Source organism: Skermanella stibiiresistens SB22, assembly GCF_000576635.1.
GTDB classification, from domain to species: Bacteria; Pseudomonadota; Alphaproteobacteria; order Azospirillales; family Azospirillaceae; genus Skermanella; species Skermanella stibiiresistens.
The window spans coordinates 169,924-227,594 of record NZ_AVFL01000003.1; the positions used below are offsets into that span (position 1 = coordinate 169,924).

Consider the following 57,671-nt stretch of genomic DNA (forward strand, 5'->3'; position numbering starts at 1 on the left):
GGACCAACCTGTCGGATGGCAAGCTCTCGGCGATCTACCAGACCTGGCACAAGGAGACGCTGCCGGAAAGCGTGCTGGCCGCGAAGCAACCCTAGGGCTTGGCTTGGTATCCCGAAGACGAGAGGGGCTGAACCCCATGGCCTATGAGTTCGACTTCAGCTTCCTGGCCGATCACTGGCCGAGGCTGCTGCAAGGATTGTGGCTGACGCTGGCGATGTCGGGATTGTCGACGGTGCTGGGCTTCCTGATCGGCGTGACCGGCGCCATCGCCAGCCGGTACGGGTCGCCGGCGGCGCGGCGGGTGGCCTATGTCTATGTCGAGGTGGTGCGCAACACGCCGCTGCTGGTCCAGGTCTTCCTGCTGTATTTCGGCCTCTCCAGCATCGGGCTGCGCCTTCCGGTGTTCGCCACGGCGGTGATCGCCCTGTCCATCAACATCGGCGCCTATTCCACCGAGATCATCCGGGCGGGGATCGAATCGATAGCGCCCGGACAGATCGAGGCGGCGGAGTGCCTGGGCATGTCGCAATCGCAGATCATCCTGCGGATCGTGCTGCAGCCGGCGCTGGAACGCGTGTTCCCGGCCCTGACCAGCCAATACGTCCTGCTGATGCTGGCGACCTCGGTCACATCGCAGATCTCGGCGGAGGAGTTGACCGGCATCGGCAACCTGATCCAGTCGGAGACCTTCCGGTCGTTCGAGGTCTACGGGATCGTCGCCCTCTGCTACATCGCCCTGTCGCTTGTCGTGCGCGCCGGCCTGTTCGGCTTCGGCCTGCTGGCGTTTCCGCGTCGCCGGCGCCTCGGCACGGATTTGTGAGGTCGCGATGCCCGAGTTCGGACCCAATCAATTCGTCTTCCTGCTGCATGGGGCGGTCTGGACCATCGCCCTGTCGGTGCTCTCCCTGGTGATCGGCGCGGTTTTCGCCTTCGTCGTGGCCCTGTGCCGGATCTCCGGCAGCCGGACGGTGCGCGCGATTTCGGCCATTTACGTCCAGGCGATCCAGGGCACACCCCTGATGGTCCTGATGCTGATCAGCTATTTCGGCCTGAACATCCTGGGCGTCGACGTGCCGGCGCTGGTCGGCGCCACGATCGCGATGACACTCTACGTCAGCGCCTTCCTGGGCGAGGTGTGGCGCGGCTCGCTGCTGTCGATCCCCCGAACGCAGTGGGAGGCGTCGGAATGCCTCGGCCATTCGCGCGCGGCGCGGATGCGCCACATCATCCTGCCCCAGGCGGTCAAGATCTCGATCCCCCCGACCGTCACGTTCATGGTGCAGATCGTCAAGAACACCTCGCTCGCGTCGATCATCGGCTTCGTCGAACTGACGCAGGCCGGGAAGCTGGTCAACAACTCGACCTTCCAGCCCTTCGTCTGCTTCCTCTGCGTCGCGGCACTCTATTTCGCGGTCTGCTACCCGATCTCGCTGTGGGGACGGCACTTGGAGAAACAGTACAATGTTGTCCGCTGAAACCGGAACCACCACACCGGGAACCATCGTTTCCCTGCGGGGCGTCCACAAGAGCTTCGGCGATGTCGAGGTGCTGCGCGGACTGGATCTCGACGTCCGGATGGGCGAGGTCATCGCCTTGCTCGGGCGCAGCGGCTCCGGCAAGAGCACGGCGCTCCGCTGCATCAACGGGCTGGAGAAGATCCAGCGGGGCACGATCACCGTATGCGGTCACGAGGTGGCCCGGATGGGCCGCGACCTGCGTCCGCTGCGGAAGGACGTCGGCATCGTGTTCCAGAGCTACAATCTGTTTCCCCATCTCACCGTGGAGCAGAACGTCACGATCTCGCCCAAGCTGGTGAAGGGCGTCGACGCCAAAACGGCGTCGCTGCTGGCGGCCGACACGCTGGCCCGGGTGGGGCTGCTCGACAAGCGCGACGCCTATCCGGAGCAACTGTCGGGTGGTCAGCAGCAGCGGGTCGCCATCGCCCGCGCGCTCGCGATGGAGCCCAAGGTGATGCTGTTCGACGAGGTGACCTCCGCCCTGGACCCCGAACTGACCGGCGAGGTGCTGCGCGCGATGGAGCGCCTGGCGCGCGACGGCATGACCATGATCGTCGTCACGCACGAGGTCGCGTTCGCCCGCAAGGTTGCCGATCGGGTGGTGTTCATGTATCGTGGCCAGATCCGGGAGACGGGGCCGGCAAGTCTCCTCGACACCCCCCAGACGGACGAGTTGAAGCAATTTCTCGAGCACGATCTGTGACGGCCACGGCCATCGCCGATCGTCGTCATGGTGGGCGTCGGATAAGGATCGGGCATGGTTGAGCGCACGAAGCCCACACGGCGGGACGTGGCTTCGTCGGAGGACAGTGGCCGGGACACGCGCTATCACGCGCCGGCGCTCAAGAAGGGCTTGCTGATCCTCGAGACGCTGGCGGACTATCCGGCGGGCCTGTCCCTGACGGAGATCGCGAAGCGGCTGGGTTATACCGTCAACGAGATCTTCCGGATGGTGATCACCCTGCAGGAGCAGGGTTACATCCAGACCGGCGAGGACGAGAAGTATCGCCTGACGCTGAAGATGTTCGAGATCGCCCACCGCCAGCAGCCGGTGCACTCCATCGTCACCACGGCCCTGCCCCATATGCGCGAACTGGCGAACCAGACGCGGCAATCGTGCCATCTGGCGGTCTATTACGCCGGCCGCTCGATGATCGTGGCACAGGTCGACAGCCCGGAGCGCTGGACCTTCGGCGTCAAGGTCGGCTCGATCGTCGGGTTGCTCGACACGTCGTCGGGCAACGTGATGCTGGCCTTCAGCGGCGAGCGGGAACGGGAGCGCATGCTGGCGGCGCACGCCGCCCTGCCGGACGCCGAACCCTTCGACCGCGAGAAACTCGACAAGAGCCTGGCGAAGCTCCGCGAGAGGGGCTTCTGGATGGCCAAGAGCCAGCAGACGGTGGGCGTCACCAACATCGCCCGCCCGATCTTCAATCTGGATGGCAGCATCGCGGCCGTCCTGATCGTCCCGTTCATCGAGCGGCCGAAACAAGGCACCAATCCCGACCTGGACCAAGTCAACGCCCTGCTGACCCGGGTGTGCGACGTCATCTCCCGACTAATGGGCTATAACCCAGCCTAGGCCCAACTGGCGCCCTGCCCCTTTTGGACGGTTGCCGGACACGGGGAACGTCTGTACCTTCGCCTTCATGAGAACAAAACAAGAACACAGTCTTCCACAAGAACGCCGTGCCCTGGGCACGGTTCGGCTTCGCTGAGGAAACAGCGCCGGAACTTCCGGCCCCACGACGGAGGAAGCATCGTGAAGCAGTTCACGAGTTTAAAAGTGAAGCAGTTCACGAATTCGAACGTGAAGAAGGTCGCCAAGTTGGTCGCCGGCCGGAACGCGCGCCGGGTCGTCATCATCGGAGCCGTCCTATTGGCCGCGGCGGCGTGGCCGCGCGCGGAGGATCCCGGGCAAGTCCGGACGCTGGACGACGTCCTGGCGGAGTCGGGCGACTGTGAGGCGGAGTCGTTCGGCTTCGCCGAGGAGATCGTGCTGGCGCGGAGTGTCCCGGCGGTTGGAAGCGTCAATGACATCGGCGGTTTCGTCGCACGTCTCGACCGGCACGGCCGGACCCTCGCGATGATCGACGAGGCGGCTTACCGGGTCGGGGCTCCGGCGCGGTTGATGAGGGCCATGGCGGGCGTCGAATCCAGCTTCGACGCCAAGGCCAAGGCGACGACCAGTTCCGCCACCGGCCTTTACCAGTTCATCGAGGCGACGTGGCTGTCCAACGTCGAAAGCCACGGGCACAAATATGGTCTGGGCGGGCTGGCCCGCCATATCCGCCGGGGACCGCTAAACGAGCCGGTCGTCGATGACCCCCGGATGCGCGACAAGATCCTGGCGTTGCGCGAGGACGCCAGACTGAGCGCCTATCTGGCGGCGGAATTGACGATCGACAACACGCGGCGGCTGGAGAAGCTGCTGGCCCGCCCGGTGACCGGAACCGAGATCTACCTGACCCACGTCTTCGGCGTGACCAGCGCCGCCCGCTTCGTGAAGCTGGCGGAAACCGCTCCGGGCACGATCGGCGCGGAGATTTTCCCAAAGGAGGCCAAGGCCAATCCGGGACTGTTCCTGAGGCGGGGCAAGCCCGCGACGCTGGGCCAGATCCAGCGCCGGTTTGCGGTGAAAATGGCCAGGTTCGATCCGGCTCCCAGGAAACGGGCCCCGATGGAACAGGCGGGTGTGGAGCAGGTCGCCGCCGTCGAGGCGCGCTGACGGTCCCGGCCGGCATGACTTGCCGTCACGATGGCAGATCGATCGTTTCCCTCCGCCAGACTTCGAAGACCGGGACCGGTGCCCGCTTGCCCTTGACCGTGATCGGCGCCAGCGCCGATGTGGTGAACTCGGCGCTCTCCCCGATCGCGTCGCGGGCGCTCTCGCTCAGCAGGATCCGGCCGCGGCCGGCGTGGGAACAGAGCCGGGCCGCCAGGTTCACGTTGTCGCCCAGCACGGTGTAGTCCATCCGGTCGCTGCTTCCCATGGCCCCCATGACGACCTCGCCGACATTGATGCCGATGCCAAGTGCCAAGTCCCATTCCGGCCGCTCGTGGTTGAGCGCCGCGGTCTGTTCCTGGATGCGGATGGCGGCGCGCACGGCGTCGCCGACCATGTCCTCGCCCTGGAAGACCGCCAGGAGCTGGTCGCCGACATATTTGTCGACATCTCCGCCATGGCGCTGGACGATCTCCGCCTGATGCTGGAAGTACAGGTTCAGCATCTCGACCACGACCTCGGGATCGACCCGCTCGGAGAAGGCCGTGTAGCCCCGGATGTCGGAGAACAGCATGGTGGCGCGCCGCCGCTGGCCGCCCAGCTTGATGCCGCCGGTGCTGTCGCGGATCGCCAGCATGGTCCCGCCGGAAACGAATTTCTGAAGGTGGAAACGCTCGTTCAGGCCGACGACCATGTCGTCCATCCGCCGCGCCAACTCGCCGATCTCGTCATGGGAGCGCACCCCCCGGACCCGCGCCTGGAAGTTTCCCTTGGCGACCTCGCCCGCCACCCGGTCGATCTCGACGATCGGGCGGCTGATCCGGAACGCCAGGGCCAGGGCGCCAACCCCGGCCACGGCCAAGCCGACGAAGACCCAGTAGGACAGGCTGGAGATCATGCGATCGACCGCCAGGTAGGCGTCGCGCTGCCGTTTCTCCACCAGGATCGCCCAGTCGAAGGCGCGTGGGAAGGCGTAGGCGCCTAGCATCGGCTCGCCGTCCGGCCGGATGTAGGGACCGGCGGCGATCGTCCGGGTGCCGCCATTCAGCAGCCCAACCGCCTCGGCGGCCAGCGGGACGTCGCCGATGTCGGCGCGGGCGGTGTCGAACACCTCGCGGGCCCGGGCGTCCACGATGGTGATGGAGCCGGTCTTGGCGAAGGGATGGGCCTCCAGGAAATGCCGGGTGCGGTCCAGGTCGACCCGCACCGACAGGGCCGAGGCGCCGCCGGCGAACCGCGTCCTGAGCGGCAGGACGATGGTCGCCAGCCAGTCGTCGGTTCCTTGGACATGACTGACCTCGCCGGCATGGAACTCGCCGGCGGCGACGGCGGCCTGGACGGTCTCCTCCGGCAGCCTCAGCACCTCCAGCGGATCGAGGCCGGCGGCGGACAGCCGCTTGGCGAAGATGCCGTTGGTCACCACCACCGGGACCGCCGCCCCCTCGACCGTGATCTGGAGGGCGGCGAATTCCGGGATGTCCTTGATCCCCAGCGTCAGCAGGGCGATCTTCTCCGGCACTCCCAGGCGCTCGTCGTCGATCGCGTTGCGGATCAGCAGCAGCGGGGCCAGCCAGGTCCGTTCGGAGCGGTCGTTGATCTCGGACACGAGTTGCTCGGCGACGGCCAGCAACTCCCCATTGGCCGAGCTTTTCAACTCGTCCTGGGCGATCCGGATCATGCTTCGCCCCACGACGATGATCGGAACCACCGCGATCACGATCGCGAAGATCAGGAGCTTGTTGCGGAGGCTGACCCTGATATTCATCGCCGCCCCGGAGCGCGGGAGGCCGGGCGTTCGGCCGACTGTTCCGCCGTCAACTCGCCCGCCGGTTCGTCACGGGAGCGCACCGTGACCGTCATCGCCCCGACCGACTGGCCGCAGGAGAGGCCGGTTCCGTCGCGGACGGTCAACCTGACCTTGTAGGCCCCCGGTTTGTCGTAGGCGTGGCGCAGCTTCTCGCCCGCGCGCGAGGTGCCGTCCCCCAGGTCCCAGGAGTATTCGAGGGCGGAGCCGTCGGGGTCGGCCGAGCCGGAGGCGTCGAACAGCAGCTCGTCATGCGCGCCGCCGGCGAAGCCTTCCAGATCGCCGCCCAGACTGATCTGGGGCGGCGCGTTGACATGGATGGCGCTGACCGCGTCATCCGTGGCGCAGGGCGAACCGCTGTCGTCGGTCACCGTCAGCCGGACGGGATATCGCCCCGGCTGGCCGAAGGCGTGGGAGACCTTAGGGCCCTCGGCCGTGGCGCCATCGGCGAAGTCCCAGCGGTAACCCGTCAGCTTGCCATCCCAATCGACCGAACCGCCGCCGTCGAAGGCGACGACGTCCCCGGCGCAAACCGCGCGGTCCGGTCCGGCGGACGCCGAGGGCGGCCGATTGACCCGCAGGGCCAGCGCCGCGGCGCGCCGGCTGTTGGCGAGACTGGCGCCATCGTCGGCGGTCAGGACCAGGTTGTAGATCCCCGGATCGCGATAGGTGTGGGAAATCGCAGGCCCGGAGGCCTTGGCGCCGTCACCGAGATCCCACTCGAAGCTTCCGATCGCGCCATCGGCATCGCGCGAGCGGCTGGCGTCCAACCCGACCGGTTGGCCGAAGCAGGCCCCTCCCGCGACCGCGATCACCGGTGCCGGAGCGGCGTTGACGGTGACCGTCGAAGTGGCCGAGCTGGAACTGTTCGGCAGGCCGGCGTCGTCGGTCGCGGTCAGCGTCACCGTGTAGACGCCGCTCTCCCGGTACCGGTGCCGCGCCGCCATGCCCGTGCCGGTGGTGCCGTCGCCAAAGTCCCAGTCGTAGCGGCCCACCGCCCCATCCGGATCGGAGGAGCCGGAGCCGTCGAAAGCGACCTCCTCCTGAACGGCGACGAGCCGATCCGGACCGGCGACCGCGACCGGCGGCGCGTTGGCGACGATCCTGTGCTGGGCCGACACGGTGCCGCAGGTGGTGGCCCCCGCCGCCGGTTCCACCGTCAGGGTCGCCAGATAGACGCCGGGCTTGTCGAAGGCGTGCGCCACCACCCGCCCCTCGGCGGTCGCACCATCACCGAAGTCCCAGCGGTATGCCGCGATACCGCCATCCTCCCCCGCCTGGAACGGCGCCGGGCTGCCGACCGGAACGCGGTCCGGCGCCTGGATCAGGGCCACGGGAGCGGCGGCGACCTGGACCGACATCTCGTCCGTGCTGGTATTGTCGCACTGCCCGGCCTTGTCGCCCTCGATGGTCAGCAGGACGCGGTGGGTTCCCGGCTTGCGGTAGACATGGACCGGCCTCTCACCGCCGCCGACATTGCCGTCACCGAAGTCCCACGTGAAGCGATTGACCACCCCGTCGAAATCGTGGGAGCCGGAGCCGTCGAACCGCACCTCGGTGTTGGCGCAGACCTTGCGGTCCGGACCCGCTTCCGCGATCGGGGACTCGTCGACAACCACGACCAGACGGTCGGTGTGGGTGCTGTGGGCGAAGCTGGATTCATCCTCCACCGTCAGCGTCACGGGATAGACGGCACCCTTGCGGTAGGTCTTGGTGGGATTGACGGTCTCCGCCGCCGTGCCGTCGCCAAAGTCCCAGCGGTAACGCAGCAGGCCGCCATCCGGATCGGAGGACTTGCTGCCGTCGAACAGCACGGTATCCCCGGCGCAGACCTGCTTGTTGGCCCCGGCGACGGCGAGCGGCGGCCGGTTGATCGTCACGGTGAGGACCGTCGACGCCTTGCCGTTGGACAGGCCGGTGCCGTCATCGACCGACAGCGAGACAGGATAGCTGCCGCCCTCGGCATAGGTGTGGGTGACGCGGACACCACCGGCGACCGGCGAGCCATCACCCAAATCCCATCGATAGGTCAGCGGGTCACCGTCCGGGTCGGCCGAGGCGGAGCCGTCGAATTGGATCACCGTGCCGCCGCTCAGGATATCCGGCCCGGCCGCCGCGACGGGCGGCGCGTTGACGCGGATCGCCACCGTGTCCTGGGCGGTGCCGTTGAAGGCTCCCGAACGATCCGTCACGGTCAGGCGCGCGGTGTGGGTTCCCGGCTTGTCGTAGCGGCGGGTCGTCTCGCAGCCGCTGGCCTTGCCCTCGACATCGTCGAAGTCCCAGCGGAACGTCGGCCCGTTGCCATCAGGGTCATGGGAATCGCAGCCGTTCAGCCTGACCTGGGCACCGGGTGCCGCGATCAGGTCGGGTCCGGCGTTGGCCACCGGCGGCGCGTTGACGAAGACCAGGGCCTCGTCGTAGTCGACGGCGTCGGCTTGGCCGGTGTCGTCGCGCACCGTGAGGCGGACACGGTAGGTCCCGGCATCGGCGAAGCGGTGCGACACCTGGCGCCCGCCGGCGGCGGCGCCATCGCCGAATTCCCATTGCCAAACCGCGATGTCGCCGTCCGGATCGAGCGACCCCTGGCCGGAGAAAACCACGGTCTGACCTGGTGCCGCGATCTGGTCCGGGCCGGCGTCGGCGATGGGTGCGGCGTTGACAAGCACCCGCGTGGCGTCGCTGGCGGAGCTTCGCGGCGTCCCGGAATCGTCGGTCACCGTCAGCCTGACGACATAGGCGCCGACCTTGCGGTAGACATGGGACGGCGTCCGTCCCGTCCCGGTGGAGCCGTCGCCGAAGTCCCAGTCATACCGTGCCACCACGCCGTCGGGATCGCTGGACCCGCCGCCATCGAAGTGAACCTCGCTGGCGGTCACCAGTTGATCCGGTCCGGCATCGGCGACCGGAGGCGCGTTGACCACGACGGTCAGGTCGTCCTCCCCCGTGTTGGTCGAGGTCCTTGACTCGTCTGTCACGACCAGCCCGACCCGATAGGTTCCAGGATTCCGATAGGCGTAGGTCACCCGCGGACCGTCACCCTTGGCGCCATCGCCGAAGTCCCAGGCGTGGTCGATCAGCACCCCATCGCGATCGACGGACCCGGAAGCGTCGAACGCGATCACCTCGCCGACCGCGACCCGGCGATCCGGGCCGGCCGCCGCCACCGGCGGATCGTTGACCACGACCCTCAGCGCCGCGCGCCCGACGCTGTTCGCCACACCGGCGTCATCGCGAACCTCCAGGCCGACGCGGTAGGTTCCAGGCTTCTCGAAGGCGTGTTCGACGGTCCGACCGGCGGCCTTGGTCCCGTCGCCGAAGTCCCAGGCATAGTCGGTGATACCGCCGTCGATGTCATAGCTGCTGCCGCCGTCCAGCCTCAGCACCTCGCCGACCGACAGCCTGGCGTCGGTTCCCGCCACGGCCACCGGCGGCGCGTTGACCTGGACCAGCACCCGCGCCGTGCCGGAGTTACAGGGAGCGGGAGTGTCGTCCTCGACCGTCAGGGTCACGACATGGCGGCCGGGTGTCGTGAAGGCGTGGCGGGCCTTGACCCCGTCGCTCCGCCCGCCATCGCCCATGTTCCAGGAATGACGCGTGATCGGGCGGTCACCAGGCTGCGAAGCCGAGCCGTCGAAGGCGATCGTCTCGCCCGGCGCCGCCACCCGGTCGGGACCTCCGACCGCCGTGGGAGGCCGCTTGAGGAAAATGTCGAAGGGCAGGACCGAGCCATTGCCGACGGCACCCGAGCCATCCAGCACCCGGAGCCGCCCGGCATGGGCGCCGGGAGTTTGGAAGCGGTGGATGACGGTGCGTCCCTCGCCTTCCGCGCCATCGCCGAATTCCCAGCGGTAGCGTAGCGGATCACCGTCCGGATCAAGGGTCTTCGAGGCGTCGAACGCGACGGAATAGCAGTCGGCCAGCGTTTCGATCCGGGCATCGGGTTGCGGGCGCTGGTTGGGCCGGCGCGCCCGAACCGGCAGCAGGATCGGCACCGCGCGCCCGGCCGCGTCCGTCACGGTGAAGGTGGCATCGTTCGGGGATTCGTCACCGCCCGAGAACAGGATCGCGGCCAGGGCGCCCCGCTCCTCCGCGCCGATCTGGACCGTCGAGGATTTCCAGTCACCCTGTCCCGATGCCGCCAGCGCCTGGGTCCGGAAGGTGGAGGCGAACGTCACCTCGCCATTGGCCGCGTCGAAATTGCGGATCCTCAGGGCTGTCGCGTCCTCCGGCACCTTGAAGCGAAGTTCCGCCAGCGAGCGCCGATCCGGCATCCGCACCGTCGGACGTTCCACCAGCACCTCCAGGCCCGGCGCCTCAAGGTTGCGGTGATCACGCAGGCTCAGCGTCGCGGTGAACAGGTTGGCGTCGTCGCCCCCCACCCCCTCGACCTCCAGCCGGAACACCCGGCGACCGTCGACGACGACCGCGTCCGCCGGGTCCAGGGCGCCCAAAGTGGTCCATTTGCCGTCGGTCGCCGGATCGGCGCCGAAGGTCCGCGTCATCAGCACGGCATCGGAGGCTCCGTACACGCGGAACCGCGCCTCGGTATCGGGCTTGCCGTAGACAAGGTCGAAGTCTCCCCCGAGATCGGGATCGAACACCCTGACGTAGAGCTTGTCCGTGATCCCCGTCGGGACGGTCAGCAGGATGACTTCCCGATGGTCGTCATCGCCCTCCTGCGGCAGGGCCTTCGGTCCGTAGGTCACGGACAGGGGCCGCTCCGGTGCCGCCTCCTGCGCCAAGGCGGATGGAATGGACAGGAGGAAAGCCAAAAATGCCGACGACAGAAACCGCGACCCGATGCCGTGCCCCACGCTTTCCTCCCTGCCCCGATGTTTTCCTGGTCTCAGTCGAACCGGTAGCGCCGGCCATTGCCGACATAGTCCTCCAGCAGAACGTCCTTCAGAACCGCGGCTCCACGGGTACCCGCCGGAAGCGTCAGCGTCCCCCGGTAGGTGCCTCCCCCGTCGCTCAGCCGCAGGTAATCGGTGAATTCCGCGCCGCCGACCGCCACCGTGACGGCGGCCGCCTGCCGAAGTCCGGAGCTGTCGCGGGCCGTGACCTCGACGGTCAGCCGGCCACCCTTCTCCACCATCTTGGGCTCGACGCCCCGTCCGGTCAGTTCGGGCGGGTCCTGATCCAGGGTGACTTGCCAGCGCTCGATCCCGGTGTTGCCGACTTGGTCGGTCGCCTGCATCTCTATCCGGTTGGGACCAGCCACGAACTGGACCCGCTCGTCGAAGCGCCCGTCGGACAGGATGATCGGCTTGCCGTTCAAGGTCACGGAAGCGTCCGCCTCGACCTTCCCCGAGAGCGCCAGCCAATCGACACCGGTGACCGGAGGCGGCTCGGCATCGGCCTCGATCCGCGGCGCTTCCCTGTCGATCGACGCCTGGAAGCCGTCCTCGGTCACGACGCCATTGCCGGCCGTGACCGACAGCGCCAAGTCCTCCCGCTGGTCGGCCAAGGGCACCGTCAGGAGAAAGCGGCCCTGTCCGTCGCTGAACGACGAGGCCCGCAGCGGTCCCGCAGATGACCGAACGCCGATCCGCGCGTTGGCCTCGGTCACGCCCGACAGCGTCAAGGGGCTGCGGTTGGTCACGAAATGGAGCGGACCCAGCCTGGGCAGCGACGCGTCGTAGATCACGGCGGCCTTGCCTGCGGGAGTATGGACGAAGCCCCGCGTCCGCTCCGTCCGGTTGCCGGCGCGATCGACCGCCGAGATCGCGATCTGATTGACGCCTTGCGCGGGGTTGATGGTCGTCTCGAACGATCCGTCGGCCGCGATCTTCAACTCCTCGCCCCGGAAGGTGATCAGCGCGTCCGGCTCGGTCGATCCCCTGACAGTGACCGGCGTCTCGCGCAGCACGGCGTTGTCGGCGGGTTCCGCTATCGCCAGATAGGGCGGCACGGTGTCGGTCCTGATGTTGAACCGCCAGGTCTCGCTCCGCTCGCCCGGCAGGCCGAACTTATCCAAGGCCGCGACGCGCCAGTAATACGATCCGATGCCGAGGCCCGCCGGCTCCAATCCGGTTTGCCGCAAACCCCACTGGCTGGCCACCACCTGCTGGAACACGCTGTCCCGCCCGACCTCGACCCAATAGCCCGTCGCGTCCGGGACAGGGGTCCAGGCCAGCATGGCCCCAGCGTTGAAGATCGTGCCATCGTCGGCCGGGCTGACGAGGTCGGGCTTGGCCAGCACGCCGACCGCGTCGGCCGGTGCCTGTCCCGTCCGCACCACGGTTCCCTCGTTGCGACCCAGCGTGACGCTCGCGCCATTGGCGGCGACCTCCAGCGTGGCGTCGTCGTAATTGGTGAACTTGGAACCGCGGCGGTCCCGCTCGACCCAGAAGCTGGTGGAGTTGATCTTCGTGTCGACGTCGGGGATTTCCAGGTCGAAGGTCTTGCGCCGGCTCTTGCCGGCCAGCAGGGCGTAGAAATCACCCTCGATCAGATTGACCTTGGCCTCTTGGGCGCGCTCCAGCGGATCGGCGCGCATCCGGATGATCAGCGCCTCCGAATTGGCGCTGAGCCGCAGGCGGCTTTCGTCGAGGAACGTTATCTGGGCGGTCGAGCGCGACAGGGTCCGCACCCGCTCCTCCTCGGTCAGGACCGACCTGACGGGGCGGTCGCCCCAATCCAGATCGCGCGGACGGCGGCCTTCCACCTCTCCTTGCCGGTCGCTCAGCAGCGCCTCGACGGCGGTATCGCGCGCCTTCGACGCGGCCTCCAACGCCTTGTCGGCCGCCCGCTCCGCCCCACCCGCCAGCTTGACCGCGGATTCCCAGTCACCTGCCTGCCGCCGCGCCTGGGCCTGGGCGTGGAGCGACACCGCCTCGTCGATCTGGTCGGCGGCGAAGACCTTGGCGCCCGCCTGGGTCGCGGTCTGGATATGGTCGAGCGCCGAGGCCAGGGCGCGGGTGGCGCGGCCAATCTGGGTGACGGGGATCCGCAGCTCGACTCCCGGCTTGGCGTCGGCCAGCGACGCCAAGCCGCTCGCCTTCAGGATCTCGGTCCATAGGTTGGGATCACCGAGGTGCTGATTGGCGAGATCGCGGAGGTTTTGCCCCTCCTTCAACACCACCCGCGTCATGCTGTCGGTGGCGGCTTCGGCTGATGGAGGAGGAACGAGGGCCAGCGGGGCCAGCAGGAGGACGGCGGCGATCCAGCCCACGCGGCATCGCCCTCGGACGCAACGGCCCTGAACGCTTCCGCCACACTCCGCCATCCGATCCGGCACCTTCGATGAGGTAATCTTCGAGCCTTTTTATCACTGACGGGAGAAACTATCGCTTTCTCAAAAGGGGGGTATTTAGCGCAATATGACCCTTTGGTACGTTCGCCAGCGAAGGGCATGTGACTGTGCGGGGTCCGGAGTTGATCCCGGCCAGTCCATCATCCCGAACGCGTCGCCCGCGGAAGGCGGCGGCGTTCGGGCGGCTCGACGGTGATGGCGTCCGGGAAGGCCAGCACCTGACCGTCCTCGCCAGCTGGCGATGCCGATGCCCGTCCGGTGGAGGAGTGGGTGAACCTGGCTCGGTATCGAGTTGGGGAGACACCCATGATCCGTCGGAACGTCGCGCTGAACGCGCTATCGGACACATAGCCCAGCGAGGCGGCGATGGAGGATACGGGTTCGCGGCTCCGCCGCAGCCTCGCGGCGGCGAGCCGCATCCGCCAGCGCGCCACGTACCACATCGGCGAGACGCCGACGCTTTCCTTGAAATGACTGGCGAAAGCGGACCGGGACTGGCCGGCCAGGGATGCGAGTTCCGCCAAGGTCCAGTCATGGACCGGATCCGCGTGGATCGCCTCGAAAGGCTTGCCGATGCGGGGGTCCGCCAGCCCGGCCAGCCAGTTTCCGGCCAAAGGCGGGAGATCGGCGACATAGGCTCTGAGCGCATGGATGAACATGAGCCGAAGCATGTCATTGCACGCGAGGAGGGATCCCGGCCCCGCTCTCCGCCACTCCTGGTCAAGCTGCTCCAGTAGCCAGCGCACGGCGGCGGCGGCTTCGCCCGAAATGACGAGCGAGGCTGGTAGGACATCGGTGAGGATCGCTCCGTTGACGGTGTCGAAGCACACGCTGCCGCCGATCAGATGCGTATCGTCGCCGTCACCGCAATGGCCGCTCTGGCCAAAGCCGCCGAAGACCCTTTCGGCCGGCACCGGCCGCACATCCGGCGAACTGGCGAGCGTGAACTCGCCTCGGACGACGACGAAGCAGTCACCCTCGTCGAGGTGCCGGGGCGGCAGGCCGTCGCTCGCGGCGAGCCAGCACGAGCCCCGGCGCAGGGCGCAGAATTTGATGTGATCCGGTGCCGGGAAGCGGATGGCCCAGTCCCCTCCGGCGGTCAGCGTCACCGATGCCAGGGCGCAGGCGTCGACCAGTCGAAGAACATCGGAAAGAGCGTCATTGGGCGCATTCTGGACGATCACGACAGAATACCGGACGTGGATGGATGGCGTATCACGCTTTCTTAACCGAAAATCGTCCCAAGCACCAAGCATAACGGGGTAATCGATGATAACGCCTAGTCAAAAGCCGATCGGATCCGGCTTCGGCGCCGCCACGACGGCGGCCGACGTGGTCCGGGAGGTCGATCTGAGCGGGCACACGGCGATCGTCACGGGCGGTTCCTCCGGCCTCGGTTTGGAAACGACCCGCGCGCTGGCGGGCGCGGGCGCCACGGTCATCGTTCCCGTCCGTGACGCGTCGAAAGCGTCGGCGGCGCTGGCCGGCATCAAGCGTGTCGAGTTGGAAGCGTTGGAACTGGCCGATGCCGCCTCGGTGGCCGCGTTCGGCCAGCGCGTCGTCACGTCGGGCCGCCCGATCTCGATCCTGATCAACAGCGCGGGCATCATGGCGACGCCCCTCATGCGGGACGCCGAGGGGCATGAGGCGCAGTTCGCCACCAATCACCTCGGTCATTTCCGGCTCACGGCCGCACTTTGGCCGGCTCTCAAGGCGGCCGGCGGAGCGCGCGTCGTCTCGGTCTCCTCGCGCGGGCATCAGATCGCCGGGGTCGACTTCAACGATTTCGACTTCAAATCGCGCCCCTATGACAAGTGGACCGCCTATGGCCAGTCCAAGACCGCGAACGCGCTGTTCGCGATCGGCGTGGACCAGCGTGGCGAGCGGGACGGCATTCGGGCTTTCTCCCTTCATCCCGGTCAGATACCGACCGATCTGATGCGTCATCTGAGCCCGGACGAGATCGCCGGCTTCGACGCCTTCGACGGCGAGGGCCGCCCGCGGATCGACCCCTCGCGCGGGATGAAGACGGTCGAACAGGGAGCCGCGACCAGCGTCTGGTGCGCCACGAGCCTGCGGCTGGCCGGCATCGGCGGTGTCTACTGCGAGGACTGCGACGTCGCGGTCGTCCACACCAAGGACACGGGCCGGAAGGGTGTCCATTCCTGGGCGGCGGATACCGAACTCGCCGACCGCCTCTGGCGGATCTCGGAACGGTTGACCGGGGTCGCTCCCGCTTGATCGCGCCACCTTGATCACGAGTTGCGACAGTCGAATTTCCAACCTTAGAAAGGCTGCTGACCATGCCAACCATCACCACGCGCGATGGCGTCGAGATCTTCTTCAAGGACTGGGGACCCAAGACGGCCCAGCCGATCATGTTCCACCATGGCTGGCCGCTGTCCGCCGATGACTGGGACACGCAGATGCTGTTCTTCCTGGCCAACGGCTATCGCGTCGTGGCTCATGACCGTCGAGGGCATGGGCGCTCGACACAGGTGGGCGACGGTCATGACATGGACCACTACGCCGCAGACGCGGCGGCGGTCGTCGAACATCTCGACCTGCGGAACGTCGTGCATGTCGGCCACTCCACCGGCGGCGGCGAGGCCACACACTACGTCGCGAAGCACGGACAGCCGCAAGGGCGCGTCGCCAAGCTGATCATCATCGGCGCGGTTCCGCCGATCATGGTGAAGACGGCGGCCAATCCGGGTGGTTTGCCGATCGAAGTGTTCGACGGCCTGCGCCAGGCGCTCGCCGAGAACCGGTCGAAGTTCTACGTCGACCTGCCGGCCGGTCCCTTCTACGGCTTCAACCGGCCCGACGCCCAGCCGATCCAAGCCGTCATCGACAACTGGTGGCGTCAGGGCATGATGGGCGGAGCCAAGGCCCACTACGATGGCATCAAGGCGTTTTCGGAAACCGACTTCACCGAGGACCTGAAGGTGATCGAGGTGCCGACGCTGGTCATGCACGGCGACGACGACCAGATCGTGCCGATCGCCGACAGCGCCCCGCTGTCGGCGAAGCTTCTGAGGAACGCCACGCTGAAGGTCTACGAGAAGTTTCCCCATGGCATGTGCACCACCCATGCCGACGTGGTGAACCCGGACCTGCTCGCGTTCATCAGGGGCTAAGTACGGGAAGGGCTGAACCACGGGGCCGGCGCCTAGGGCGCCGGTCTCCCATCCATCAGCAAAAGGATACGGTTTCATGAGGATCGTGGTCATCGGCGGCAGCGGGCTGATCGGATCCCGCACCGTCGACCTTCTGCGGCGAGCGAGTAACGACGTGATCGCCGCCTCGCCAAGTACCGGCGTCGATACCCTGACCGGCGAGGGACTGGCGGAGGCCCTGGCCGGCGCGGAGGTCGTCGTCGACGTCGCGAACTCGCCCTCGTTCGAGCCGAATGCGGTGCTCGCCTTCTTCGAGACCGCCGGACGCAATCTCCTGGCCGCCGAGCGCGGCGCTGGCGTGCGTCATCATGTGGCGCTGTCCATCGTCGGCACCGACCGCATGCCGGACAACGGCTATTTCCAGGCCAAGCTGGCGCAGGAAAAGCTGATCGAGCGTTCGGGCATACCCCACAGCATCGTGCGCGCGACCCAGTTCATGGAGTTTCTCGGCGCCATCGCCGACTCCGCCACGGTCGCAGACGTGGTCCGTCTTCCGGACAGCCTGTTCCAGCCCATCGCCGCGGACGATGTGGCCGCCATCGTGGCGGAGACGGCGACCGGGACACCGCGGAACGGCCACTTGGACGTAGCGGGACCCGACCGTGCTCCCTTCCACCGCATCGTCGCGCGCTATCTCGAGGCGATCGGCGATACCCGCGCCGTGTCGAGCGACCCGGAGGCGCGGTATTTCGGCGGCACGGTCGGGGAGATGTCGCTGGTGCCGCTCGACGAAGCCAGGATCGGCCGCATCTCCCTCGACCATTGGCTGCGCGGGCGCCATTCCACCTGAAGTCATCAATCGGATAGAGACGACATCATGAGACAAATCATCCTTCCGTTGCTCTTGAGCGTCCCGCTTGCCGGCGCGGCGTTCGCCGATGTGCCGGGAGCCAAGAATGCGAAGATCACGCTTGTCTACGAGCATCCGCTGCCTGAAGTGCCGGGCAAGAGCATTCGCGGGGTCCTCGTCGAATATGGCCCCGGCGGGCATTCGCCATCGCATACCCATGCCAAGTCGGCGATCATATACGCGACCGTCCTGGAGGGCGCCGTGAGGAGCCAGATCAACGGCGGACCGGTTCGGACCTTCGAAGCCGGCGAAAACTTCACGGAGTTGCCCGGCGACCATCACGGCGTCAGCGCGAATGCCAGCGAGACCAGACCATCCAAGCTGTTGGCCGTGTTCGTCGTCGACACCGACGAAACCGAACTGACCATCCCGGACCCGAAATGACCCTTCGTATTCACGCCGCGTTTCGCGACGGCCAAGCGCTCATCGCGGCGCCGCGACGCCCAACCGCGAGGCTGAGCGCCGCGATGATCAACACGGCGGCCACGCCGAACGTGATCCTCATGCCGGTGGCGATGGCCTCCGGAGCCGCCGTCGTGAGGTCGGGCGCCGCCGTTCCGAGCGCGAACACCGCGCCCATGAACGATGCTCCGGTGATCAGTCCAAGATTGCGCGACAGGTTGAGCATGCCGGAGATGACGCCGCGCTGGTCCGGGTGGACATCCGTCATGACGGCCGTGTTGTTGGCGGTCTGGAACAGCGCGTAGCCGATGGTGACGATCGCGATGGGAGCGACATAGCCAGCGACACCCAATGTCGCCGGCAGCATGGCCAGCAGACCGGCACCTGCCGACATCGCGACCAGCCCGGTGACGGTCACGCGCCGGGAGCCGAAACGGTCCGTGACGCGTCCGGCCGGCACGCCGGTCAGCGCCGCGACGAGGGGACCGATCGACAGGGCGGCGCCGACCAGGGCCGCGTCGAGGCCCAGACCATGGGCGAGATGGAACGGTCCCACCACGAACGTGGCCATCATCACCGTCGAGACGAGCGCCGCCATGGCGAGGCTGGCGGCCAGGCCCGGCTCGCGGAACATGCCCAGGCGGATCAGCGGTGACGGCGCCCTCGCCTCGACCCACGCGAAGAGGCCGATCCCTACGCCCGCCGCCACCAGCAGGGCGATGTTGAGCGGACCGAACCCGCCGCGCCCCACCGTCATGGCGAGGGCGTAGGCCGCGAGGGTCAGGACCAGCGTCACCATGCCCGAGGTATCGAAGCCAGCTTGGCTAATCGCCTTTTCGCGTCGGTCGGCGGGTAGGTGTCGGTATGTCAGAAAGAACGCCACCAATCCCAGCGGCACGGTGACGAGGAAGATCGCCCGCCAACCAAAACCGGCGATCAGGACACCGCCCAGCGATGGCCCCAGGGCGGTGCCGATCGCGGACATCGTTCCGAGCAAGCCCATGGCTCGACCGGTTCCCGCCTTCGGAACCGTCTCACCGATCAGGGCCATGGCGAGGGCCATCATGATGGCGGCGCCGAGACCTTGCGCCGCCCGGGCCGCGATCAGCAGCGGGAGCGTCGGCGCCACGCCGCACAAGGCCGACGCTACCGTGAACAGCAGGATGCCGTCCAGCAACAGCCGCCGGCGCCCCATCAGGTCACCGAGCCGTCCGACACTGACGATCAACGTGGTGATGGCGAGGAGATAGGCCAGGACGATCCACTGGACCTCCTGGAACGAGGCGTCGAACACCCGCGCCAGGGTCGGCAAGGCGACGTTGGCGATGCTGGTGCCCAGCGACGACAGCAGCATGGCGAGCGAGAGGCCGGCAAGCGCCCAGCGGGTGGAGGGCGTCCGCGCCGCACCTCCCGCCAAACTATCCGCCGGTATGGCTGTGATTGGTTTCAACTTGAACCCCGTTCCCTGAGCGCTCCCGAAGTGGAGCCATCGAGACCGTAGTCCGTCGCCCGGCATGGCGGAACGCGCGGTATTCGCACTCGATCGTTGCGTTTGACGCCACATTCCGATCCGCTCGTGATATCGTCGGCGCATGCCCGGACCCGACCTGAACCTGCTCTTCACCCTGGATGTGTTGCTCGCGGAAGGGAGTGTCGCGAGGGCGGCCCGCCGGTTGCGGCTCAGCCCCTCGGCGACGAGCAGGGCGCTGGCGCGCCTGCGTGAGGTGACGGGCGATCCACTGCTGGTCCGGGCGGGACGCGGTCTGGTGCCGACTCCCCGGGCGCTCGACCTGCGCGAGCGGGTAGCCCAGCTGGTGCGGGATGCCGAGGCGGTGCTCCGTCCCGCCGAGAAGCCCAACCTCGGATCGCTGACGCGGACTTTCACGCTGCGGACCAACGAGGGTTTCGTGGAGACCTTCGGCCCGGCCCTGATCGCCCGCGTCGGCGCGGAGGCTCCGGGAGTGCGGCTGCGCTTCGCCCAGAAGCCGGACAAGGACAGCGCGCCGCTTCGGGACGGGACGGCCGATCTGGAAACCGGCGTCATCGGCCCCACGACGGGGCCGGAGGTGCGGGCCCAGGCGCTGTTTCGGGATCGCTTCATTGGGGTGGCACGGCATGGGCACCCGCTGGGCCGGGGCGAGATCACGGCCGCCCGGTACGCGGCGGCCAAGCATATCACCGTCTCCCGGAGGGGCCTCGATACGGGGCCAATCGACGAGGCGTTGATGACACTGGGGCTGGAACGGGAGATCGTCGCCATCGTCGGGGGTTTTTCCACGGCGCTGGCCTTGGCCCGAGCAACCGACTTGGTCACCAGCGTGCCCGAGCGGCACACCGACACCCTGCGCGCCGGCATGCTCCGCTTTCCGCTCCCGGTCGCCCTGCCGGAGATCACGGTGTCGCTGCTCTGGCATCCCAGGATGGATCCCGATCCGGCGCACCGCTGGCTGCGCGGCTGCGTTCGGGACGTTTGCGCGGAGCCGCCCGGCGGGTCGGGCCCGCTGGATTAGGGTCCGTGGCTCCGGTCGTACGCGTTGGGCTGGGGTGAGGTCCAGCCGCGGGGCGGCGCCACCGGACGGTAGACCTCCACCAGCAGCGGGTGGCAGGCGGCGGTGTCGCTCGAATGCTCGCTGCCGCAATCGCCGCCGGGGCATGCCGACAGGGCGCCGATCAGATCGATCTCGGCGAGGAACTCGATGAAATCACCCGGCCTGACGGGGCTGGCCTTCATGAAATACTGCCCGGTGTCGCGGGTGAAGCCGGTGCACATGAAGACGTTGAGCACATCGTGGATCACGGGCTCGACGCTCTCGCGGGTGCGGCCCAGCCGGTCGGCCAGCGCGCGGGTCAGGTTCGAGTGGCAGCAGTGGTGATAGTCATCCCCCGCCAGAAGACGATGGGTGTAGGGATCACAGCGGGTCCCGATCACGTCGTGTACCGAGCCGCCCCACGCGTCGAAGCCGTACCAGTCGAGGGTATCCTCCGTGATCGTCGCGATCGGCCGCAGGTAGGGCAGACACGACCACAGCCGGTCCCCGGTCGACAGGTGCGTGCCATGCAGCGCGCGGGTTTTGCCCGAGAAGAAGCGTTCCCCGATGTCATCAGCCGCCCACAGGTTGAGGTCGCCGACCTGCGGCCCCTCGACGCCGACGATGCGGAAGAAACAACCGGCTGGGACGTCGAAGCAACGCGCCTCGCGCGGCGGGACGAGGGTTTCGGACAGCTTCTCCCACCCTTCCCGCGCGGCGCGATAGGCGTCCAGGTCCGGCGGGACAAGGCTGTCGACCGGATAACAGATCACCGGCTTGATCTTCCGGCGCTCGTCCGCGTCGGCTGGTTTCGCGTGCTCGTACCGTTCAAGCTTCATCCGGGGTTCTCCCAAGTCGTCCTGTCGTGGCGCCGTTCCAGGAATTGAACAGGCTCCGGCCTCACTGTGTCGCGGCGGTCGATTGGTCGCCGAGCCACGCCTCCGCGGCGGGGTGGAGGGGGATCGACAACCCGCTCTCGGCCCGGCCGCGGGAGATCATCGCACCAGCCCCGCTGCCGACGGCGGTGAAATCGATCTCCTTGAACACGGTGTCGAGCATGGTCGTGACCTCGACATCGGGCATGCTCCGCCGGCCGACCAGCAAGGCCGTGACCGCCACGGTCCGGACCGGTTCCGTTTGGCGGGGATAGATGCCGGGCGGCAGGGTCAGCGGCACGAGGTGACCGCTGGACTGGCCCAAAGCTTGGATCGCCTGCGTGTCGAGCGGCAGGAAGCGGATGTGGGATTCGGCCGAAACCCGCTGGAACAACCTCGCCGGGGCGTTGATGACGCTGACCAGGGCGTCGATCTCGCCGGCGTTCAGCGCCTCGACGGCGCGGGACGGACCCAACCCGGTGACCTCCGAGAAGTCCTGGGGTCCCAATCCATGGGCCTCCAGAACCGCCCGCGCGGTCAGCATCGATCCGGAACTGGGCAGCCCCATGTCGACCCTTTTGCCGCGTAGATCGGCGACCGTGCGGATCGGTCCGTCTTCCTTGACGACGATGTGGACCGATTCCGGAAACAGGCTGGCGAGAGCCCGCAGGTCGGGATCGGCGCCAGCCTCTTGGTACAGCCCCTCGCCCCGGCTGGCCATCGCGGCGATATCGTTCTGGGCCAACGCCACGTCGGCCGATCCATCACTGATCAGGCGGAGGTTGTCGACGGTGCCGTCGGTCGAGACCCCGGTGGAGCGGACGCCGTTCGCCGCGATGGACGCGGCGATGGTCTGGGCGATCAAATCGTATTCGCCCCCGCGTGGCCCCCCCGCGATGACGAAGGCGCGCTGGAGACGGTCGAGCCGAAGCGTGATCTGACGGTAGGCGCCGTCCAGTTCCTCGGTGATGATCGCGCGGGCTTGGCTGGCGTTGTCGGCCGGAGGCCCCTCGAACAACGCCATGATCTGATCGACCAGACCACGCGCCACCGCCGGCGGACCGGTGTTGTCCAGGGTCGGCGGTTGGGTGACCGGCGACTGGGCGATCACGACCGGCCTCCAGTCGTTGTCCGTCGCTCCGTCAGCACGCTCGAACCCCACCGAGCCGCGCACCCGCAGGGTGTCACCGGCGGCGTTGCCATCCCGCCGAACTCCCTGTAGGCCATGCTCGGTAGCGCCAAGCAGACTGGCGATCGCCGATACGTTCAGCGCCTCCCAATCGTTGAAGGAATAGTCCCGCAGCAGCCGGAGGTCCGCGTTGTAGTAGACGATCTTGCGCTCGGTTCCGCCATCCCCGGCGGTGAGCGGGCCGCTGCCGACCCGCTCGAACGCGGCGACCTCGAACGTGGGCTCCTCGAAGGTGGAGCCGATGGCGCCTTGAAGGGCGTCGCGCACCGTCGCCTCGTCGGGCATCCTTTCGCAAGCCGTCGTGGCGCCCAAGGCCAGGACGATGGCCGCGACGCGGAGAAATCCTTTGATCATGGTGGTCTCCCTTTCGACGCTCGGTCCGGCTAGAAGCCAAGCTGGGGCAGGCTCATGAATCCCTGGATGACCAGCGCGTTGGCCAGATCGATCAGGAAGGCCCCGACGATCGGGATGATCAGGAAAGCCTGGGGCGAGTGGCCGTAACGGGCCGCCACCGCCTGCATGTTGGCGATGGCGGTGGGCGTCGCCCCCATCCCGAAGCCGCAGTGGCCGGCCGACATGACCGCCGCGTCATAGTTCGATCCCATCACCCGGAACGTGACGAAGTAGACATAGGCGGCGATGGCGACCGTCTGCGCGCCCAGGATGACCAGGATCGGAAGGGCCAGGGAGACCAGTTCCCACAGCCGCAACGCGATCAGCGCCATCGCCAGGAAGAGCGACAGCGAGACAGTGCCGAGCAGGTCGATGGTCGCGCCATCGACTTGGCGGAGACCGGAGACGCTCAAGCCGTTCCTCAGGATGACACCCGTGAAGAGGGTCCAGACGAAGGCCGGGAGCGTCAGGTAGTCGTTCTTCAGGATCTGGCCCAGGTAGGTCCCGACCATGACGCAGACGACGATCAGGAACAGCGTCTCGACGAAGGACTCCGGGCTCAGGCTCCGCCGATCGTAGGCTGCCAGATCTCCGGCGGCGCTGTCGTCCTGGCCGCCGGCGGCGTTCGCCGTCAGCTTGTGACGGGCGATCAGGCGCTGCGCCAGCGGACCACCGATCAGCCCGCCCAGGATGAGCCCGAAGGTGGCGCAGGCCATCGCGACCTCCATGGCTCCCTGGAGATTGTAGTCCTCGCCGAAGCGGGTCGCGTAGGCGGCGCCGGTTCCGTGCCCACCAGACATGGTGATCGATCCGGCGAGCAGCCCATTCAGCGGATGCATGTCGAGGCTGAGGGCGGCGGCGACGCCCACCGCGTTCTGGATCACCAGCATGACGACGACGACCGCGAAGAAGACCAGGACGCTGCGGCCGCCCCGCATCAATGTCCTGATATCGGCGCTGAGTCCGATGGTGGCGAAGAACGCCAGCATCAGCGGCGTCTGCAAGGACATGTCGAACGTGATCTCCATCCCGGCGCCGAGCCGCAGGCCGGTTATCACCAGCGCCGCGATCAACCCGCCGACGACGGGTTCCGGGATGTTGTAGCGTTGCAGGAAGCCGACCTTGGATATCACCACCCGGCCGATCAGCAACACCACGATGGCGGCAACCAGCGTGGAAACGACATCGATTTCCAGTTTCATCCCGGTCCCTTCCGCGGGTCATGGGCTTTCCCGGAGGTCGCCCGATCAGTTGGCAACCCCTGGATCGGGCGGGAGTGGCAGTGACGGGGCCGAAGCCGCCATTTTTTCGGCTCGAAATAGCCATATTCTCCGACCCTGCCCTCTTTGGACCGGGTCGCAGGGATCGGTGTGGGGCGGGGATGACCTACTCCGCCGCCTGATGACCGGCGTCGCGCAATTCCCGGAGTTGGCCGCGCAGTTCCTCCGCGACGGCGTTGGCGGGACGGGTGAAGCGGGCCAGCAGGTCGTAGAGGACCGGCGTCACGAACAGCGTCAGCAGGGAGGCGACACCCAGGCCGCCGATGATGACCGTGCCGATGGCGACCCTGCTCTCCGCCCCGGCCCCACTCGCCAGCACCAGGGGGACCGAGCCCAGGATGGTCGATAGCACGGTCATCAGGATCGGCCGGAAGCGCAGCGCGGAGCCCTCGGTGATGGCTTGGCGGATGTCCATACCCTCGGCGCGGAGCTGGTTGGCGAACTCCACGATCAGGATGCCGTTCTTCGCCATCAGGCCGATCAGAAGGACCATGCCGACTTGGCTGTAGATGTTCAGCGACAGCCCGGTCAGCGCCAGCGCGCCCAGCGCTCCGGCCAGTCCGAGCGGCACCGACAGCATGATGATCAACGGATGGATGAAGCTCTCGAACTGGGCGGCCAGCACCAGGAAGACGATCAGCAGCGCGATCCCGAAGGTGATGGCGATCCCGCTGGAGGTCTCCAGGAACTGCTGGCTCTGGCCGGTGTAGCTGAGGCGCCCCTCGGGTGGCAGTTCCTCCGCCGCGATGCCGTTGATGTAATCGATCGCCGAGCCCAGGTCGTAGCCGTCGGCCAGCGAGGCCGAGATGGTGATCGACGGCAGCCGGTCGTAGCGCAGCAATTCGGGGGGAGCCGCCAGCTCGTCCAGGGTCACCAGGGCGTTCAGTGGCACCAGCGCGCCGTCCCCGCCGGAGCGCACGAAGATGTTGGTCAGGTCGGCGGGGGTCTGGCGGTCGGTGTCGCGGGCCTGGATGATGACGGGATAGATCCTGCCGCGGTTGATGAAGTCCGTCACCTCGCGCGACGCCAGCATGCTCTGGAGCGTGTTACCGATCTGCTCGATCCCGATATCCAGGTCGTCGGCCTTGCGGCGGTCGATCCGGACGTTGAACTGGGGTCGGGTCGCCTCGAAATCGGTCTCGACGTTCTGGAGACCGGGGTTCTCCGCCGCGCGCGCGACGATCCGATCGGACCATTCCTGGATGACATCGTAATCCTGGCCGCCGATCACGACCTGGAGCGGCGCGCTGCTGCCGCGCTGGCCGAGAGCGGCCGGGTTGACCGGAAAGGCCCGGATGCCGGGAATGCCGGCGACGCCGGGGATGATCGAATTGACGATCTCCCGCTGGCTCCGCTCGCGCTCCTCCCAGTCGGACAATCCTACGACGACGAAGCCGCGCGCCGGCTGGTTGCGGAAACCCACGATCGCGAACACCCGCTCGGCCTCGCCGGATGCCAGCAAGGGGGAAAGCGTCTCCTCGATCCTGCCGATGTTGGCGTCGGTGTAGCCGGTGGTCGCGCCCTCGGGGGAGGTCACGGGGATGAAGAAGACGCCCCGGTCCTCCGTGGGGGTCAGCTCGCGCGGCAGGATGTCGTAGAGCACGACGGTGCCGGCGGAGATGACGCCAGCGACCGCCAGGACGACTACCGGCATCCGCAAGGCGTGGGCCAGTAGGCGGCGGTATCCGTCGGCCATGGCGTTGAAACCCCGCTCCAGTACCATGCCGATGCGTCCCGGCTTCTCGGTTCCCCGCAGCAGCTTGGAACAGAGCATCGCGCAGAGCGACAGCGCCACGAAGGTCGAGATGGCGACCGCAGCCGCCATCACCAACCCGAACTCGGCGAACAGGCGGCCGACCTGTCCTTCCAGCGTGGAGATCGGCACGAAGACCGCGATCAGGGTCAGCGACGTCGCGATCACCGCGAAGGTCACCTGACGGGTGCCGAGGAAGGCGGCCGCCAACGGTTGCTCCCCGGCCTCGACGCGGCGCTGGATGTTCTCCAGCACCACGATGGCATCGTCCACCACCAGCCCAATGGCGAGCAGCAGGGCCAGCAGGGTCAGGATATTGATCGAGAAGCCGAAGGCGTAGATGAAGGCCAGCGTTCCGATCACCGCGACCGGGATCGTGACGGCGGGCACGATGGTGGCCCTCGCGGAATGCAGGAACAGGAAGATCACCGCGATCACCAACAGAACCGACATGCCGAGCGCGACCACGACCTCCTCGATCGACGCGGAGATGAAGATGGCGTCGTCGGAGCTGATCGTGACGGCCATGCCTTCGGGCAGGGTCGGCCTCAGGGCCTCCAGTTCCGCCTGGACCTGATCGCTGACCTCGATCGTGTTGGCCTGGGACTGGCGCAGGACACCCAGCCCGACGGCGGCTTGGCCGTTGGAGCGGACGATGGAGTTGTCGTCCTCCACCCCCAGTTCCACCCGCGCCAGATCGCCGAGGCGGATCGGGTAGTCGCCCGGCTGCGCCACCACGAGGTCGCGGAACTCCTCCGGACTGGTCAGCCGCGTGTCGGTCCTGATGGTGAACTGGCGGGCGAGGGATTCCAGCTCGCCCGCCGGCAATTCCACATTGTTGCGGCGAAGGGCGGCCTCGACATCGGCGACCGTCAGGTTCCGGGCGGCCAGCGCCTCGCGGTTCAGCCAGACGCGGATGGCGTAGCGGCGCTCGCCGAAGATCTCGACCTGCGCCACGCCGTTCAGCACGGACAGGCGATCGACGATGAACCGGCTGGCGTAGTCGTTGATGTCGGCGGGGGTCATCCGATCGCTGGTGACGGCGATGCGGAGGATTGGCTGGGCGTCGCTGTCGGTCTTGACGATCTCCGGCGTGTCCGCTTCGTCCGGCAGATCGACCAGGACGCGGCCGACCGCGTCGCGGACGTCGTTGGCCGCCTGGTCGATGTCGCGCGACGTGACGAACTCGACCACGATCCGGCCGCGCCCGATCCTGCTGGATGACCGGATGCTGCGGATGCCGTCGACGCCGCTGATGGCGCCTTCCAGCAGTTCGATGACCTCGGTGTCGATGATCTCCGGGGCGGCGCCCTCGTAGGTCGTCGTGACCGTGACCACCGCCGTGTCGACATCGGGCAGCTCACGCACCGGCAGGCGCAGCAGCGCCGCGATGCCGATGACCACGATCAGCGCGCTTAGCACGATGGCGAGGACCGGGCGCTTGATGCTGAAATCGGAGATCATGGCATCCGCTCCGCGACGTTCCGGTCGGGCCGAGGCTCCGGCGGTTCCGACAGGCGGACGGGAGCGCCCGGACGCAACCGCTGGAGGCCGGCGGTGACCACCCGGTCACCGGCGCGAAGTCCCTCGACCACCTCGACCTCGCCGACCCGCCGCTGACCCAGGCGAACCTCGATCCGTTCAGCCCTGGGTTCGTCCGGCGCTCCGGTGATGCGGTAGACGAAGGTGGAGCGGCCCTCCGGCACGACCGCCTCCTCCGGGATCAGGATGGCGTCGGGGCGGGTCACCAAGGTGATGCGGGCCAGCATGAACAGGCCACCCGGAATCCTCGCCTCGGAATTCGGCAGTTCGGCGCGCACCCGGAACGACCGGGAGACCGCGTCGATCCGGGTGTCGATCGCCGCGACCGAACCGGCGAAGACGGTGTCGGGAAAGGCGGTGCTGGTGGCCTGGACCGGCTGACCCTGGCGGATCGTGCCAAAGTACCGTTCCGGCACCTGGAACTCCAATTCGATCACGGCCAAGTCGTCCAGCCGAGTCAGGACGGTGGTGTCGGTGACCCGGGCGCCGACATCGACCTCGCGCAACCCCACCACGCCGGCGAAGGGAGCGTTGGTGGTGCGATCCCGCAGCCGCTGCCGTTCGGCCGCGACGCGCGCCTCGGCGGCCCGGAAGGCCGCTTCCAGCTCGTCGACGCGCGCTTCGGAAACCGCGCGGCTGGTGGCGAGCTGCCGGGCGCGCTCAAGCTGGGTGCGGGTGTCCAGCAACCCGGCCTCCGCCTCCGCGAGGTTGGCCTGCTCGATGCCGCTGTCGAGCCTGACCAGTGGCTGCCCTTGGTCGACCCGCTGGCCGGTCTCGAACAGGATCTCGTCGACCCGACCGCTGTCGTCGGCGATCAGATCGATCGACTGCCGCGGCCGGGCGGTTCCGACCGCCTCGATGATCTCGGAAACCTCGCCCAATTGGACCTCGGCCACTTCGACCTGGACCGCCGACGGACCGGAGCCTTGTTCCGCCCGCCCCTCGCCATCCCCTGGTGAGGCGACGGCGAACCACCAGGCGCCTCCAGCGACGGCGATCAGGAGCAGGACAATCAGGATCTGGCGAACCATGGTCATCGGGCGGCTCGGGACAGGGGCGGCAGCATGGGCGGTGCTCCTTGGTTTCGTCGATGCGATCCCACTAAGCTTGCTGCCAAGCGGCTCGGAACAAGGGCGAATTCACACCCAGCCCACCTCAGCCCCCATCTTAGCCCATGAAGAGCCCACCGCTGACATGGATGGTCTGGCCCGTCACGAAGCGTCCGGCCGGGACGCAGAGCGCCAGGATCATGGCGGCCACCTCCTCGGCCGTTCCCTCGCGCCCGACCAGCGGCGCCGCACCTCCCGGCAGCCCTGGCGATTTGCCGGACGCGGCGCTCCGCTCGCCGCCGATCTTTCCCGGAACGACGCAGTTTACCGTGATGCCGCGTCCACCGAACTCCACCGCGAGCGCCCGCGTCAGCCCCGTCAACCCCGCCTTGGCGGTCGCGACATGGGCGCGATGGGAAACGCCGGTATGCGCCGTGACCCCGCCGATGTTGATGATCACGCCGTCACCGCGTTCGAGCATGGAGGGCAACACCGCGCGCGAGCAGAGGAAGGCACCGTCGAGCGTCGTCGCCATCACGCCCCGCCACTCGGCCAAGCTCATTTCGGTGAACGGGCACATCCGGCGCATGGCGGCGTTGTTGACCAGGATGTCGATCCGCCCGAAGGCGTCGAGCGCCGCATCCCGCAGGCGGTCGACGGCGCTCTCGTCGGTGACATCGGCGAGGCATGACGTGGCCCGGCCGCCGTGGCCCTCGATCTCGGCGACGACGGCCTCCGCCTCGTCGCGGGAGGAGCGGGCGCCGATCACGACCGAAGCTCCTTCGCCGGCCAGCGCCAAGGCGGTCGCCCGGCCGATCCGCCGGACGCCACCGGTGACGATGGCGACCCTGCCCTCCAAACGAGGTGAGGTGATGGCGGGCGTCATGCCTCGATCACTCCCTTCTCCTCGAGGATGACCGCGGAGACGCCATTCCCCCGGCAGCCGCAGGTTCGGGCGTGCTGACGGCGGACGCAGTACCGGAAGGCTGATTCAAGCGATCGGGGTCCATAGATCCGCTGGCGCTTCGCGCGCGCCTCCTCCAGGCCGGTGGACGCCTTGATCTCTCCCGCGGCTTCCGCCAGCAACTGCGTCCGGCACGCCTTCTCCAGCATGATCGCCGTCATGACCGCTTCCTCGACCGAGCGGCCGACCGTGACGATGCCGTGGTTGCGCAGCAGGACGGCGTTGGCGTCACCGAGACGGTTGGCGACGTCCTGGCCCAATCGAGGGTTCACGATCAGGTCGCTGGTCTGGTCGAAGACGGGCAGTCCCTCGCAGAACATGGCCCCCTCGTGGCTGATCGCGATCAGGGGGCGGTCGAGCGCGCTGAAGGCCACCGCGTGGATCGGATGGGTGTGGACCACCGCCTGGACATCCGACCGCGCCCGCAGGATCTCGGTATGGATGAAGACCTCGACATGAAGCGGGTCGAGCCCCGCTGTCTTCTCGCCATCCAGATTGACGGTGATCAGGTTGGGCCGCTCGATCTCGTCGAGACCGAAACCGGCGGGCTTCATCAGGATCGTCTCGTCCAGTCCCGGAACCCGTGCCGACACGTGCCCCCAGATCAGGTCGCCCTGGCCGTCGTCGGCCAGGACCTTGCAGCCTTCGACCAGCCTCTCCTCCAGCGCGTCCCTCCTCATGGCAGGGTCCTCGAACCCACGAATCGCCGGTTCCGGTAGCCAGTCATCGCGTCGCCCCCCTTGGTTTCATAATTGATTATCCAGCATGCCAGCAAACTGTTGACAATTTACAGTCGACAGACGATAGTTGACATATGAACGACAGTCAATCGACCTCCCTCCCGACCATCGCCCAGCTACGGGACAACTCCCTGAGCAGCGCCGTGCGCCATGAGATCGAACGCATGATCCTCAGCGGTGAGCTTCCGACGGGCAGCCGTCTCAACGAGAACGCCCTGGCGGCCAAGCTGGGCGTCAGCCGCGGGCCGATCCGGGAGGCCAGCCGGGCGCTGGTCGAGTTGGGCCTGCTGGACCTGATCCCGAGCCGGGGCGTCTTCGTCCGCCGCATGGACAAGCAGGATGCCCAGGAGATCTACGATCTGCGCGCCGGCTTGACGGGGCTCGCCGGTTCGCTGCTCGCCCCCAAGGTCACGGACGGTCAATTGGCGCAGCTTCGCGAATTGTTCGGGGCGATGGACGCGGCGGCGATGGAAGGTGACTTCCAATCCTTCTACGGCGCCAACCTGGAGTTCCACGACCTTATCGTGTCGTTCACCGAGAACAGCCGCCTGATCAAAGCCTATCGGGCGTTGGTCAAGGAGTTCCACCTGTTCCGCTCCCATGGTCTCGTGCAGCGGGACGCGCAAAGGCTATCCAACGAGGAACACCGCGCGATCCTCGAATCGCTCGAGGAGCGGGACCCGGCGGCGGCCTACGAGACGAGCTTCCGGCACGTGGCCAACGGCAAGGCGCGGATGATGACCGCTCTCGACAACCTCGCCCAGGCGGCACCCGGCAAGCCCACCCGCTCGAAACCGGGCTCGCTCCACGTGATCGAATGACTTGACCGTCGCGAACCGTCCAAGGAAGGCGGGCGGCGGGAGAACGACAACAAGTAAATAGGGGAGAAACGCAGTGATCGAAAAAGCTTCGAACTGGCCCGACCCGTTCCGCGGCATCCATCGCGATCCGAGCGGCCCTCCGGGATACGCGCGCCCTTAGCGGCATCCGTCATCGAATATACCGGCGCCTGATCGGCGCCGGCGCGGCCAAGCCCCGCGTTCCACCTCCCCATCACCGGGAGGAACGCCGACGCGCGGCCTGATCCGACCTTCAAATTGCCAATCTTCACCTTGGAGGAAAACCGGAATGTCTCGAATCGTGCATATCGCGTTGAAGTGCGGTGATCTCGATAGCTTGGAGAGCGCCACCAAATTCTACGAGGACATCTTCGGCATCTATCAGACCAAGAGCACCCACGCCCGCGGCCACCTCTCCCGCCACATGACCGACGGCAACATCGATCTGGCGCTGATGCTGTACGACAGCGAGGACGAGAAGGAGGCCAAACTCGCCGGAGCCGGACCCCGCATCCACCACATCGGCATCGAGGTCGACGATCGGCCGAGCATGATCAAGAAGATCGAGGACAACGGCGGATCGATCTACTCGGATCGGGCGGAAGGCGCGCTCAAATACCGCTCCGCCGACGGCACCTTGGGCGAGATCGTCGCGGTCGGCCGGTACCTCAAGAAGGACATGAGCAAGCTCGCGCGGATTTCCCGCGTGTCGCTCCAAGTCAACGACGTCGATAAGGCGGCGATGTTCTACGAGAACGTCTTCGGCTTCCAGCGGGTCGGCACGGCCGACGGGGGTGGCGGGCGTTCCCGCGAGATGACCGACGGGGACACCACCCTTTTCCTGTTCGAGGAACCGTCCATCGAGCAACCGGGTATCCAATACTGGGGACTTGAAGTGACGGACCCCAAGGCGGTGGCCGAGAAGGTCGAGGAGTACGGCGGGGTCATCCTTGCAAATCCGGGATCCAACATCGTCCGGTTCCGGGCTCCCGACGGCAACATGGCCGAACTGGTGGGCAGCGCCGCCTGAGGCGGCGTCTGCCTCGATCGACCACCGGATGGCCCGGCGTTCCCGGGCCACCGAAGATGATCAATAAAGAAGGGGGGAAACAACAATGAACAAATATCTCCGCCTCGGCTGCGCCGCCTTTGTCATGGCGCTCGCGGCCGGTCCGGCCCAAGCCGACTTCAAACCGACACGTCCGCTGGAGATCGTCGTCCACGGCGGTCCCGGGTCGGGCAACGATCTGCTTGCGCGGGCGATCACCGCGATGGCGGATCAGGCGCATCTTTCCCCGGTCCGGATGCAGGTGGTCAACAAGCCGGGCGGCGGCAGCACCAACGCGTCCTCGTATCTCGTCAGCAAGAAGGGCGACGTCAACACGATCGGCATCTTCACCAGCGTCTGGATCATCGACCCCCTTCTCCAACCCGAGGCGACCACACGCCTCACCGACCTGACGCCGATCGCGCGGCTCATCTTCGAACCGGCGCTGGTCACCGTGCGGGCGGACTCGCCGTTCCACAGCGTGGATGATTTCATCGCCGCCGCGAAGGAGAAGCCAGGCGGGTTGAAGCAGTCGGGCGGCAACGCCTCGTCGCGGGAGAACATCCTGCGCCAGCAACTGATGTCCGCGACGGGCACCCGTTGGACCTTCGTCTCGTTCCCCTCGGGTGGGGAGCGCCTGGCGGCGCTGCTCGGAGGCCATGTGGATCTCATGATCCTCGACCCCAGCGAGGCCACCGAACTGATCCGCGCCGGCAAGATCCGGGTTCTGGCCCAGATCGGCGACGAACGCCTGCCGGATTTCGCGGATATCCCGACCCTGGCCGAGGCCGGCTACAAGGTCAAGACCTTCAGCCAGACACGCGGCATCGTCGGCCCGCCGAACATGCCCGCCGAGGCGGTCGCCTATTACGACGGCTTGGTCGCCAAACTGACCGAAACCCCCGCCTGGGCGAAATACGTCCGGGAGAACCAGTTCGTCAGCGCTCCGACCAAGTCCGATGAAACCGGCAAGTTCGTCATCTCCTACGAGGACCAGATCAGGACCCTCCTGAAGGAAGCCGGCATGAAGGTGGAACGCTAGGGCTGGCCGCGACGACGAATTTCCAATGAGGACCCAACCCATGGGTTTGCGGGAAACAATGCCGGAAAGATCGTCCGTGCCGCTGCTGGAGCTGCTGCTGAGCCATCTCAGGATCGGTCTGCTCAGCTTCGGCGGCGGCACCAGCGGCCTCGCCTATCACGAGGTCGTGGTCCGGAAGCGCTGGCTGGTGGAAGCGGAGTTCCTCAGTGGGCTCGCGATCTGCCAGATCCTTCCCGGCGTCAACGTCGTCAATCTGGCGGTGTATGTCGGCCAGAAGCTGCGGGGCTGGACCGGGGCCGTGGCGGCGGCGACCGGGCTCCTGATCGGTCCCTTCTTCGTCGTCCTCGCGTTCGGCATCCTGTACGGCCACATCATCGGCGTTCCGGCTGTCGCCCACGCGCTGGCGGGGATCACGGCCGCCGCCATCGGCCTGATGATCATGATCGTCATCAGGGGCGCCCGACAGTCGCGGACCCTCGCCGGACCGCTGGTGGCGGTCGCGATCGCGGTGGCGATCGGCGTCTTCCACCTGCCGTTGGTTCCGGTGGTCCTCGTCGGCGCCCCGATCAGCATCGCCCTCGCCTATCTCACGAGGCGCCGCGATGCCTGACAATCCCTATCTGGCGCTGGCGATCGTCTTCGTGCCGCTGTCGCTGGTGTCGTTCGGCGGCGGGGTCAGCGTCCTGCCCGCGATCCAGCACCAGACGGTCGACATCCAAGCCTGGGCGACCGAGCGCGAGTTCGTCGAGCTGTTCGCGGTTTCCCGGACCGCACCCGGACCGGGATCGATGCTGGTGACCCTGGTCGGCTGGAAAGTCGCCGGATGGGGTGGTGCCCTGATCACGACCCTGTCGATGTTCGTGCCGTCGTCGATCCTCTGTTTCATGGCGGCGGGAGCTTGGGCGAGGCACGAAGGCAAGCGCTGGCACACGGTGATCCAGTCGGGCTTGGCGCCGGTCGGCACGGGGCTGATCGCGGCGGGCGTCATCTCGCTGTTTCGGATCGCCGATGGCGGGCCCGCCTCCTGGGCGACGGCGGCGGTGACGGCCGCCATCCTGCTGGCGAGACCACGCACGCCGCCGATCCTCCCGCTCGCCGCGGCGGGTGCGGTGTTCGCCCTGCTCGGCCTGTCGCCACACGCCTGACGGCGAACGATCGCGGCGAAAGAACAAGGAAACAAGGGGGAGATACCCATGGACAAGTATCTACGGGAGCCGGAAGTCCTGTTTGGATGCGCCCTATCCATTCTTGGATTGTACATCCTGGCGCAGTCGAGCAAGTGGGCGATCTATGGCGCCGACGGGCCGGGGCCCGGCTTCTTCCCCATGATCTACGGCGTCATCATGGTGGGTGCCGCATTGGTCCTGACCTTCAATTCCATCCGCGCCTGCAAGGCGAAGGCGAGACCCCGGGAAGCCGCGGTCCGCGGCGGATCGCTGGCGGCGCTCGCCACCTGGATCGCCCTGGCGGCCAGTCTTCCCTTGATGGCCTGGTTCGGGTTCCTGATCGGCTTCGGTCTCGTCCTGTTCTTCATCATCAAGGTCGTCTTCGAACGGCCGCCGCTCAACGCGGCCATCACCGCCGGGATCATCGTCGCCGTGCTCCAGGTCGCCTTCGCGGACCTCCTGCAATCGCCATTGCCCATCGGCACCCTCACGGGATTTTGAACATGGAAGCGCTTAGCGGACTGGCGCATGGTTTTGGCGTCGCCTTGCAACCGGCGAACATACTCTGGTGTTTCGTCGGCTGCTTCCTCGGGACCGTCATCGGCATCCTTCCGGGGCTGGGGCCGGCGGCGACGATTGCGCTCCTGCTGCCCCTGACCTTCTCGATGGATCCGACCGGCGGCATCATCATGCTGGCCGGCATCTACTACGGCGCGAAATACGGCGGGTCGACCACCTCGATCCTGCTGAACATGCCGGGCGAGGCGTCATCGGTCGTCAGCTGCCTCGATGGATACCAGATGGCGCGAAAGGGCCGCGCCGGCGCCGCCTTGGGGATCGCCGCCATCGCATCGTTCCTCGCGGGCACGGTGGGGTTGCTCCTGCTGACCTTCGTGGCGCCGCCGCTGGCGAACTTCGCGCTTCGGTTCTCCTCCCCGGAATACTTCGCGCTCATGGTGATGGGTCTGTCGCTGGTGGTCCTGCTATCCGGCATCTCGATCGCCAAGGCGGTTCTGTCCCTGGTGCTGGGACTTTGGCTGTCGACGATCGGCATCGACCTATTCACCGCGCAGTCGCGCTTCGTGTTCGGCCGAAGCGAGCTGCTGGGTGGAATCGAGTTCATGACGGTGGCGATCGGCCTCTTCGCCATCGCCGAGATCCTGCTGAACATCGCCAGCAAGGAAAAGAGCGAGATGCTGGAGGTGCCGCGCGGCCTCCGCAACCTGATGCCCTCCTGGGCCGAGTTGAAGGCCTGCCGCTTCGCCTTCGTGAACGGGTCGATCACCGGCTTCATCATCGGCCTGCTGCCCGGAGCCGGCGCCACGATCGCCTCCTTCGTCGCCTATGGCATCGAGAAGGCGGTCTCCAAGCATCCCGAACGCTTCGGACACGGAGCACCGGAAGGCTTGGCCGCACCCGAAGGCGCCAACAACGCCGATACCGGCGGCGCCCTCCTGCCGCTGCTGACCTTCGGCATCCCGAGCGGTTCATCCACCGCGATCCTGCTGTCGGCCCTGATCCTGTGGGGTGTGCGTCCCGGTCCCCTGATGATCCAGGAGTCTCCGGATGTCTTCTGGGGCTTGGTCGCCAGCCTGTATATCGGCAACGTGGTCCTACTGATCATGAACCTGCCGATGGTCGGCGTGTTCGCCCAGATCCTGCGCGTGCCGATCCACATCCTGCACCCGACCATCCTGTGTGTCGCGGTGGCGGGCGCCTATGGGGCGGCAGGCAACCTGTTCGACATCGGCTTGCTGCTCGGGTTCGGCCTGCTCGGTTTCCTGCTGTCGAAAGCGTCGTTCCCGACCGCGCCGCTCATCCTCGGCTTCGTCCTGGGCGAGCCGATGGAACGCGCGATACGGCAGTCGCTGGCGATGTCCGACGGCGATCCCTCCATCCTGTTCTCACGCCCGATCTCCGCCTTCCTGCTCGCGGTCGCAGTCATGATCCTGATCTCGCCCCTCTGGCGGAAGTTCAGGGCGCTGCGCTCCGAGGCGGTGGCGTAGCGATCCGCGGCACCCCCGCCGAATGGTATTCCCAAGAACTGGACCTTCGATGACCATGACCACCCAAATCACGCGCGACGCCTGCGACTTCATCCAATCCAGCCGGTTCGAGGCGCTGCCCGCCGAGGCGATCAGGATCGGACGGCGGTGCGTCCTGGACGGATTGGCGCTGTTCGCGGCCGGCAGCGACGAAGAATCCATCGCCATCCTGATCGAGGACGCCCGTGACACCGGCGGCAAGCCAGACGCCCTGCTGCTGGGCGGCGGAGACGTCAAGGTTCCCGCCGCCATCGCGGCCCGCGTCCTCGGTACCGCCGGCCATGCCCATGACTGGGACGACACCCAGGTCTCGCGCGATCCTGCGCACATCTATGGCCTGCTCACCCATCCCACCATCCCGCCCCTGGCGGCGGCGCTGGTAATCGGCCAGAAACTGGGCGGCGTCTCGGGCCGCGACTTCCTGACGGCGTTTCTCACCGGCGTCGAGGTGGAATCGAAGATCTCGGAGTGGATGCTGCCGGACCACTACAAGCGTGGCCTGCATTCCAGCGGCACGGTCGGGACCTTCGGCGCCTGCGCCGCCGCCGCGAAGCTCATGGGGTTGGAAGGCCCCAAGCTGGCCCACGCGTTCGGCATCGCCGCCAGCATGGCCGCTGGCATCCGGACCAATTTCGGCACCATGACCAAGCCGCTCCATGTCGGACGTGCCGCCGAGAACGGCGTGACGGCGGCGATCCTGGCATCCCGCGGCTTCACCGCCGACCCCGAGGCGCTGGACGGACGCTGGGGATTCACGATGGTCCAGGGGGGTGGCGTGACCGAGGCGAAGCTGACCCAAGGCTTTGGCAAGGTCTGGTCGATCGTGGACCCCGGCGTCAGCATCAAGCCCTACCCGAGCGGCATCGTCACCCATCAGGCGCTCGACGCGATGCTCAAGCTGGTCACGGAGAACGACGTCGATCCGGCCGCGGTGGAGCGCGTCGATTTCCACGCCGGCTCGAACATCCTCAACCCGATCCGCTACCCGATCGCGGCCAACCATCTCCAGGCGAAGTTCAGCATGGCCGCTTTGCTTTCCATGATCGTCCTCCACCGTCGGGCGGGACGGAGGGAGTTCACAGACGCCTTCGTCCAGTCGGCCGAGATGTCGGACATGCAGCACCGCATCGTCACCCACCTCGATCCCGCCATCGAGGCGATGGGCACCGACATCATCCGCTCGCGGATCGAAATGACGTTGAAGGATGGACGCAAGCTGACCGCGACCGCCGACGAGCGGTACCGCGGCGGGCCGGACAATCCGATGTCGGACGACGACCTGAAGGCCAAGGTGGTGGCCTGCACCGACGGCGTGCTGGATGCCGAGCGACGGGAAGCGCTGTACGCCGCCGCCTTCGGATTGGAGGATCTGCCGGATGCGACGGTGCTGGCCCGGTTGATCCAGCCATGAGCGAGGTCCAATCATGAACCAGATGACGCCTCGCTCGGTTTCCCAGCACTTGGCTGAATGGGCCGCCGGCCTGACGCCCGACGTGGTCGGCCCCGACATGGAGCGGGCGACCGTCGACACCCTGATCGACGTGGTGGGCCTGTGCGTCTCCGCGCGGAACACGGACTATGTCCGCTCGCTGATCCAAGCCTGTGGGGATGACACCGGCGCTTGCGGCGCCATCGGGCATTCCGGACGGTACTCGCCGACGGCGGCGGCCCTGATCAATGGCACGGCGGCCCATGGCGAGGACTTCGACAACACGTTCGAAGGCTGTCCCGTCCACTCCGGCGCCGTCATCGTGCCGGCGGTGCTGGCGCTGGCGGAACGGCGTGGATTGTCTGGCGCGGTCACGGTAACGGCCATGGCCGCCGGCATCGAGATCATGTGCCGGCTCGGTCTGGTCGCCAACACAGCGGTGCACAAGGCTGGCTTCCATCCCACCGCCGTGCTCGGCACTCTGGCGGCGGCGGTGGCCGTCGCCGTCGCGGCGGGCGAGCCCGCTCCCGCCATCACGCGGGCCCTGGGGATCGCCGGCAGCCTGTCGTCCGGCATCATCGAGTATTTGGCGGACGGGACGTCGACCAAGCGGCTCCACGCAGGGTGGGCGGCGCAATCGGGCATGCGGGCGGCTGGACTGGGTGCGGCCGGCTTCACGGGTCCGGTCACGGTGATGGAGGGTAACCACGGCTTCTTCTCCGCCTTCGCGCCGTCGATCAAGCCTGATTTCTCGCCCCTGCTCGACGGTCTCGGCACGGAGTGGGTCGGGGCCAAGCTCGCTTTCAAACCCTATGCCTGCGGCACCATGGTGCAGCCTTATATCGACTGCGCCCGGGCCTTGCGGGCGCGTGGCGTGGCCCTGGACGACATCGACAGGATCGTCTGTCCGGTTGGGCAAGGCACCGTCCACCGGCTTTGGGAGCCGCTGCCCCTGAAACAGAACCCGCCCAGCCCCTACGCCGCCAAGTTCAGCACCCCGTTCTGCATGGCGATCGCCTTCATCGAGGGCGACGCCGGTCTCGCGCAGTTCACGGAGGCCAAGATCCATGATCCCGCGATCCTGGCGCTGGCGGCCCGGATCTCCCATGTCGTCGACCCCGCGAACGAGTATCCGCGGAATTACTCGGGCCACTTGATCGCCACGCTGCGCGACGGGTCCACCATCCGCCTCGATCAGCCGCATCTCCGTGGTGGCAGCCGCGCACCGCTGTCCCACGACGAGCTGGAACGGAAGTTCCATCGCAACGCCGCCTTCGGCGGCTGGTCCCCGACCCGCGCCGACGCCACGCTCACCCTGCTGCGCGACTTCGTCCGTCAGCCGGATGTCTCAAAGATCGACCTGACCGGCTGAAGCGGTGCTGGCGAGGTCACCCGGCTCCATACGCGCCAGCCCAAGGTCCGAGTCTTCCCTCACTGTCATACCCAGCCTTGATCCGGGTATCTCCGTTCAAGAAATCTTTCTTTGTAAATTATACCCGGGGTTGATTTTATCATGTTGGTTTCAGCTGCCAGATACCCGGATCAAGTCCGAGTATGACGATATAGGAGGATCGTCGGCCTCGGTCAGAACACGACGCACCTTCAGTCAGCGCCTGTGGGAACAAGTCCGGGAATGTCCAAAGGTGAGCGTGAGTCCCTGAGCTGGAGCTTTCGGGGTGACGTGCGGGCATGACGAAAATGCGGGTCGCTTCGCCTCGGCCATCGCCACCGACACCGCCGACACGCGCCTGCTTCATCGCCGCTCGAAATCGTTGACAGCGGAGAAACGACACTGCATCTTGGAAAGGTACTTTGGATGCAATGTACGAAACGGGTGTACGCGAAAGCGGGCCCGTGAGGCCGTCGGGGGGCGGTCTCGGTTTAAGGCGCGGTATCGGCGCCGATCGTGGGGTGGGGGAAATGGCGCCAACAAGGCCGGTCATCACGAGTATCGAGGATCTGCGGGTCCTAGCGCGACGGCGGGTGCCGCGCATGTTCTACGATTACGTCGACTGCGGTTCCTGGACCGAGGGCACCTATCGGGCCAACACCGACGATTTGTCCGCGATCCAGCTGCGCCAGCGTGTCGGTGTCCGGATCGACGGACGGTCGCTGCGGACCAAGATGATTGGCGAGGCCGTGTCCATGCCGGTGGCCCTGGCGCCGACCGGGCTGACCGGCATGCAGCACGCCGATGGCGAGATCCTGGCGGCGCGCGCGGCGGAACGCTTCGGCGTGCCTTTCACCTTGTCCACCGTCAGCATCTGCTCGATCGAGGATGTCGCGGCCCACACCAGCCGGCCTTTCTGGTTCCAGCTTTACGTGATGAAGGACCGCGCCTTCATCGAGCGCCTGATCGTCCGCGCGCGGGACGCCGGCTGCTCGGCGCTGGTGCTCACCCTCGATCTCCAGATCCAAGGGCAGCGTCATAAGGACCTGAAGAACGGCCTGTCGACGCCGCCCAAGCCGACCCTGCGGAACATCGTCAACCTGGTGACCAAGCCGCGCTGGTGCCTGGGCATGCTGGGCACCAAGCGGCGGACCTTCGGGAACATCGTCGGCCATGTCGAGGGCGTCGAGGACGTCTCGTCACTGGCGGCGTGGGTCAGCCAGCAGTTCGACCAGACTCTGACCTGGGAGGATGTCCGCTGGATCAGACGGCTCTGGTCCGGGAAGCTGATCGTCAAGGGCGTGATGGACCGGGATGACGCCGTGATGGCGGCGGAGTGCGGCGCCGACGCGGTGGTCGTGTCGAACCATGGTGGCAGGCAGCTCGACGGCGCGCCCTCGACCATCGCCGTCCTGCCCGACATCGCGGCCGCCGTTGGCCAGCGCGCCGAGGTGCTGTTCGACAGCGGTATCCGATCCGGCCAGGACGTGCTGAGGGCGGTGGCGCTGGGAGCGAAGGGCGTCATGATCGGACGTTCGTTCCTGTACGGGTTGGGGGCCTTGGGCGAGGCCGGCGTGACCCGCTGCCTGGAGATCCTCCACAACGAACTCGACCTCACCATGGGACTGTGCGGCGTCACCGACATCGAAGCGGTCGACGACGCGATCCTGATGAATCGCGGTAAACGGGCGGCCTGAGCGCGCCCGCCCAGTATTTTCAAAAAGGGAAACGACATGTTTGGCAATTACAAGATGCACCCCAACAGCGGGGTCAATCCTCCCTACGCGCCGGCCTATCCGCTGGAGTGGGAATGCCCGCTCCGCACGCTCGAGGTCGTGACCCGGGTGGACCAGTCGAAGCTGACCGAACTGCTGTCCGACACCCCGTTCGAACTGGTCAACGACCGCGTCGCCTTCCGCTACATGCTGTCGCCTGGCCACACTCTGGCGCTGCACGCCGGCCAAATGTTCGACCTGATGGTTTCGGTGCCGGTCCGCTACGAGGACCTGCTCACCCATACGCATATCTTCATGTACTGCTCCGATCCCATGGGCATCGCGGCTGGGCGGGAGGTCTTCGGCTATACAAAGAAGGACGCCACCTACAGCTTCGACGAGAGCCCCAACGGCGCCATCGAGGGCTGGGTCAAGCGGCGCGGCACGCCGCTGGCCGACTTCAGCTTCACCCCTGACGAAACGGCACCCGTCGTCCCGCTGGTCGAGGGTGACGAGCAGCCAGCCGGCGAAATCCACGTCCGCCGCGTGCCCCATCCCGAGCGGCCGGAACCGGTCTACGCCGATGTCGTGTACCGCAGGACGCCGCTGGAGTACTCGACGCCGCTGGCGGGCCGGGTGACCATGAAGCTGCACCCGTCGGAATACGACCCGATCGCGGCACTGGAGCCGGAAATCTTGGGCGCCCACTTCATGACGTCCGATGTCTACGGTGGCGGCTTCGCGGTCGAGGATCGCCGCTTGCTGAAGCGGCTGATCCCCTGAGGCCGGGAATATCCCTCTCTTCAAGTTGATACCGGGCGCGCCTGACGGCCGGCCCCAAACACGAACAACACGGGCGGCACCCGGGCGAACCCGCGGTGCCGCGCCATCGGGAGGTACAGTAATGTCCAGGAGACGCATCGAATTCCATCGCCGGACCATCCTGGCGTCGATGGTGGGCGCCGCGTGCCTCGCGGCGGCGGGCGCGCAGGCCCAGCAGCCGGCGCCGTTGAGGATCGGCGTGCTGACCGACATGTCCAGCCTCTACGCCGATGTCACGGGCGCCGGTTCGGTCAGCGCCGTCGCCATGGCGATCGAGGACTTCAAGGCGAAGGATGCGACGGGAGCCCTGAAGACACGGCCGATCGAGGTGGTCAGCGCCGACCACCAGAACAAGCCGGACGTCGCGTCGGCGATCGCCCGCGAGTGGATCGATCGCGGCGGCGTCGACGTGATCGTGGACGTGCCCAATTCCGCCGTGGCGTTGGCCGTCGGCAACGTCGTCCGCGACAACAACAAGGTGATGCTGGCATCCGGGCCGTCGTCGTCCGACCTGACCGGCAAGAGCTGCTCGCCCAACACGATCCACTGGACCTACGACACCTATTCGCTGGCGACCGGCACCGCGACCGCCGTAGTCGAGTCCGGAGGCAAGACCTGGTTCACGCTGACCGCCGACTACGCGTTCGGCCACGCCATGGAACAGGACATCAAGAACGTCGTCACCAAGGCCGGCGGCCAGATCCTGGGCGGCGTCCGCACTCCCCTCAACACGCAGGATTTCGCCTCCTTCCTGCTCCAGGCGCAGGGATCGGGAGCCGAGGTCATCGGGTTGATCAACGCCGGCGGCGACACGATCAACTCGATCAAGCAGGCGGTGGAGTTCGGCATCACCGCCGGAGACCAGCGCCTGGTCGCGACGGTGCTATACATCAACGACGTCCACGCGCTCGGCTTGCCGGTGGTCCAGGGCCTGCAGTTCACCGAACCCTTCTACTGGGATCTCAACGAGGGCACCCGCGCCTGGAGCGAGAAATTCGCGGAGCGGAACGCCACCCGTCATCCCAGTTCGCTCCAGGCGGGAGCCTACGCGTCGGTGACGCATTACCTGCGCGCGGCCGACGCGATCGGGGACAGCAAGGATGGCAAGGCCGTCGTCGACAAGATGAAGGAGATGCCGACCGACGATCCGCTGTTCGGCAAGGGAACGATCCGGGTGGACGGCCGCAAGCTGCATGACATGTACCTGTTCGAGGTCAAGAAGCCCGAGGAATCCAAGTACCCCTGGGATTATTACCATATGAGGAAGGTCATCCCCGCGGCGCAGGTCTGGCGGCCGCTGGCCGAGGGTGGTTGCTCCCTCGTGAAGTCCTGAGCGGTGAAATCGTGAGTATCGCGCTGGTGACTGGCGGCGGCGGTGGCATCGGCCGAGCGACCGCCGTCAGGCTGGCCGAAACCGGAGCCGATGTCGCCATCGTCGATCTGGACGAGGATTTGGGCACCGAGACGGCGCGTCTGGTGGAGGCCGTCGGCCGCCGGACGCTGTTCGTCCGAGCCGACGTCTCGGACGGCGCCCAGATCGCGGCCTGCGTGGACAGGGTGGAACGGGAGCTGGGGCCGATCACCGCCTTCGCGAACAACGCCGGGATCGAGGGCGTCATCGCCCCGATCCACCTTTATCCGGATGACGTTTTCGACAAGCTCCTGCAAGTCAACGCCAAGGGCGTCTTCCTGGGCCTGAAGCATGTGCTGGCCCGGATGATGCCGCGCGGTCGGGGCGCCATCGTCAACACGGCCTCGACCTCCGCCATCCGGGGGCGGGCTGGCCTCGCCGGCTATGTCGCCACCAAGCATGCGGTGCTGGGCCTGACCCGCGTTGCGGCGCTGGATGTGGCGGGCACGGCGATCCGGGTCAACGCCGTGCTTCCCGGCCCGGTCGAGACCCGCATGATCCAGTCGCTGGACGAGCAGGCGCGCCTGTCGGGCGGCATCCAGCGCGCCGGAAGGGCACGCTATGGCAAGCCGGAGGATGTGGCCAGCGTCATCGCCTTCCTGCTGTCGGATCAGGCGGCCCATGTCAACGGCGCCGCCTGGACAGTGGATGCCGGTGCCACGGTGGCGTGACCATCGGAACGTCCGGCGTCAGGCGCCGGCGGGCGACAGGTAGGGGGGAAAGCGCATCTGGGTCGTCCGGGCGATGATCTCGAAGCGCCTCAGCCAGCGGTCGTCGGCCACCATCAAGTGGTCGTACAGCGCCTGCGCGGCGCCGGCTCCATCCTGGCGGAGCAGGCGGTCGATGATGTCCAGATGCTCCCTCAGCGCGGCGTCGATGATCTCGACGGGAACGCCAAGGAAGGGGTGGAACAGGTAGCGGGTCGGGCCGAACACGAGATGGGTTCGCTCCAACGCCCGCAGGATCTCCTTGTTCGGGCAAAAGGACTGGATGCCGATATGGAGGTCGCGCTCGACCTGATCGAACGCGGCGCTGTCCGGAGCCGGGCTGTCGAGCGCGCGAGTGATGTTGTCGCGGGCATTCCTCAACTGGACATCGCCGACGAAGGGCAGCGATTTCAGCAAGGCCTGGGGTTCGAGCAGCCGGCGCATCTCGTAGAGATCGCGGATATGCCCCGACGTGATCTGGCGGGCCAGCCAGTGCCCGGTCTGGTCCTTGACGATCAAGCCCATGCCATGCATGCGGGCGAGCAAGTCGCGCGTCACCGTGCGGCTGACATCGAAATGCAGCGATAGCTGCTTTTCGTTGATCCGGATCGGGCCGAACAGGACCCGGACGAAAAGTTCCTGCTCGACCTCCTTGTAGATCCGTTCCCATTGGGGCGTGGCCTGGATCTTGATCGGGTCCAGCGTCGCCATCCGGCTATCCGCCCTGCCCTCGACCCGTCCGGCGACCACGTAGCCCTTGCCGCCACTCTCGTCGATCAGGCCCTCCAAGTGCAGCGATCTCAGGGCGTGGCGCGCCGGCGACCGGCTGATGCCGAACGCCTTGGCGACCTGCGCCTCCTGCAGGATTTGACCACCGGCGATCCTCCCGTCCTGGATCATCGTCCTCAGGAGCGCGTGGGCGCGCTCCTGCAACGACGCGGTCTTGTCACCAGCCTCGGTCACCATCTCGGGATCGGGGACACTGCTCATTCGGTACGCTCGCCGTCATCGGTGCGCCGCGGTCCGTCCTTGGGACCGCTCTTGGACCCAGGCGACCCGGCGGCACACTATGCCCGACGACGCTGGCGATGACCACCGTACTTTGGACGCACAGTGCGGTCTGACCGTTCCGCGGCCAGTCATCAGGCGCGCTGGTAGAGCCGGCGGTTCAGGAACAGCAGGAGGCCGCTGGCGCTTCCCGCGAACAGGACCAGCAGGAAGGTCAGGGCCATGATGACATCGACGTTGTGCAGGCCGATCGCGTTCATCAGCATGAAACCCAGCCCGCGCTGGGACGCGAACATCTCCCCCAGCAGCGTCCCGATCAAGGTCAGGGAGAAGCCCACACGGAGGCCGGTGAAGATCTCCGGCATGGCGGCCGGCAGGAGGATGCCACTGATCATGCGGCCCGTACCCAGGCCCATGACCCGCCCGGTCTTGACGAACACCGGACGGACATTGCGCACCGCGGCGAGCGTGAACAGGGCGATCGGGATGACGCCGTGGATCGTGCCGAAGGCGACCTTGGCGGCAACCCCGAGACCGAACATCAGCAGCAGGATCGGGTACAGGGTGATCTTCGGAATGGAATACAGCGCCACCAGCACCGGCTCCAGCACATCGCTGGCGAAGCGGTTGATGCCGAGCAGGAACCCGATCGCGAGCCCGATCACGACAGCCAGCAGCAAGGCCAAGCCGAAGGCCCTGCCCGTCTCGGCCAGATGGGGCCAGAAACTGGGCGACGTCAGCAGGTTCGCCGTGAAGGTCATGGTTTGCAGCGGTGTCCGCATCGCGACGTCGCCGACCATCCAGGCCAGGGCCTGCCACAGGACCAGCAGCAGCGCGATCAGCTTCAGCGCGCTGAACCAGCCGGCGTTCGACCCGCCGCTCGACGTGGCGTTCATGACAACCCCCGGCGGGCCATGAGGATCTTCTCCCATTTGGCGAGCAGCGTGTTGATCGCGATGGAGACCAACAGGATCAACAGGATCAGCGGGTACATCTTGGCGTTATCGAAATTCATGTAGGCGAAGCTGATCTCGTACCCCATGCCTCCGGTCGACATGATGAACTCCGCTCCGATGATGCCGATCAGCGAGTAGGCCACGGCCAGCTTGGCGCCGGTCAGGATGTGGGGCGCGGCGCAGGGCAGCATGACGAGCCGCGCCGTGTCCCAGGCCGACAGCTGGTTGACCCGCGCCGTCTTGAGCAGGACGCGCGGGATGCGGTCGAGGCCGTTCAGCGTGTTCACGATCACCGCGACCACCGCCAGCATGGCGCCGATGAAGATCTGCGGCGTGTCGCCCAAACCGAACAGGACGATCAGGAGCGGGTAGAAGGCGAACATCGGGATCGCGTAATATGTCGCGAAGACCGGATCGAGCATGTCCCGCAGGGACCGCAGATAATGCAGCAGGACCGCGAACGAGACGCCGGCCACCATGGCGATGACGAAGGCCAACGCCGCGTTCCGCAATGTCTTGGCGATGGCGCCGTTCAACTCGCCACCCGCCAGCAGCGCCACCAGGTCCATCACGATCCGGTGCGGCGGCTGCATTGTCAGGCGGTCGATGTGACCGCTCAGGCACAGGATCTCCAGACCGCCCACCGCCCCGACCAGCAGGGCGATCCGCCACAGCGCGGCGCGTTTCTTGGGCGTCATGGTTCGACCTCCGGCTTGCCGATCGCCTTCATCGATTCGGCGCGGAGTGACCGCCAGAGGCGGGCGGTGATGGCGCCGAACGCCTCCTCCTGCACGATCCGGCTGTCGCGATCCCGTGGCCAGCCGGTCTCGACGATGTCGATCAGCCGTCCCGGACGCGCCGACATGACGCCGATGCGGTCGGCGAGCATGGCGGCCTCGTCCAGGGCGTGGGTGATCAGGAACACGGTGGCGCCGGTCTTGCGCCACAGGTTCAGCACCTCGTCCCCCATCAGCAGGCGCGTCTGCTGGTCGAGCGCGCCGAACGGCTCGTCCAGCAGGATCAGCCGGGGTTCCGTCACCAAGGTGCGGGCGATGCACACTCGCTGCCGCATGCCGCCCGACAACTGAGCCGGAAAGCTGTGCGCGAAGGATGTCAGCCCCATCATCGCCAGGGCGTTTTCGATCCTCCGCTCCCGCTCCTTGGGGTCGATCTTGATCCGCCGGAGCCCGAACGCGATGTTCTCGCGGACCGACAGCCAGGGGAACGAGGCGTCCTCCTGGAACACCACGCCCACGCCGTCGGGGATCCGGTTGTGGATCGGCTTTCCCTCGAAGGTGACATCGCCCCGGGTCGCCGTGGAGAGACCGGCGACCAGTTCGAGCAAGGTCGACTTGCCACAGCCGGATGGCCCGACGACCGCGAAGAACTCGCCCCGCCGCAGGTCGAGGTCGATCGGTCCCAAGGCGTGGACGGTCTCCCCGCTTCGGCCGGGCCGGATGAATTCCTTGTCGACTCCCCGCAGCGAGACCTGCGCCGCGCCCGGCGCCGACGGGGTTCGCGTCGGCGTGATCGGCTTGGACGTGGTCATGATGCTGGTCATTTCATCGCCTTGATGTCATCGGGCAGGAAACGCGTGTCGACGATCGACTTGGCGTCGATGTCGCCGGAGATGGCGCCGACCATCTTCTGCACTTCGATGGCGCGGTTCAGACCTTCCAGGTGGATCTGGCCGGTTCCCCAATACTGGATGCCGTCGGTCGTCGCGTTCACGAGGTAGCGGACCGAGTTCCGCGCGACATCCTGTTCCAGGTTGTAGGCCTCGGCGACGATGTCCCCGGCCTCGTCGGGATTCTGCCTCATGAAGTCGACGGCCTTGCGGCGGGCTCGAATGACGGCGCGGACGAAGTCCTCCTTGGCGGCCGATTGGCCCCCTGCGGCGACGCCGACGACATTCGCGATCGGCGGCAGGAGATCGGCGGCCCTGGCGATGGCGCGGTACTTGGACTGGTATTTGGACCACAGCGGCTCGGGGATCGGGGCGACGTCGATCATGCCGAGGTCGAGGGCGGGGATACCCTCGCCGAAGCCGCCGGTCTTGACCATCTCGACATCCTCGGTCTTGAGGCCGCCCGATTGCACCACCAGCGTCGCCAGCGCCAGGCTGGTGGAGCGCGGGTTGGTGTAGCCGAACTTCCTGCCCTTGAGGTCCTTGGGCGACTGGATGGGGGAGTCGGGTTTGACCGCCCAGACGAATTCGGCGACGGTGAGGACGTTGTCACTGACGATCTTGATGTCGGCGCCCTGCTGGATCGCCGCTATGACGGCGTTCGGGTTGACCTCGGCGTAGGGCGCGCTGCCGGCCAGCATGTTGCGCAGCGTGGTGCCGCCACCGGCGGACGACAGGATGCCGGTGACGTCGGCGCCCTCGTCCTTGAAGAAGCCCTTCTTGAGCGCCACGGCGAACGGCATTCCATTGGCCGAAACACCGTAGTTGCTGACCACGATATCCTCGGCGCGCGCCGACGCCGGCATGGCGGCCATCAGCGCCGTGATCACCACCAATGACCGGAACCGGCCGACTGTGCTGGACTTCATCGTTTCCTCCCCATTTTTCCCGCGTGGCGGGTTCGTGATTGTGATGATCCGCTTTCCGAGGCTGGGACGGGGATGCGCCGGTCGTCAACCGACTCCCAACGCGTTTCCCCGTTTCTCGCCAGCCTTACCTAAACTATCGCCGTTCGATGGCGCGCCAGCCCTCCAGGTCCACCGCCGCGTCGATGGTGGCCCGCACGGACGCCCCATTGGACATGGGCTCCAGCCGATCGACGCCATCGGCGTGGCGCCGCAGCGCCGCCAACCCATCGCGCATCGCCGAGACGCTCCGCATCAGGACGCTGGCGGGGAAGGAGACCTGGGTGAACCCCATCGACCCAAGATCCGACGGGCTGAGCCAGGGGGTGTCGCCCCCCTCGAACATGGCGGCCGAGATGTAGGAGCCCTTGAAGGCCGCGCCGACCTTGCGGTAGTCGTCCTCCGTCCGCAGGCCGGCGACGAAGACGCCGTCGACGCCCAGCGCCAGGAAACGCTCGGCCCGCCGCATCGCGGCGTCGAGGCCCAGGGGACCATAGGCGTCGGTCCGGCCGATGATGAAGGTATCGGGATTGTTCCTGGCCTCCAATGCCGCGCGGAGCTTGCCCTCGATCACCGCCTCGTCGGCCACGGCGGCGGCCTTCTCGGCGCGCTGCTGCTTGCGGTCGCGGTCCTGGTCCTCGAACAGCATACCGCCGACCCCGATCGCCTCATAGGCCCTGACGGTTCGGGCGACGCTCTTGACGTCGCCATAGCCGTCGTCCGCATCGGCGAGGAAGGGCAGCGACGAGGCGGCGGCGAGATCGCGGATGCCCTCCACCATGTCGGTCAGCCCGATCAGGCCGATATCGGGGTAGGCGTGCCGCGCCGCCAGGAGGGCGGACCCTCCGACCGCGAAGGCCTTGAAACCGGCGAGCTCGATCAGCCGCGCCGACAGCGCGTCGTGGGCCAACGGCGTGATCAGGGGCGTCTCCTGGGAGAGCGCCTGCCGGATGGTCGTCCGGGTCATGGATATTGCCTCGTGTCGGTGGATGCGTCGTGAAGCCAATCCCGCTCCAGCTTGGCCTTGGCGAGATGGCGTTCGATGGCGTCGAGATGCCGGAGCGTCAGGTCGATTTCGTCGTCGCCCCGGATCAGCATGCCGGCCCTATGGGGCGGAACCATGAAAGTGTGGCGGTCGCCGTCCGGACCGACGATCGCCGTTCCGGGCAGATCGACCGTGAAGACCGGCGCGTCCCGGTGGCGGTCGACGGCGGCGGCGAGCGCCGCGCGGGTCGCCTCGTCCACCACGCCGGCCAGAACGCCATTGCGGAAGGCGTTCTCGTAGAAGATATCCGCGAAGCTCGGCGCCAGCACGCAGCGGATGCCGAACCGGGCCAGAGCCCAGACGGCGGCCTCGCGCGACGAGCCGCAGCCGAAATTCTCGCCGGTCAGCAGGATCTTGGCGGATCGGAACGGCCCTTGGTTCAGCACGAAGTCGGGCCGCTCGCGACCAGCATCGTCGAAGCGCCGGGCGCCGAACAGGCCGCGCGCCAGATCGGCCTTGGCGCTCCTCAACCACGCCGACGGGATGATGGCGTCGGTGTTGACGTTGGTCTCCGGCAACACGGCCATGGCCCCGGTCACGGTCGTCAGCGGCGTCCTCATGCGGTCATCTCCTTCCGCACATCGGTGATGCGTCCCGCGATCGCGGCGGCGGCGACCATCGCCGGGCTCGCCAGATGCGTCCGGCTGCGCAGGCCCTGGCGGTTCTCGAAGTTCCGGTTGGAGGTGGCGATGCAGCGGGCTCCGGGTGCGACGACATCCTCGTTGATGCTGACGCACATGGAGCAGCCGGCGTCGCGCCATTCGAAACCGGCGTTCTCGAAGATCCGGTGCAGGCCAAGCGCCTCGGCCTCGCGTTTCACGGACATGGAGCCCGGGACGACCAGGGCGCGGACATTCGGCGCCACCCGCTTGCCGCGCGCCACGGCGGCGGCCGCCTCCAGGTCGGACAGGCGCCCGTTGGTGCAGGAGCCGATGAAGGCGACGTCGATCGGAATTCCCTCCAGCGGCGTTCCCGGCTCCAACCCCATGTAGCTCAGCGCCGCCGCGGCCAGATCGCGGCGCCTGTGGTCCGCGAACTGGGCGGGATCGGGAACGGCGACGTCGACGCCCGCGACATCCTGCGGGCTGGTGCCCCAGGTGACTTGCGGCGCCACCTGCCGGCAGTCGATGGTGAAGTCCCGGTCGAAACGGGCGTCCGGATCCGTCACGAGGTCGCGCCATTCCGCCACGGCGCGGTCGAAGGCGGCACCGGTTGGGGTGAACTCCCGGCCGCGGACATAGGCGAAGGTGGCGTCGTCCGGAGCGATCAGGCCCAGGCGGGCGCCGAACTCGATCGACATGTTGCAGATCGTCAGCCGCGCCTCGATCGGCAGGGCGCGAATGGCCGGGCCGGCGTATTCGACCGCGCATCCCCGGCCGGCGGCGACGCCCAACTGGCCGATCATGTGCAGGATGATGTCCTTGGCCGAGATGCCGCGGCCGAGCGCGCCGTCGAAGGTGACGCGCATGTTCCGTGGCCGCGTGATGGCGAGCGTCTGGGTGGCCAGGACATGCTCCACCTCGCTGGTGCCGACACCGAGGCCGATGGCACCCAACCCGCCAACGGTGGAGGTGTGGCTGTCACCGCAGGTGAGCAGGCAGCCGGGCAAGGCGAAGCCGGTCTCGTGCGCCATGACGTGGACGATACCTTGGCGGCGGTCATCCACGCCGAAATGGCGGATGCCATGGGCGGCGGTGTTCGCCCGCATCAGGCCCAGAAGCTCGGTCCCGCCGGGATTGGTGCCTTCGTCGCGCCCGGGCAGGGTCGAGACGATGTGGTCCTGCGTCGCCACCGTGAGTTCGGGATGCATCACGCGACGGCCGGCCCGCGCCAGTCCCTCGAAGGCCTGGGCGCTGGTGGTTTCCTGCAGCACATGCCGGTCGACGAAGACGAGATCGCGGTCATCCTCCAACCGCTTGACGACATGGGCGTCCCAGATCCGGTCGAACAAGCTGCGAGGCCCCGTAACCGATGGATCAGCTGTCTTGTGTTCTGACGTCTTATGATCGGGAGTCATGTTTGGGCCGCTCGATGTGGGTTGACCCCGAACAGCGCTCGCGGCGCCAAGCCGCGGCGTGATTCTGGCATCAGGTTTCCTCCGGCCCGGCGTTTGGCGCCGGGCAAATATTGGGCTTTGTTATTATGCCGTTCTTCCCGCCAACATTGGGCGACTTACAGCTCTCACCAGATCAGGTTAGGTCTATTCACAACAGAGGTATAGGTATAATTTACTCATACTTCATTGAGGAAAGCTCATAGCAGATGACACGGCAGATGCCCCCTCTGAACGCGCTGCGGGCCTTCGAGGCCACCGCGCGCAACGGCAGTTTGACGAGAGCCGCCCAGGAACTGCGGGTGACCCAAGGTGCCATCAGCCGTCATGTCTCCCAGCTTGAGGACTGGCTCGGCGTGACGCTGTGCACCCGCGTTCGCCGAGGCATCGAACTGACGGCGGAGGGAGCCTCCTACGCGACCGGTTTGCGGGCGGCGTTCGACCAGATCGAGACGCAGACGCGCCGGGTTCGGGAACGGCCCCTGGAGAACACCCTGCGGATCAAACTGCCGCCGACCTTCGCGATCCGTTGGTTCGTGCCGCGTCTGGCGCATTTCCACGCGCTCAACCGGCACATCGACGTGCAGATCACCACGTCGCACCAGACCGTCGATTTCGACCGCGATGATATCGACGTATGCATCCACTGGGGCGACGAACCGCTGCTGGCGGGCGTCCATTGCCGACGGCTGTTCGGCGAGATCCTCCTGCCGGTGTGCAGTCCGGACCTGTTCAAGGTCTACCCGCCACTGAACACGCCCTCCGACCTGTCGAACCACATTCTGCTCTGTTCGATGCACCGGCCCGATCATTGGCCGACATGGCTGCGGGCCGCCGGCCTCGACGATATCGACGGCAACAACGGGCTGAAGTTCGAGAACTCGGCCCTGGCCTATCAGGCGGCGATCGACAAGCTCGGCGTCGTGATGGCGCAGAGGGCCTTCGTGGAGGAGGATTTGCGGACCGGCCGGCTGGTGGCGCCGCTGTCACTCAGGGTGGGAACCGGGAGCGCCTATTACATCGTCTATCCCCGGTCGCGGCGCTCCGCCGCCGTCGTCAAGGCGTTCGAACCCTGGATCGTCCAGCAGTCGGCATCCATGGAGGAGGCGACCGCGCGGTGAGCGGCATCCTCACCCGACGAGCGCGCCGTCATGGGCCCAATAGCCGGGCTCGGCGTAGATATCGCGCAGGAGATCGATGAACAGGCGTGCCAGCCGAGACGGCTTGTTGCGCGGATAGACGGCGGTGAGGTCGAAGCTGGGCAGCGCGTATTCGTCGAGCACGCTCACCAACTCGCCCGAAGCGAGCGAGGCGCCGACCTCCCAGGTCGAGCGCCAGGAGAGGCAGTGGTCGTTCCGCGCCCATTCCACCAGCACGCCGCCGTCGCTGCAGTCCATGCTGCCATCGACCTTGACCGAGACCAGCTTGCCGCCTTCCTGGAACAGCCAGTCGCGGTGCCGGTCGGCCTGGAGGTTGACGGCGAGGCAGTTGTGATCCGCCAGATCCTGCAACGTCCGGGGCACGCCGTACCGCGCGAAATAGGCCGGCGTCGCGCAGACCACGCGCCGGTTGGTCGCCAGCTTGGCGGTGACGAAATTGGGATCGATGACGTTGCCGATCCGGATGCAGAGGTCATAGTCCTCCTGCACGGGATCGGGATAATCGTTGGTCAAATTGAAGGAGAGCCGCACCGCCGGATTGGCCGCGAGGAACCTGCCCGCGTGCGCCGCCACATGCTGGCGGCCGAAATAGGGTGGTGCCAGCACGAGCATCTGGCCGCTGACCTCCGAGGTGTCGGGAAACAGGCTGGTCTCGCCCAGTTCGAGATCGACCAGCAGCTCCTCGCAATGCTTGAGGAACAGGCGCCCCTGCTCGGTGAGGGTGAGGAGCCGGGTGGTGCGGCGCAGCAGCTTGATCCCAAGCCGCTTCTCCAGATCGTCGATCCGGCGGCCCAGCATGCCGGAGGTGATCTGCTCCTTGATCGCGGCCTTGGCCATCGATCCCTCGGTCGCCACCGCGACGAAGGCTTTGATCTCCCGGTATCTATTCATGATCCATCCCGACCCAGTAGCCGGGTTGGCCGTACACCGTCCGGAGCCAGGCGATGAACAGGCGGATCTTGGCCGGTACCGGATTCTGCGGTGGATAGACCGCGACGATGTCCTGGTTCGGCACCGCGTGGAAGTCTAGCACGGTGACGGCCTCCCCCGCCGCCACGGCGCGCGCAACCTGCCATTCCGGTCGCCAGGCGAGACCAACGCCCTCCAGCGCCCAGCGCGTCAGCATGGCGCCGTCGTTGCTGGTCAGGTTGCCGGTCGGCTTGACGACGACGGGTTGCCCGTCGCTCTGGAACTGCCAGCCGCGCGGCTGTCCGCCATGCTCGTTGTAGGCTAGGCAGTTGTGCTGGGCGAGATCGTCCAACGTCTTGGGAACGCCGTGGCGGGCGAGATAGGCCGGTGTGCCGACCACGACCGTCCGGCACGGGGCGAGCCGGATGACGACGAGGTTCGCGTCCAGCACGGGGCCGGTTCGGATGCCGATCTCGTAACCCAGCCGCATCAGGTCCACCACACGGTCGCTGAGGTTGAGCGAGACGCTGACATCCGGGTTGGCGCGCATGAACTCGATCAGGTGCGGCGCCACATGGTGGCGGCCGAAGCTGGACGAACAGGACACGATGAGCTTGCCGGTCGCGTAGTCGCGGCCGTCGCTGACCAGACGCTCCGCCTTCCGCACCCGCGCCAGCATGTCGAGACCGTATCTGTAATACTCCTCGCCGGCTGGCGTCAGGGACAATCGGCGGGTGCTGCGCTCCAGCAGCGCCCCGCCGAGCCGTTTCTCGATCTGGGTGACGCGCCGGCCGATCATGACGGCGGAAACGCTGGCGCCCTCGGCCGCCTTGGCGAAACTACCCGCCTCGACAACGGCGACGAAGGTCTCGATATCACGCAGCTTGTCCATGGGGGTTTCCCATTCGGTACTTTTCGTACTTAATGAAATGAATCTTTCTCGCCTTATCAATCGGAAAATTCAGGCATAGCATTCCGACAAATGGATCCAGTGGAATGGATCGGGACAACAGGGACGGAAATGCCGAAGATCGCGAGCGTGGAAACCTTCTCCACCGAGTTCATCAGCGTCGTGCGCCTGAAGACGGACGATGGCCTGGAAGGGTGGGGTCAGGTGGCGCCCTACAACGCCGACATCACATCCTCGATCCTGCACCGGCAGATGGCCCCGGTCGTGCTGGGCGCCGATCCCACTGACATCGACGATCTGGTCGACCGCTGCTGGCTCGGCGCGCACAAGTTCCCCGGTTCGTATACCTGCCGCGCCATCGGTGGCGTCGACACGGCGCTGTGGGACCTCAGGGGCAAGCGCGAGGACAAGAGCGTCGCGGCGCTACTGGGCGGCACCAAGTACCGGCAAGCGGTCTATGGCTCCAGCATGCGCCGCGACATCACGCCGGAGGACGAGGCCGAGCGCCTGAGGCGTCTCCAGGGACAACAGGGATTCCAGGCCTTCAAGATCCGGATCGGAAACAACTTCGGCAATGACGTCGACCGCTGGCCCGGCCGCACGGAGGCGATCGTGCCGACCGTGCGCGAGGCGGTCGGCGACGGCTGCGAACTGCTATGCGACGCCAACAGCGGCTATACGCCGAAGCGCGCGATCGAGGTCGGCCGGATGCTGGAGGATTTCGCGGTCGGGCATTTCGAGGAGCCCTGCCCCTATCCCGAGTTGGAATGGACGGCGGAGGTCGCGGCGGCGCTGACGATCCCCGTCTCCCAGGGCGAGCAGGAGGTCGATCTCGCCCAGTTCCGCCGCATGATCCGGATGGGCGCCGCCGATATCGTCCAGCCCGACATTTGCTATGTCGGCGGCGTCAGCCGCGCGCTGCGCGTTGCCCGCATGGCGGAGGAGGCCGGCCTGCCCTGCACGCCGCACGCGGCCAATCGCTCGATGGTGTCGGTCTTCACCCTGCATCTGCAATCGGCGTTGCCGAACGCCGGTCATTTCATGGAACTCAGCATCGAGAATCCGCCTTGGATCGATGGCTTGTTCGCCTCCGATCCATTCCAGGTGGTCGATGGCCATGTCGCCGTGCCGGCGGGTCCCGGCTGGGGCGTCGAGATCAGCCGGGATTGGCTGGCGAACGCGACCCATCAGGTAACCGCCTTGTGATCGGCCACACCCGTTTCTGAAGACATAATTGGGGAAAACCCCAACATCCCAGGGAGGAAACGCTAGTGAATAGAACGATGACCCTGTCGGCGGGCGCCGCGTTCGTCCTCGGCGCGCTGCTGTCACCGGCCCAGGCGCAGGACGCGTCCAAGGACGTCAGGATCGTCATGGCGTCGGCCGTGGATGTGGTCGAGCCGTGCCACATGAACTCGACCGGCTATATCGGACTGGTGCTCAAGGGGAACGTCGTCGAGACGTTGCTCAAGCTCGATCCGAAGACGAGCCAGCCGCTGCCGAACCTCGCGACGGAATGGACGCAGGTCGATCCGACCACGTGGCGCATCAAGCTGCGGGACGGCGTGAAATTCCACGACGGCACGCCATTCGACGCCGACGCCGTGGTGACGGCGCTGAACCGCCAGTTCGTTCCGGAACTCGCCTGCCGCGACATGATCCGCAGCTTCGGCAGCGTCAAGATCCAGCCCAAGGCGTTGGACAAGACCACGGTCGAGATCGTCACCAGCGAACCGATGCCGCTGATGCCGCTGACCCTGGCGCAGACCGGCATGACGGCGCCCAGCACTCCCATGAAGGAGGCGTCGCGCCAGCCGATCGGCACCGGCCCCTATGTGTTCACCAGTTGGAACCCGGCGCAGAACCTCGTCTTCACCCGCTTCGACGGCTACTGGGGCGAGAAGCCTCAGGTGGCCAAGGCGACCTATGTGTGGCGCTCCGAACCGGCGCTGCGCGCCTCCATGGTCGAGGTCGGCGAGGCGGACTTGGCGCTCCAGATCGCACCCCAGGACGCGGTCAACAAGGAGACCGACATCGGCTATCTCAACGCCGACACCAGCCGGGTCCGCTTCTTCATGGACAAGCCGCCGCTGAACGATGTCCGGGTGCGCGAGGCGATGAACCTGGCGGTCGACCGGAGCGCCTTCATCGGCACCATCGTCAGCCCGCTGTCGGTGCCGGCCAGCCAGTTCATGCTGTCCAACGTCAACGGCTACGACCCGTCGCTGAAGCCGTGGCCCTATGATGTCGCGAAGGCGAAGGCGCTGATCAAGGAGGCCAAAGCCGCCGGAGTGCCGGTGGACAAGGAGATCACCTTGTATGGCAGCGAGTTCATGCAGGCCAACCTCAGCGAGATGCTGGAGACGCTGGCGCAGTATTGGGCTGAGATCGGCGTCAACGTGAAGATCGCGATGGTCGACAAGATCCAGCACTCGTCGATCCGCCGGAAGCCCTACCCGACCGATCGCGGGCCGACCATGGTCCATGAGCTGCACGACAACGTGGCCGGCGACGCCTTCTACACCATGATCGTCTACTACACGTCCAACGGCGGCCTGACCAACATCTACGACCCCAATCTCGACAAGCTGTTGCAGGACGCCTCGGTCTCGACCGGCGAACGCCGCCGCGACCTGTTCCAGCAGGCCAACCGCACCATCCAGCGGGAAGTCGTGCCGGATGTCATGCTGTTCCACATGGTCAGCTACATCCGGGTCGGCAAGCGCGTGTCCTACCAGCCCGACTTCACCACGCAGGGCAAGCTGGAGCTGAGCGCGATCACGTTCAAATAGCTCTTGGCAAATACCGGCCGCGCCAGCCTTCCACCCGTATCCGTCCACCGACATCCATCGAGCGCGACACGATCCGCCGAAAAGGAAGAACCATGCCTATCTACAAGTGGGACAACTCCCCCTATCAAGGCGAGCACATCCTCGACAACCCGCCGCCGTTCCACCAGAAGGTCTGCGACTATGGCGCCCGGCCCTATTGGTCGCCGGACGGCAAGCGCATCGCCTTCGTCGAGAAGGCCTATGGCGACGTCCACGAAGTGAACCTGGAGACCCGCGAGATCCGCAACCTCACCGGTGGTCTTGGCGAGCACCACTCGTTCCTGCGCGTGCTGTTCCTGCGGAACGGCGACTACCTGCTGATCGGACCGAAGGAGTTCAAGCACCACCACGTCAGCCGCTTCGTCGAATCCGAGCTGTGGTACATGGACAAGGACGCCAGCCGTCCGCCGCGTCCGATGGGACTTCCGCTGTTCGAGGGCATCGGCGTCTCCGCCATCGCCGACCGCATCACCTATTCGCGCCATGGCGAGCACGATCCGCGCCTCGGCACCATCGAAGACTTCGAGTGCTACGTGACCGAGCTGGAA

The 57,671-nt window shown here is 66.9% G+C and carries 50 protein-coding genes (2 of these 50 only partly in view); 28 read left to right on the forward strand and 22 right to left on the reverse strand.

The features are described from left to right. The 6 genes from N825_RS05900 to N825_RS36230 form a co-directional block, all read left to right on the forward strand. Positions 1 to 95 carry the end of a transporter substrate-binding domain-containing protein gene (locus tag N825_RS05900; protein ID WP_037448237.1) on the forward strand. The gene continues 697 nt to the left of window position 1, outside the view, so the window shows 95 of its 792 coding nt (coding positions 698-792); its start codon lies beyond the left edge, outside the window; its stop codon occupies positions 93 to 95. 41 nt (positions 96 to 136) lie between these two features. After that, complete coding sequence (locus tag N825_RS05905) at positions 137 to 820, forward strand: amino acid ABC transporter permease (protein ID WP_037448240.1); 684 nt, start codon at positions 137 to 139, stop codon at positions 818 to 820. 7 nt (positions 821 to 827) lie between these two features. Next, positions 828 to 1,475, forward strand: a complete 648-nt coding sequence (locus N825_RS05910) for an amino acid ABC transporter permease (RefSeq protein WP_037448243.1) — start codon at positions 828 to 830, stop codon at positions 1,473 to 1,475. Continuing rightward, entirely contained in the window at positions 1,462 to 2,220 is a 759-nt protein-coding gene (locus N825_RS05915) for an amino acid ABC transporter ATP-binding protein (protein ID WP_051511604.1), read from the forward strand. The genes N825_RS05910 and N825_RS05915 overlap by 14 nt, the downstream gene beginning before the upstream one ends. A 54-nt stretch (positions 2,221 to 2,274) precedes the next feature. Then, positions 2,275 to 3,099 (forward strand): IclR family transcriptional regulator, encoded by an 825-nt coding sequence (locus N825_RS05920; protein ID WP_051511605.1) that lies wholly within the window; start codon positions 2,275 to 2,277, stop codon positions 3,097 to 3,099. A 204-nt stretch (positions 3,100 to 3,303) separates the two neighbouring features. Further along, positions 3,304 to 4,245 (forward strand): transglycosylase SLT domain-containing protein, encoded by a 942-nt coding sequence (locus tag N825_RS36230; RefSeq protein ID WP_051511606.1) that lies wholly within the window; start codon positions 3,304 to 3,306, stop codon positions 4,243 to 4,245. A 25-nt stretch (positions 4,246 to 4,270) separates the two neighbouring features. Here N825_RS36230 and N825_RS36235 read toward each other — a convergent pair whose 3' ends face one another. The 4 genes from N825_RS36235 to N825_RS05945 form a co-directional block, all read right to left on the reverse strand. After that, positions 4,271 to 6,007 (reverse strand): adenylate/guanylate cyclase domain-containing protein, encoded by a 1,737-nt coding sequence (locus N825_RS36235; RefSeq protein ID WP_051511607.1) that lies wholly within the window; start codon positions 6,005 to 6,007, stop codon positions 4,271 to 4,273. Next, positions 6,004 to 10,860 (reverse strand): PKD domain-containing protein, encoded by a 4,857-nt coding sequence (locus N825_RS05935; RefSeq protein WP_157619002.1) that lies wholly within the window; start codon positions 10,858 to 10,860, stop codon positions 6,004 to 6,006. The genes N825_RS36235 and N825_RS05935 overlap by 4 nt, the downstream gene beginning before the upstream one ends. Positions 10,861 to 10,892: 32 nt before the next feature. Next, positions 10,893 to 13,220 carry a FecR domain-containing protein gene (locus N825_RS05940; protein WP_037448246.1) on the reverse strand — a complete coding sequence of 776 codons (2,328 nt, stop codon included), beginning with the start codon at positions 13,218 to 13,220 and terminating at the stop codon, positions 10,893 to 10,895. Between the two features lie 221 nt (positions 13,221 to 13,441). After that, the gene (locus N825_RS05945; protein WP_063833638.1) at positions 13,442 to 14,485 is read right to left on the reverse strand and encodes an AraC family transcriptional regulator; all 1,044 of its coding nucleotides are present in this window, start codon (positions 14,483 to 14,485) and stop codon (positions 13,442 to 13,444) included. Between the two features lie 85 nt (positions 14,486 to 14,570). On the opposite strand from N825_RS05945, the gene N825_RS05950 reads away from it, so the two are divergent. From N825_RS05950 to N825_RS05965, 4 genes are all read left to right on the forward strand, one after another. Further along, positions 14,571 to 15,542, forward strand: coding sequence for an oxidoreductase (locus tag N825_RS05950; protein WP_037448247.1), 972 nt, complete (start codon positions 14,571 to 14,573; stop codon positions 15,540 to 15,542). Between the two features lie 62 nt (positions 15,543 to 15,604). Beyond that, positions 15,605 to 16,441: an alpha/beta fold hydrolase gene (locus N825_RS05955; protein WP_037448250.1), complete on the forward strand. Its 837-nt coding sequence runs from the start codon at positions 15,605 to 15,607 to the stop codon at positions 16,439 to 16,441. Between the two features lie 76 nt (positions 16,442 to 16,517). Further along, positions 16,518 to 17,270 (forward strand): SDR family oxidoreductase, encoded by a 753-nt coding sequence (locus tag N825_RS05960; protein WP_037448253.1) that lies wholly within the window; start codon positions 16,518 to 16,520, stop codon positions 17,268 to 17,270. Between the two features lie 27 nt (positions 17,271 to 17,297). After that, positions 17,298 to 17,714 carry a cupin domain-containing protein gene (locus tag N825_RS05965; protein WP_037448254.1) on the forward strand — a complete coding sequence of 139 codons (417 nt, stop codon included), beginning with the start codon at positions 17,298 to 17,300 and terminating at the stop codon, positions 17,712 to 17,714. Positions 17,715 to 17,724: 10 nt separating this feature from the next. Here N825_RS05965 and N825_RS05970 read toward each other — a convergent pair whose 3' ends face one another. Next, positions 17,725 to 19,182 carry an MFS transporter gene (locus tag N825_RS05970; RefSeq protein WP_037448257.1) on the reverse strand — a complete coding sequence of 486 codons (1,458 nt, stop codon included), beginning with the start codon at positions 19,180 to 19,182 and terminating at the stop codon, positions 17,725 to 17,727. A 142-nt stretch (positions 19,183 to 19,324) separates the two neighbouring features. Here N825_RS05970 and N825_RS05975 point away from each other — a divergent pair, with 142 nt between their 5' ends. Beyond that, positions 19,325 to 20,242 (forward strand): LysR family transcriptional regulator, encoded by a 918-nt coding sequence (locus N825_RS05975; RefSeq protein WP_037448259.1) that lies wholly within the window; start codon positions 19,325 to 19,327, stop codon positions 20,240 to 20,242. Here N825_RS05975 and N825_RS05980 read toward each other — a convergent pair. The 7 genes from N825_RS05980 to N825_RS06010 all read right to left on the reverse strand — a co-directional run bounded on the left by N825_RS05980 (position 20,239) and on the right by N825_RS06010 (position 29,985). Then, positions 20,239 to 21,099 (reverse strand): urea carboxylase-associated family protein, encoded by an 861-nt coding sequence (locus N825_RS05980; protein WP_037448262.1) that lies wholly within the window; start codon positions 21,097 to 21,099, stop codon positions 20,239 to 20,241. The two genes, N825_RS05975 and N825_RS05980, sit on opposite strands and share 4 nt — an antisense overlap. Before the next feature lie 61 nt (positions 21,100 to 21,160). Next, positions 21,161 to 22,678 carry a TAXI family TRAP transporter solute-binding subunit gene (locus N825_RS05985; RefSeq protein WP_037448263.1) on the reverse strand — a complete coding sequence of 506 codons (1,518 nt, stop codon included), beginning with the start codon at positions 22,676 to 22,678 and terminating at the stop codon, positions 21,161 to 21,163. Between the two features lie 29 nt (positions 22,679 to 22,707). Next, complete coding sequence (gene gltS / locus N825_RS05990; RefSeq protein ID WP_037448265.1) at positions 22,708 to 23,919, reverse strand: sodium/glutamate symporter; 1,212 nt, start codon at positions 23,917 to 23,919, stop codon at positions 22,708 to 22,710. Positions 23,920 to 24,103: 184 nt separating this feature from the next. Further along, the gene (locus tag N825_RS05995) at positions 24,104 to 27,214 is read right to left on the reverse strand and encodes an efflux RND transporter permease subunit (RefSeq protein WP_037448267.1); all 3,111 of its coding nucleotides are present in this window, start codon (positions 27,212 to 27,214) and stop codon (positions 24,104 to 24,106) included. Beyond that, positions 27,211 to 28,329, reverse strand: coding sequence for an efflux RND transporter periplasmic adaptor subunit (locus tag N825_RS06000; RefSeq protein WP_037448270.1), 1,119 nt, complete (start codon positions 28,327 to 28,329; stop codon positions 27,211 to 27,213). The genes N825_RS05995 and N825_RS06000 overlap by 4 nt, the downstream gene beginning before the upstream one ends. A 130-nt stretch (positions 28,330 to 28,459) precedes the next feature. Then, a complete protein-coding gene (locus tag N825_RS06005; RefSeq protein ID WP_037448273.1) occupies positions 28,460 to 29,227 on the reverse strand; it encodes an SDR family NAD(P)-dependent oxidoreductase in 768 nt (255 codons plus the stop codon). Next, the gene (locus N825_RS06010; protein ID WP_051511608.1) at positions 29,224 to 29,985 is read right to left on the reverse strand and encodes a class II aldolase/adducin family protein; all 762 of its coding nucleotides are present in this window, start codon (positions 29,983 to 29,985) and stop codon (positions 29,224 to 29,226) included. Before N825_RS06010 ends, N825_RS06005 begins: the two co-directional genes overlap by 4 nt. Positions 29,986 to 30,119: 134 nt before the next feature. On the opposite strand from N825_RS06010, the gene N825_RS06015 reads away from it, so the two are divergent. The 13 genes from N825_RS06015 (at position 30,120) to N825_RS06075 (ending at position 43,623) form a co-directional block, all read left to right on the forward strand. After that, positions 30,120 to 30,866 (forward strand): FCD domain-containing protein, encoded by a 747-nt coding sequence (locus N825_RS06015; protein WP_051511609.1) that lies wholly within the window; start codon positions 30,120 to 30,122, stop codon positions 30,864 to 30,866. 307 nt (positions 30,867 to 31,173) lie between these two features. Then, positions 31,174 to 31,914: a VOC family protein gene (locus N825_RS37730; RefSeq protein WP_084164402.1), complete on the forward strand. Its 741-nt coding sequence runs from the start codon at positions 31,174 to 31,176 to the stop codon at positions 31,912 to 31,914. A gap of 85 nt (positions 31,915 to 31,999) precedes the next feature. Next, the gene (locus N825_RS06025; RefSeq protein ID WP_037448277.1) at positions 32,000 to 32,974 is read left to right on the forward strand and encodes a Bug family tripartite tricarboxylate transporter substrate binding protein; all 975 of its coding nucleotides are present in this window, start codon (positions 32,000 to 32,002) and stop codon (positions 32,972 to 32,974) included. A 25-nt stretch (positions 32,975 to 32,999) separates the two neighbouring features. Continuing rightward, positions 33,000 to 33,584: a chromate transporter gene (locus tag N825_RS06030; RefSeq protein ID WP_051511610.1), complete on the forward strand. Its 585-nt coding sequence runs from the start codon at positions 33,000 to 33,002 to the stop codon at positions 33,582 to 33,584. Next, positions 33,577 to 34,119, forward strand: a complete 543-nt coding sequence (locus N825_RS06035) for a chromate transporter (protein ID WP_037448283.1) — start codon at positions 33,577 to 33,579, stop codon at positions 34,117 to 34,119. The genes N825_RS06030 and N825_RS06035 overlap by 8 nt, the downstream gene beginning before the upstream one ends. Before the next feature lie 48 nt (positions 34,120 to 34,167). Further along, entirely contained in the window at positions 34,168 to 34,641 is a 474-nt protein-coding gene (locus tag N825_RS06040; RefSeq protein ID WP_084164404.1) for a tripartite tricarboxylate transporter TctB family protein, read from the forward strand. 2 nt (positions 34,642 to 34,643) lie between these two features. After that, positions 34,644 to 36,146, forward strand: a complete 1,503-nt coding sequence (locus N825_RS06045) for a tripartite tricarboxylate transporter permease (protein ID WP_037448288.1) — start codon at positions 34,644 to 34,646, stop codon at positions 36,144 to 36,146. A 55-nt stretch (positions 36,147 to 36,201) separates the two neighbouring features. Then, on the forward strand, positions 36,202 to 37,596 hold the full coding sequence (locus tag N825_RS06050; RefSeq protein WP_198038197.1) for an MmgE/PrpD family protein: 1,395 nt from the start codon (positions 36,202 to 36,204) through the stop codon (positions 37,594 to 37,596). 13 nt (positions 37,597 to 37,609) lie between these two features. Next, positions 37,610 to 38,986 carry an MmgE/PrpD family protein gene (locus N825_RS06055; RefSeq protein ID WP_084164406.1) on the forward strand — a complete coding sequence of 459 codons (1,377 nt, stop codon included), beginning with the start codon at positions 37,610 to 37,612 and terminating at the stop codon, positions 38,984 to 38,986. Positions 38,987 to 39,534: 548 nt separating this feature from the next. Then, positions 39,535 to 40,701 (forward strand): alpha-hydroxy acid oxidase, encoded by a 1,167-nt coding sequence (locus N825_RS06060; RefSeq protein ID WP_037448293.1) that lies wholly within the window; start codon positions 39,535 to 39,537, stop codon positions 40,699 to 40,701. Between the two features lie 36 nt (positions 40,702 to 40,737). Continuing rightward, a complete protein-coding gene (locus N825_RS06065; protein ID WP_037448295.1) occupies positions 40,738 to 41,502 on the forward strand; it encodes an acetoacetate decarboxylase family protein in 765 nt (254 codons plus the stop codon). Positions 41,503 to 41,623: 121 nt separating this feature from the next. Next, on the forward strand, positions 41,624 to 42,874 hold the full coding sequence (locus N825_RS06070; RefSeq protein WP_198038198.1) for an ABC transporter substrate-binding protein: 1,251 nt from the start codon (positions 41,624 to 41,626) through the stop codon (positions 42,872 to 42,874). Positions 42,875 to 42,885: 11 nt separating this feature from the next. Then, positions 42,886 to 43,623 carry an SDR family NAD(P)-dependent oxidoreductase gene (locus N825_RS06075; protein WP_198038199.1) on the forward strand — a complete coding sequence of 246 codons (738 nt, stop codon included), beginning with the start codon at positions 42,886 to 42,888 and terminating at the stop codon, positions 43,621 to 43,623. A gap of 18 nt (positions 43,624 to 43,641) precedes the next feature. Here the strand turns inward: N825_RS06075 and N825_RS06080 are convergent, their stop codons facing one another. The 8 genes from N825_RS06080 to leuC all read right to left on the reverse strand — a co-directional run bounded on the left by N825_RS06080 (position 43,642) and on the right by leuC (position 51,211). Continuing rightward, a complete protein-coding gene (locus N825_RS06080) occupies positions 43,642 to 44,649 on the reverse strand; it encodes a GntR family transcriptional regulator (protein ID WP_198038200.1) in 1,008 nt (335 codons plus the stop codon). A 152-nt stretch (positions 44,650 to 44,801) separates the two neighbouring features. Continuing rightward, positions 44,802 to 45,563 (reverse strand): ABC transporter permease, encoded by a 762-nt coding sequence (locus N825_RS06085; protein ID WP_051511612.1) that lies wholly within the window; start codon positions 45,561 to 45,563, stop codon positions 44,802 to 44,804. Beyond that, positions 45,560 to 46,321 carry an ABC transporter permease gene (locus N825_RS06090; RefSeq protein ID WP_037448297.1) on the reverse strand — a complete coding sequence of 254 codons (762 nt, stop codon included), beginning with the start codon at positions 46,319 to 46,321 and terminating at the stop codon, positions 45,560 to 45,562. The genes N825_RS06085 and N825_RS06090 overlap by 4 nt, the downstream gene beginning before the upstream one ends. Next, positions 46,318 to 47,184: an ABC transporter ATP-binding protein gene (locus tag N825_RS06095; RefSeq protein ID WP_037448299.1), complete on the reverse strand. Its 867-nt coding sequence runs from the start codon at positions 47,182 to 47,184 to the stop codon at positions 46,318 to 46,320. Before N825_RS06095 ends, N825_RS06090 begins: the two co-directional genes overlap by 4 nt. Next, complete coding sequence (locus tag N825_RS06100; RefSeq protein WP_037448301.1) at positions 47,181 to 48,179, reverse strand: ABC transporter substrate-binding protein; 999 nt, start codon at positions 48,177 to 48,179, stop codon at positions 47,181 to 47,183. Before N825_RS06100 ends, N825_RS06095 begins: the two co-directional genes overlap by 4 nt. 133 nt (positions 48,180 to 48,312) lie before the next feature. After that, the gene (locus N825_RS06105; protein WP_051511613.1) at positions 48,313 to 49,182 is read right to left on the reverse strand and encodes an isocitrate lyase/PEP mutase family protein; all 870 of its coding nucleotides are present in this window, start codon (positions 49,180 to 49,182) and stop codon (positions 48,313 to 48,315) included. Continuing rightward, positions 49,179 to 49,820: a 3-isopropylmalate dehydratase small subunit gene (leuD, locus tag N825_RS06110; RefSeq protein ID WP_037448302.1), complete on the reverse strand. Its 642-nt coding sequence runs from the start codon at positions 49,818 to 49,820 to the stop codon at positions 49,179 to 49,181. The genes N825_RS06105 and leuD overlap by 4 nt, the downstream gene beginning before the upstream one ends. After that, positions 49,817 to 51,211, reverse strand: coding sequence for a 3-isopropylmalate dehydratase large subunit (leuC, locus tag N825_RS06115; protein ID WP_037448303.1), 1,395 nt, complete (start codon positions 51,209 to 51,211; stop codon positions 49,817 to 49,819). Before leuC ends, leuD begins: the two co-directional genes overlap by 4 nt. Positions 51,212 to 51,522: 311 nt before the next feature. Here leuC and gcvA point away from each other — a divergent pair, with 311 nt between their 5' ends. After that, positions 51,523 to 52,434, forward strand: coding sequence for a transcriptional regulator GcvA (gcvA, locus tag N825_RS06120; protein WP_037448304.1), 912 nt, complete (start codon positions 51,523 to 51,525; stop codon positions 52,432 to 52,434). 9 nt (positions 52,435 to 52,443) lie between these two features. On the opposite strand, the gene N825_RS06125 is transcribed toward gcvA, so the two are convergent. Beyond that, positions 52,444 to 53,364 carry a LysR family transcriptional regulator gene (locus N825_RS06125; RefSeq protein ID WP_037448306.1) on the reverse strand — a complete coding sequence of 307 codons (921 nt, stop codon included), beginning with the start codon at positions 53,362 to 53,364 and terminating at the stop codon, positions 52,444 to 52,446. Next, entirely contained in the window at positions 53,357 to 54,274 is a 918-nt protein-coding gene (locus tag N825_RS06130) for a LysR family transcriptional regulator (protein ID WP_037448308.1), read from the reverse strand. The genes N825_RS06125 and N825_RS06130 overlap by 8 nt, the downstream gene beginning before the upstream one ends. A gap of 129 nt (positions 54,275 to 54,403) precedes the next feature. Here N825_RS06130 and N825_RS06135 point away from each other — a divergent pair, with 129 nt between their 5' ends. The 3 genes from N825_RS06135 to N825_RS06145 all read left to right on the forward strand — a co-directional run. Then, positions 54,404 to 55,498: a mandelate racemase/muconate lactonizing enzyme family protein gene (locus N825_RS06135; protein ID WP_037448309.1), complete on the forward strand. Its 1,095-nt coding sequence runs from the start codon at positions 54,404 to 54,406 to the stop codon at positions 55,496 to 55,498. A gap of 65 nt (positions 55,499 to 55,563) precedes the next feature. After that, entirely contained in the window at positions 55,564 to 57,084 is a 1,521-nt protein-coding gene (locus N825_RS06140; RefSeq protein WP_157619003.1) for an ABC transporter substrate-binding protein, read from the forward strand. A gap of 92 nt (positions 57,085 to 57,176) precedes the next feature. Next, on the forward strand, positions 57,177 to 57,671 hold the beginning of the coding sequence (locus N825_RS06145; RefSeq protein WP_037448311.1) for a TolB-like translocation protein. The gene runs 591 nt beyond the window's last position; 495 of the gene's 1,086 nt are visible here — the first part of the coding sequence; it begins with the start codon at positions 57,177 to 57,179; its stop codon lies off the right edge, out of view.

Bases quoted from the DNA above. Each gene is read 5' to 3' on its own strand.
- N825_RS05905 (WP_037448240.1), top strand. From the start codon at position 137: ATGGCCTATGAGTTCGACTTCAGCTTCCTGGCCGATCACTGGCCGAGG.
- N825_RS05910 (WP_037448243.1), top strand. From the start codon at position 828: ATGCCCGAGTTCGGACCCAATCAATTCGTCTTCCTGCTGCATGGGGCG.
- N825_RS05915 (WP_051511604.1), top strand. From the start codon at position 1,462: ATGTTGTCCGCTGAAACCGGAACCACCACACCGGGAACCATCGTTTCC.
- N825_RS05920 (WP_051511605.1), top strand. From the start codon at position 2,275: ATGGTTGAGCGCACGAAGCCCACACGGCGGGACGTGGCTTCGTCGGAG.
- N825_RS36235 (WP_051511607.1), bottom strand. From the start codon at position 6,007: ATGAATATCAGGGTCAGCCTCCGCAACAAGCTCCTGATCTTCGCGATC.
- N825_RS05950 (WP_037448247.1), top strand. From the start codon at position 14,571: ATGATAACGCCTAGTCAAAAGCCGATCGGATCCGGCTTCGGCGCCGCC.
- N825_RS05955 (WP_037448250.1), top strand. From the start codon at position 15,605: ATGCCAACCATCACCACGCGCGATGGCGTCGAGATCTTCTTCAAGGAC.
- N825_RS05960 (WP_037448253.1), top strand. From the start codon at position 16,518: ATGAGGATCGTGGTCATCGGCGGCAGCGGGCTGATCGGATCCCGCACC.
- N825_RS05965 (WP_037448254.1), top strand. From the start codon at position 17,298: ATGAGACAAATCATCCTTCCGTTGCTCTTGAGCGTCCCGCTTGCCGGC.
- N825_RS05975 (WP_037448259.1), top strand. From the start codon at position 19,325: ATGCCCGGACCCGACCTGAACCTGCTCTTCACCCTGGATGTGTTGCTC.
- N825_RS05980 (WP_037448262.1), bottom strand. From the start codon at position 21,099: ATGAAGCTTGAACGGTACGAGCACGCGAAACCAGCCGACGCGGACGAG.
- N825_RS05985 (WP_037448263.1), bottom strand. From the start codon at position 22,678: ATGATCAAAGGATTTCTCCGCGTCGCGGCCATCGTCCTGGCCTTGGGC.
- gltS (WP_037448265.1), bottom strand. From the start codon at position 23,919: ATGAAACTGGAAATCGATGTCGTTTCCACGCTGGTTGCCGCCATCGTG.
- N825_RS05995 (WP_037448267.1), bottom strand. From the start codon at position 27,214: ATGATCTCCGATTTCAGCATCAAGCGCCCGGTCCTCGCCATCGTGCTA.
- N825_RS06000 (WP_037448270.1), bottom strand. From the start codon at position 28,329: ATGACCATGGTTCGCCAGATCCTGATTGTCCTGCTCCTGATCGCCGTC.
- N825_RS06005 (WP_037448273.1), bottom strand. From the start codon at position 29,227: ATGACGCCCGCCATCACCTCACCTCGTTTGGAGGGCAGGGTCGCCATC.
- N825_RS06010 (WP_051511608.1), bottom strand. From the start codon at position 29,985: ATGAGGAGGGACGCGCTGGAGGAGAGGCTGGTCGAAGGCTGCAAGGTC.
- N825_RS06015 (WP_051511609.1), top strand. From the start codon at position 30,120: ATGAACGACAGTCAATCGACCTCCCTCCCGACCATCGCCCAGCTACGG.
- N825_RS37730 (WP_084164402.1), top strand. From the start codon at position 31,174: ATGTCTCGAATCGTGCATATCGCGTTGAAGTGCGGTGATCTCGATAGC.
- N825_RS06025 (WP_037448277.1), top strand. From the start codon at position 32,000: ATGAACAAATATCTCCGCCTCGGCTGCGCCGCCTTTGTCATGGCGCTC.
- N825_RS06030 (WP_051511610.1), top strand. From the start codon at position 33,000: ATGAGGACCCAACCCATGGGTTTGCGGGAAACAATGCCGGAAAGATCG.
- N825_RS06035 (WP_037448283.1), top strand. From the start codon at position 33,577: ATGCCTGACAATCCCTATCTGGCGCTGGCGATCGTCTTCGTGCCGCTG.
- N825_RS06040 (WP_084164404.1), top strand. From the start codon at position 34,168: ATGGACAAGTATCTACGGGAGCCGGAAGTCCTGTTTGGATGCGCCCTA.
- N825_RS06045 (WP_037448288.1), top strand. From the start codon at position 34,644: ATGGAAGCGCTTAGCGGACTGGCGCATGGTTTTGGCGTCGCCTTGCAA.
- N825_RS06050 (WP_198038197.1), top strand. From the start codon at position 36,202: ATGACCACCCAAATCACGCGCGACGCCTGCGACTTCATCCAATCCAGC.
- N825_RS06055 (WP_084164406.1), top strand. From the start codon at position 37,610: ATGAACCAGATGACGCCTCGCTCGGTTTCCCAGCACTTGGCTGAATGG.
- N825_RS06060 (WP_037448293.1), top strand. From the start codon at position 39,535: ATGGCGCCAACAAGGCCGGTCATCACGAGTATCGAGGATCTGCGGGTC.
- N825_RS06065 (WP_037448295.1), top strand. From the start codon at position 40,738: ATGTTTGGCAATTACAAGATGCACCCCAACAGCGGGGTCAATCCTCCC.
- N825_RS06070 (WP_198038198.1), top strand. From the start codon at position 41,624: ATGTCCAGGAGACGCATCGAATTCCATCGCCGGACCATCCTGGCGTCG.
- N825_RS06080 (WP_198038200.1), bottom strand. From the start codon at position 44,649: ATGAGCAGTGTCCCCGATCCCGAGATGGTGACCGAGGCTGGTGACAAG.
- N825_RS06085 (WP_051511612.1), bottom strand. From the start codon at position 45,563: ATGAACGCCACGTCGAGCGGCGGGTCGAACGCCGGCTGGTTCAGCGCG.
- N825_RS06090 (WP_037448297.1), bottom strand. From the start codon at position 46,321: ATGACGCCCAAGAAACGCGCCGCGCTGTGGCGGATCGCCCTGCTGGTC.
- N825_RS06095 (WP_037448299.1), bottom strand. From the start codon at position 47,184: ATGACCAGCATCATGACCACGTCCAAGCCGATCACGCCGACGCGAACC.
- N825_RS06100 (WP_037448301.1), bottom strand. From the start codon at position 48,179: ATGAAGTCCAGCACAGTCGGCCGGTTCCGGTCATTGGTGGTGATCACG.
- N825_RS06105 (WP_051511613.1), bottom strand. From the start codon at position 49,182: ATGACCCGGACGACCATCCGGCAGGCGCTCTCCCAGGAGACGCCCCTG.
- leuD (WP_037448302.1), bottom strand. From the start codon at position 49,820: ATGAGGACGCCGCTGACGACCGTGACCGGGGCCATGGCCGTGTTGCCG.
- gcvA (WP_037448304.1), top strand. From the start codon at position 51,523: ATGACACGGCAGATGCCCCCTCTGAACGCGCTGCGGGCCTTCGAGGCC.
- N825_RS06125 (WP_037448306.1), bottom strand. From the start codon at position 53,364: ATGAATAGATACCGGGAGATCAAAGCCTTCGTCGCGGTGGCGACCGAG.
- N825_RS06130 (WP_037448308.1), bottom strand. From the start codon at position 54,274: ATGGACAAGCTGCGTGATATCGAGACCTTCGTCGCCGTTGTCGAGGCG.
- N825_RS06135 (WP_037448309.1), top strand. From the start codon at position 54,404: ATGCCGAAGATCGCGAGCGTGGAAACCTTCTCCACCGAGTTCATCAGC.